The sequence below is a fragment of the Mesorhizobium erdmanii USDA 3471 genome (genome assembly GCF_000472705.1).
GTDB classification, from domain to species: Bacteria; Pseudomonadota; Alphaproteobacteria; order Rhizobiales; family Rhizobiaceae; genus Mesorhizobium; species Mesorhizobium erdmanii.
Window position 1 is genome coordinate 1 of the sequence record NZ_AXAE01000039.1, and the last position, 42,405, is coordinate 42,405.

General features: G+C 62.3%; 37 protein-coding genes, 1 pseudogene and 1 riboswitch. Of the genes and pseudogenes, 14 read left to right on the plus strand and 24 right to left on the minus strand.

All coding sequences use genetic code 11. The features are described from left to right. Positions 1-1,278, minus strand: coding sequence for a 5-aminolevulinate synthase (hemA, locus tag A3AU_RS0126020; protein WP_027054424.1), 1,278 nt, complete (start codon positions 1,276-1,278; stop codon positions 1-3). A 278-nt stretch (positions 1,279-1,556) separates the two neighbouring features. Between hemA and galE the strand changes: the two genes are divergently transcribed. Together galE and A3AU_RS0126030 are read left to right on the plus strand one after the other, a co-directional pair. Then, positions 1,557-2,552 (plus strand): UDP-glucose 4-epimerase GalE, encoded by a 996-nt coding sequence (gene galE / locus A3AU_RS0126025; RefSeq protein ID WP_027055495.1) that lies wholly within the window; start codon positions 1,557-1,559, stop codon positions 2,550-2,552. Positions 2,553-2,661: 109 nt separating this feature from the next. Continuing rightward, positions 2,662-3,912 (plus strand): D-amino acid dehydrogenase, encoded by a 1,251-nt coding sequence (locus tag A3AU_RS0126030; protein WP_027055496.1) that lies wholly within the window; start codon positions 2,662-2,664, stop codon positions 3,910-3,912. 50 nt (positions 3,913-3,962) lie between these two features. Here the strand turns inward: A3AU_RS0126030 and A3AU_RS0126035 are convergent, their stop codons facing one another. The 7 genes from A3AU_RS0126035 to A3AU_RS0126065 all read right to left on the minus strand — a co-directional run bounded on the left by A3AU_RS0126035 (position 3,963) and on the right by A3AU_RS0126065 (position 11,097). After that, the gene (locus tag A3AU_RS0126035; protein ID WP_027055497.1) at positions 3,963-5,339 is read right to left on the minus strand and encodes an FGGY-family carbohydrate kinase; all 1,377 of its coding nucleotides are present in this window, start codon (positions 5,337-5,339) and stop codon (positions 3,963-3,965) included. After that, a complete protein-coding gene (rhaM, locus tag A3AU_RS0126040) occupies positions 5,336-5,653 on the minus strand; it encodes an L-rhamnose mutarotase (RefSeq protein ID WP_027055498.1) in 318 nt (105 codons plus the stop codon). The genes A3AU_RS0126035 and rhaM overlap by 4 nt, the downstream gene beginning before the upstream one ends. Continuing rightward, the gene (locus A3AU_RS0126045; RefSeq protein ID WP_027055499.1) at positions 5,653-6,648 is read right to left on the minus strand and encodes an ABC transporter permease; all 996 of its coding nucleotides are present in this window, start codon (positions 6,646-6,648) and stop codon (positions 5,653-5,655) included. The genes rhaM and A3AU_RS0126045 overlap by 1 nt, the downstream gene beginning before the upstream one ends. Continuing rightward, positions 6,645-7,625 carry an ABC transporter permease gene (locus tag A3AU_RS0126050; RefSeq protein ID WP_027055500.1) on the minus strand — a complete coding sequence of 327 codons (981 nt, stop codon included), beginning with the start codon at positions 7,623-7,625 and terminating at the stop codon, positions 6,645-6,647. Before A3AU_RS0126050 ends, A3AU_RS0126045 begins: the two co-directional genes overlap by 4 nt. Further along, positions 7,622-9,163 carry a sugar ABC transporter ATP-binding protein gene (locus A3AU_RS0126055; RefSeq protein ID WP_027055501.1) on the minus strand — a complete coding sequence of 514 codons (1,542 nt, stop codon included), beginning with the start codon at positions 9,161-9,163 and terminating at the stop codon, positions 7,622-7,624. Before A3AU_RS0126055 ends, A3AU_RS0126050 begins: the two co-directional genes overlap by 4 nt. An 84-nt stretch (positions 9,164-9,247) precedes the next feature. Continuing rightward, a complete protein-coding gene (rhaS, locus tag A3AU_RS0126060; protein ID WP_027055502.1) occupies positions 9,248-10,243 on the minus strand; it encodes a rhamnose ABC transporter substrate-binding protein in 996 nt (331 codons plus the stop codon). Positions 10,244-10,293: 50 nt separating this feature from the next. Then, positions 10,294-11,097 (minus strand): DeoR/GlpR family DNA-binding transcription regulator, encoded by an 804-nt coding sequence (locus A3AU_RS0126065; RefSeq protein WP_013897232.1) that lies wholly within the window; start codon positions 11,095-11,097, stop codon positions 10,294-10,296. 184 nt (positions 11,098-11,281) lie between these two features. Here A3AU_RS0126065 and A3AU_RS0126070 point away from each other — a divergent pair, with 184 nt between their 5' ends. From A3AU_RS0126070 to ggt, 3 genes are all read left to right on the plus strand, one after another. Beyond that, positions 11,282-13,384 (plus strand): bifunctional rhamnulose-1-phosphate aldolase/short-chain dehydrogenase, encoded by a 2,103-nt coding sequence (locus A3AU_RS0126070; protein ID WP_027055503.1) that lies wholly within the window; start codon positions 11,282-11,284, stop codon positions 13,382-13,384. A 90-nt stretch (positions 13,385-13,474) separates the two neighbouring features. Further along, positions 13,475-14,767: an L-rhamnose catabolism isomerase gene (gene rhaI / locus A3AU_RS0126075; protein WP_027055504.1), complete on the plus strand. Its 1,293-nt coding sequence runs from the start codon at positions 13,475-13,477 to the stop codon at positions 14,765-14,767. Between the two features lie 100 nt (positions 14,768-14,867). Next, on the plus strand, positions 14,868-16,607 hold the full coding sequence (ggt, locus tag A3AU_RS0126080; protein WP_027055505.1) for a gamma-glutamyltransferase: 1,740 nt from the start codon (positions 14,868-14,870) through the stop codon (positions 16,605-16,607). Between the two features lie 51 nt (positions 16,608-16,658). On the opposite strand, the gene A3AU_RS01000000136140 is transcribed toward ggt, so the two are convergent. Continuing rightward, on the minus strand, positions 16,659-17,000 hold the full coding sequence (locus A3AU_RS01000000136140; RefSeq protein ID WP_080511918.1) for a hypothetical protein: 342 nt from the start codon (positions 16,998-17,000) through the stop codon (positions 16,659-16,661). A 449-nt stretch (positions 17,001-17,449) separates the two neighbouring features. On the opposite strand from A3AU_RS01000000136140, the gene A3AU_RS0126090 reads away from it, so the two are divergent. The 3 genes from A3AU_RS0126090 to A3AU_RS0126100 are packed head-to-tail and all read left to right on the plus strand — an operon-like array spanning position 17,450 to position 21,263. Continuing rightward, positions 17,450-18,325, plus strand: a complete 876-nt coding sequence (locus tag A3AU_RS0126090) for an ABC transporter substrate-binding protein (RefSeq protein ID WP_027055506.1) — start codon at positions 17,450-17,452, stop codon at positions 18,323-18,325. Further along, entirely contained in the window at positions 18,318-20,366 is a 2,049-nt protein-coding gene (gene fhuB, locus A3AU_RS0126095) for a Fe(3+)-hydroxamate ABC transporter permease FhuB (protein ID WP_027055507.1), read from the plus strand. The genes A3AU_RS0126090 and fhuB overlap by 8 nt, the downstream gene beginning before the upstream one ends. Before the next feature lie 24 nt (positions 20,367-20,390). Next, entirely contained in the window at positions 20,391-21,263 is an 873-nt protein-coding gene (locus tag A3AU_RS0126100) for an alpha/beta hydrolase (protein WP_027055508.1), read from the plus strand. 52 nt (positions 21,264-21,315) lie between these two features. On the opposite strand, the gene A3AU_RS0126105 is transcribed toward A3AU_RS0126100, so the two are convergent. Together A3AU_RS0126105 and A3AU_RS0126110 are read right to left on the minus strand one after the other, a co-directional pair. Then, complete coding sequence (locus tag A3AU_RS0126105; RefSeq protein ID WP_027055509.1) at positions 21,316-21,804, minus strand: hypothetical protein; 489 nt, start codon at positions 21,802-21,804, stop codon at positions 21,316-21,318. A gap of 257 nt (positions 21,805-22,061) precedes the next feature. Beyond that, positions 22,062-22,502 carry a hypothetical protein gene (locus A3AU_RS0126110; RefSeq protein ID WP_027055510.1) on the minus strand — a complete coding sequence of 147 codons (441 nt, stop codon included), beginning with the start codon at positions 22,500-22,502 and terminating at the stop codon, positions 22,062-22,064. A gap of 290 nt (positions 22,503-22,792) precedes the next feature. On the opposite strand from A3AU_RS0126110, the gene A3AU_RS0126115 reads away from it, so the two are divergent. Then, positions 22,793-24,073, plus strand: a complete 1,281-nt coding sequence (locus tag A3AU_RS0126115; protein ID WP_245235576.1) for an RsmB/NOP family class I SAM-dependent RNA methyltransferase — start codon at positions 22,793-22,795, stop codon at positions 24,071-24,073. A 36-nt stretch (positions 24,074-24,109) separates the two neighbouring features. Here the strand turns inward: A3AU_RS0126115 and A3AU_RS0126120 are convergent, their stop codons facing one another. The 5 genes from A3AU_RS0126120 to A3AU_RS1000000139580 form a co-directional block, all read right to left on the minus strand. Then, complete coding sequence (locus A3AU_RS0126120) at positions 24,110-26,143, minus strand: YgiQ family radical SAM protein (RefSeq protein ID WP_027055512.1); 2,034 nt, start codon at positions 26,141-26,143, stop codon at positions 24,110-24,112. Positions 26,144-26,848: 705 nt separating this feature from the next. Then, positions 26,849-27,559 carry a thermonuclease family protein gene (locus tag A3AU_RS01000000136145; RefSeq protein ID WP_245235577.1) on the minus strand — a complete coding sequence of 237 codons (711 nt, stop codon included), beginning with the start codon at positions 27,557-27,559 and terminating at the stop codon, positions 26,849-26,851. Between the two features lie 68 nt (positions 27,560-27,627). After that, positions 27,628-28,014 (minus strand): hypothetical protein, encoded by a 387-nt coding sequence (locus A3AU_RS1000000138325; protein ID WP_081709675.1) that lies wholly within the window; start codon positions 28,012-28,014, stop codon positions 27,628-27,630. 5 nt (positions 28,015-28,019) lie between these two features. Further along, on the minus strand, positions 28,020-28,520 hold the full coding sequence (locus A3AU_RS0126140) for a hypothetical protein (RefSeq protein ID WP_154674662.1): 501 nt from the start codon (positions 28,518-28,520) through the stop codon (positions 28,020-28,022). 402 nt (positions 28,521-28,922) lie between these two features. Further along, positions 28,923-29,888 (minus strand): SEC-C domain-containing protein, encoded by a 966-nt coding sequence (locus A3AU_RS1000000139580; protein ID WP_161633534.1) that lies wholly within the window; start codon positions 29,886-29,888, stop codon positions 28,923-28,925. A 91-nt stretch (positions 29,889-29,979) separates the two neighbouring features. Here A3AU_RS1000000139580 and A3AU_RS0126150 point away from each other — a divergent pair, with 91 nt between their 5' ends. The 5 genes and pseudogenes from A3AU_RS0126150 to A3AU_RS0126175 all read left to right on the plus strand — a co-directional run bounded on the left by A3AU_RS0126150 (position 29,980) and on the right by A3AU_RS0126175 (position 35,657). Next, the gene (locus tag A3AU_RS0126150) at positions 29,980-30,918 is read left to right on the plus strand and encodes an XRE family transcriptional regulator (RefSeq protein WP_161633535.1); all 939 of its coding nucleotides are present in this window, start codon (positions 29,980-29,982) and stop codon (positions 30,916-30,918) included. A 1,235-nt stretch (positions 30,919-32,153) separates the two neighbouring features. Next, the gene (locus A3AU_RS0126160) at positions 32,154-32,333 is read left to right on the plus strand and encodes a hypothetical protein (protein WP_133117244.1); all 180 of its coding nucleotides are present in this window, start codon (positions 32,154-32,156) and stop codon (positions 32,331-32,333) included. Positions 32,334-32,523: 190 nt separating this feature from the next. Beyond that, positions 32,524-32,775 (plus strand): annotated as a pseudogene (locus tag A3AU_RS1000000141005) (GAF domain-containing protein); the annotation flags it as partial. Positions 32,776-33,392: 617 nt separating this feature from the next. Continuing rightward, complete coding sequence (hisC, locus tag A3AU_RS0126170; RefSeq protein ID WP_027055519.1) at positions 33,393-34,502, plus strand: histidinol-phosphate transaminase; 1,110 nt, start codon at positions 33,393-33,395, stop codon at positions 34,500-34,502. A 126-nt stretch (positions 34,503-34,628) separates the two neighbouring features. Then, positions 34,629-35,657 (plus strand): LLM class flavin-dependent oxidoreductase, encoded by a 1,029-nt coding sequence (locus tag A3AU_RS0126175; protein WP_027033131.1) that lies wholly within the window; start codon positions 34,629-34,631, stop codon positions 35,655-35,657. A gap of 261 nt (positions 35,658-35,918) precedes the next feature. On the opposite strand, the gene A3AU_RS0126180 is transcribed toward A3AU_RS0126175, so the two are convergent. From A3AU_RS0126180 to A3AU_RS1000000138330, 8 genes are all read right to left on the minus strand, one after another. Next, positions 35,919-36,689: a hydroxymethylpyrimidine/phosphomethylpyrimidine kinase gene (locus tag A3AU_RS0126180; protein ID WP_027055520.1), complete on the minus strand. Its 771-nt coding sequence runs from the start codon at positions 36,687-36,689 to the stop codon at positions 35,919-35,921. After that, positions 36,680-37,285 carry a thiamine phosphate synthase gene (locus A3AU_RS0126185; RefSeq protein ID WP_027055521.1) on the minus strand — a complete coding sequence of 202 codons (606 nt, stop codon included), beginning with the start codon at positions 37,283-37,285 and terminating at the stop codon, positions 36,680-36,682. The genes A3AU_RS0126180 and A3AU_RS0126185 overlap by 10 nt, the downstream gene beginning before the upstream one ends. Next, positions 37,282-38,055: a thiazole synthase gene (locus A3AU_RS0126190; RefSeq protein ID WP_027055522.1), complete on the minus strand. Its 774-nt coding sequence runs from the start codon at positions 38,053-38,055 to the stop codon at positions 37,282-37,284. The genes A3AU_RS0126185 and A3AU_RS0126190 overlap by 4 nt, the downstream gene beginning before the upstream one ends. 1 nt (position 38,056) lies before the next feature. Further along, positions 38,057-38,254 carry a sulfur carrier protein ThiS gene (thiS, locus tag A3AU_RS0126195; RefSeq protein ID WP_027055523.1) on the minus strand — a complete coding sequence of 66 codons (198 nt, stop codon included), beginning with the start codon at positions 38,252-38,254 and terminating at the stop codon, positions 38,057-38,059. Then, complete coding sequence (gene thiO / locus A3AU_RS0126200) at positions 38,223-39,224, minus strand: glycine oxidase ThiO (protein WP_027055524.1); 1,002 nt, start codon at positions 39,222-39,224, stop codon at positions 38,223-38,225. Before thiO ends, thiS begins: the two co-directional genes overlap by 32 nt. Beyond that, positions 39,221-41,071: a phosphomethylpyrimidine synthase ThiC gene (thiC, locus tag A3AU_RS0126205; RefSeq protein ID WP_032918179.1), complete on the minus strand. Its 1,851-nt coding sequence runs from the start codon at positions 41,069-41,071 to the stop codon at positions 39,221-39,223. Before thiC ends, thiO begins: the two co-directional genes overlap by 4 nt. A gap of 103 nt (positions 41,072-41,174) precedes the next feature. Continuing rightward, positions 41,175-41,291, minus strand: a riboswitch (TPP riboswitch). A 277-nt stretch (positions 41,292-41,568) separates the two neighbouring features. Continuing rightward, entirely contained in the window at positions 41,569-42,306 is a 738-nt protein-coding gene (gene queE / locus A3AU_RS0126210) for a 7-carboxy-7-deazaguanine synthase QueE (RefSeq protein ID WP_027055526.1), read from the minus strand. Then, the coding region (locus A3AU_RS1000000138330) for a 6-carboxytetrahydropterin synthase (RefSeq protein ID WP_209444653.1) at positions 42,303-42,405 on the minus strand (103 nt) is incomplete at its 5' end. The genes queE and A3AU_RS1000000138330, both read right to left, overlap by 4 nt.

Here is a 42,405-nt window from a genome sequence, read left to right on the forward strand (position 1 = left end):
TCAGCCGCCTGACTTGGGTACCAGCAGAGGCACGATCCGGTCGCTCTTGGCCACGGGCGGACGGCCGGCGGAGCCGTAGGGGATGCCGAGCGCATCCCATGTCTCGACCAGCGCGTCCTGCAATCCCGCGATCAACGCGTCGGAATGGAACGGCGTCGGCGTGATGCGCAGCCGCTCGGTGCCGCGCGGCACGGTCGGATAATTGATCGGCTGGATGTAGATGCCGTGCACGCCAAGCAGCCGGTCGCTCGCCATCTTGCAAAGCTCGGGGTCGCCGACCAGCACCGGCACGATATGGGTTGGCGACTCCATCACCGGCAGGCCGACGGCCGAAAGGATCTGCTTGGTCCGGCTCGCCTGCTGCTGCTGCGCGTCGCGCTCGGCCTGCGATTGCTTGAGATGACGGATCGAGGCGGTGGTGGCGGCGGCGATCGCCGGCGGCAGCGCCGTGGTGAAGATGAAGCCCGGCGCATAGGAGCGAACCGCGTCGATCACCGCGCTGGTGCCGGTGATGTAGCCGCCCAGCGTGCCGAACGCCTTGGCCAGCGTACCCTGGATGATGTCGATGCGGTCGGCCAGGCCCTCGCGCTCGGTGATGCCGCCACCGCGTGGGCCGTACATGCCCACGGCATGGACCTCGTCGATATAGGTCATGGCGTTGTAGCGTTCGGCGAGCTCGACGATCTCTCTGATCGGTGCGATGTCGCCGTCCATCGAATAGACGCTTTCGAAGACGACCAGCTTGGCGCGTTCGCGTCCCGCCGCCTGCAACAGGCTTTCCAGATGCGCGATGTCATTGTGGCGGAAGATCTTCTTCTCGGCGCCCGAGCGCCGCACGCCTTCTATCATCGAGGCATGGTTCAACTCGTCCGAGATGATCAGGCAGTTGGGCAAAAGCCGCGCAATGGTCGAGATCGAGGCTTCGTTGGAGACGAAGCCGGAGGTGAAGACCAGTGCCGCTTCCTTGCCGTGCAGGTCGGCAAGCTCATGCTCGAGCTCGACCAGCGGGTTGGAGGTGCCCGAAATATTGCGGGTGCCGCCGGCGCCCGAACCCATTTTGCCGGCCGCGTTCTGGAACGCGGCGATGACATCGGGGTGCTGGCCCATGCCGAGATAATCGTTGGAGCACCAGACGGTGATTTCCTCGGCGCGGCCATTGGAACGCCATATGGCGCGCGGAAACTTCCCCGCTATACGCTCGAGGTCGGCGAAGACACGATAGCGACGCTCCGCATGGAGCTGGTCGATCGCTTCTTCGAAGAACCGCTGGTAGTTCATGTCGGCTTCCCAATTTTGCGCGGGATCATAATCATTGCCCTATTGGTCGTCCACCGGGCCGGTTTGGTCAAAATGCCACGCCCCGCACCTGTTCCTAACGCTGACGGATCGTGGCCTATTCCACTGCACGGCACGCCTTGTGGATCACGTTTGTTTCAGCCCAATGCCACATCAAGTGAATGCCGGTTACCAAGGGTTCTAATGGCCATCTGTTAGGCTTTCCAGTAAGGCGGTTGTTGAGACAGTTTCCAATAAATCTTGGGTAAGCGAGGTCGCGGATGACGGTTTTGGTGACAGGCGGCGCCGGCTATATCGGCAGCCACATGGTCTGGGAATTGCTGGATGCCGGCGAAAGCGTGGTGGTTCTCGACCGGCTTTCGACCGGCTTCGAATGGGCGGTGGCGCCGGAGGCAAAGCTGGTCGTCGGCGATGTCGCCGACGAGGACCTGGTCGGATCGATCATCAGGGATAACAAGGTCGACGCGATCATCCATTTCGCCGGTTCCATCGTGGTTCCGGAATCGGTCGCCGATCCTCTCGCCTACTACGAGAACAACACTTCGAAGACGCGCACGCTGATCGAAACCGCGGTGCGCGAGGGTGTGCCGCATTTCATCTTTTCCTCGACCGCCGCCGTCTATGGCGGCGCCGGGCTCGAGCCGGTGCGCGAGGATGCCCGCCTGGCGCCGGAGTCGCCCTATGGCCTGTCCAAGCTGATGAGCGAATGGATGCTGCGCGATGCCGGCCTCGCGCATGACATCCGCTATACGGCGCTGCGCTACTTCAACGTCGCCGGCGCCGACCCGAAGGGCCGCACCGGCCAATCGACGCCGGGCGCCACCCATCTGATCAAGGTCGCCTGCGAGACCGCGCTTGGCAAGCGTCCCTTCATGCAGGTCTTCGGCACCGATTATCCGACCCCCGACGGCACCTGCATGCGTGATTATATCCATGTCAGCGACCTGGCGGCGGCGCATCGCTTGGCCCTGCAACGGCTGCGCGCCGGGGGACCGAGCCTTGTCGCCAATTGCGGCTACAGCCACGGCTATTCGGTGCTCGAGGTGATTGAAAGCGTTCGGCGCGCCTTTGGCCGCGATTTCGAAGTGAAGATGGGTGCCCGGCGTCCCGGCGACGCGGCTGCGGTGGTCGCCAATTCGGATCTCGCGCGAGCCGAACTCGGCTGGACCCCGCAACGTGACGACCTCGACCAGATCGTTGCCGATGCGCTTGCCTGGGAGCGCATCCTGACCGGCAAGAACTCCGCGAGGGGCTGAACCGGCGAGCTGTTGGGCCAAGGGCTCGCACGCCTTGCCGGGAAACGCTATTGAGGACAGGTCGACGCGACGCGTGGCGTGGCGCCCGGTTTGATCCCGTGGGGGCGGAATGAAGGTATTGGTGCTGGGAGCCGGTGTCGTTGGCACGGCGGCTGCTTATTTTCTTGCCAGCGACGGGCACGAGGTGACCGTCATCGAACGCCATGAGGCCGCGGCGCGCGGCACCAGCCAGTCGAATGCGGGCCTGGTTTCGCCGGGCGATGCAACCGCCTGGGCTTCTCCGTCGGCGTTGAAGACCTTCCTTCGCGGGCTCTGGAACCATGAACTCGGCATCAAGGTCAGGCCGACCCTCGATCCCTATTTCTATGCCTGGAGCCTGCGCTTCCTGCGTGAGTGCACCGTGGCGCGCATGCGCGCCAACACGCGGGTCAAACTGCGGCTCGCTCTGTATTCACGCGATTGCATCAATGCCGTTTCCGAGCAGACCGGCATCCACTACGATGAACGCAAACGCGGTATCGTCTATTTCTTTCGCTCGCAGAAGAGCCTCGACTCCGGCACCGACAACTACCGCTTCCTTGCGGAACATGGCCTGCCGATCGAGATCGTCGGCCGCGAGCGTCTGGTTGAGCTCGAGCCAGGCCTTGCCGCCGTGAAGGAAAAGATTGCCGGTGGCGTCTATTCGCCGATAGACCAGACAGGCGATTCCAAGCAGTTCGCCGACAAGCTGGCCGCTTACGCCGCTGAAAAGCTCGGCGTCAATTTCCTGTTCGGCACAACGGTGACTGGCCTCGACATCGATGGCGACAGGGTTCGCGCCGTCATGACATCGGCCGGCCCGGTGGCGGCTGATGCCGTTGTCATTTCCATGGGCCCGGAAAGCGGACTGCTCGGCCGCCGTTACGGCATCGACCTGCCGGTCTATCCGGTGAAGGGCTATACGATGACGGTGCCGCTTGAGGATGAGTTCAGGGGGCCGACCATGGGCGGGGCGGATGAAGATCAGCTTCTTGCCTATTCGCGTCTCGGCAACCGGCTAAGGATGTCGTCGACCGCGGAGTTCACCGGCTTTGACCGCACCTTCAAACCGCGCGACTTCAACTCGATCCTGAAAACCAGCAAAGACCTTTTCCCCGGAGCCTTCGACGAGAAAAAGGCGCTTCTCTGGGCAGGACTGAGGCCGATGATGCCCAATTCCGTCCCGGTGTTCGGCCGGGCGAAGTACAGCAACCTCTATCTCGATACCGGCCACGGCCATCTTGGCTGGACCCTGGCTTGCGGTTCCGGGAAGTTGATCACCGACCTCGTCGCCGGTCGCAAGCCGGAGATCGATCCGCAAGGGCTGGTCTACCAGGGATAAGGATGCCGGGACCGCAAATCCTGTCGGTCTTTGGCAGGCGCATCTTGTGATCAGGACCGCGTGTCGACCGCTGCACGCCACGCGCTGACATAGCTGGCCCAGACCGGATCCGCCGGCGGCTCGAGCCGCTCGCCCTTGCCACGCATCGCAACTTGATCCGATGCCAGCAATGCCGCGCCGATGCTCGTGCCCGTGGCTGCTTCCGAAGCGATGACGGTGCGCATTGTCGCCGCCGCCAGCATGCCGACAAACAGGCTGTTGCGGGCGAAGGGACCCTCGACAATGGTCGGGCCGTCGGCGCCGATCAGGTCGAGGCAGGTCGCCGTCATCAGCGCCAGATAGAACGAGATGGCGGCGAAGCGCTCTCCCTTGCCGATGCCGTCGGCGTCAAGCCATGTCGCTTCATGGTGCGGGAAGGGTCCCGATCCCTGCTGGGTCGACGGCAGCAGCAGCATCTTTCTTGTCAGGACCGCCAGCACATCGCTGCCGCTGCAATCCAGCGGCCTGTCTGATGTCAGCATGGAAAATTCGCGGCCACCCATGAAGCGGGCCGACGGCACGGGATGGCCCAGCGCATTGACATTGACCAGCGTGTCGCGCGCCGGATCGAGATCCACCATCTTGCCACCCACAGCCATCGACACCACCCAGGTGCCGGTCGATACGACGGAGAAGGGCGGCGTGTCGGACAGAAGGTGCGGCAGCAGCGAGGCGTTGGAATCGTGCAGGCCGCAGAAGACAGGCGTTTGCGGATCAAGGCCGGTGCGCTCGGCAAGCACCGGCAGGATAGGGCCAAGCCGCTCCCCGGCAGGCCGCACCGGCGCCATCAGGCTACGCCAGCCCAGACTGTCGACCATTGATGAGAAATCGCCGCCCCAAGGGTTCCACATATCGGTGTGGCAGCCAAGCGATGTCACCTCGTTGGCGGCGACGCCGGTCAGCCGCAGCGCCCAGTATTGCGCATACATCAGCATCGCGGCGGCCCTGGCGAATTCCACCGGAAAACGCTTCTCAAGCCAGAAGAACTGCGCGCCGAGATTGAGGCCGAGCGGCAGGCGCGGCGTGCCGGTTTCAGAGAAGGGCGGGCGGATCGCGTCATAGTCGGCAGCCAGCCTGTCGGGGCCGTCGAACTCATAGTCGAGGACGGGCAAAACGAGTTCACCCGAAGCGTCGACCAGCGCGCCGGTCGCGCCGTGGGTGGTGATCGAGATGGCGTCGATGCGCTGCTCGCGGTTGAGGTCGGCAAGGCTGTTGAGAATAAAGGTCCACAGCGCCTCGACATCGTGATGCGGGTAGGGCGCCTGCCGCGCCGGCGCGTTGGCCATGCGGCGCAACGCCACCTCGCTCAACGTGCCGAGGTCGACCAACGCCACCTTGGCATTGGTCTTGCCGATATCGATGACGGCGATATGGCGCGGAGCACTCATGCCATATGGAACACGGTTTCCAGGGACACGGCCAGCGGCTCGTTGTCCGGCTTCGTCTCCATGATGTCGGCCATGTGAGCCCACCAGCGCTGCATCACCGGATGCTTCGGCAGCTCGCCCATGACATGGTCGTCGCGCCGCCACAGCACGCCGAACAGGATGTTGGTCTCCTCGTCGAGATGGATGGAATAATCGGAAACGCCGGCCTGCTTCAGCAACTCGACCAGTGATGGCCAGATCTCGTCGTGGCGCTTTTTGTACTCGGCTTTCATGCCGGGCTTGAGCCGCATCTTGAACGCATATTTCTCGGGCATCAGCTGTTACCACGCAGCCGGCGCCAGACGATCGGCAGCGCGATGACGATGATCAAGAGCAGGCCGATGAAGATCGACATGACGATGCCAGGCACGTTGAGCAGGCCGAGCCCGAAAGTCACCAGCCCCATGATGAAGGCGGCGAGTACGACGCCGACAATGCTGCCGGCGCCACCCAGAATGCTGACCCCGCCGAGCACCACCATGGTGATGACTTCGAGCTCATAGCCCTGCGCGATCGACGGGCGGGTCGAGCCGAGCCGCGAGGTGATCAGCACCGAGGCGATGCCCGACATCAGCCCGGTCAGGCAGAACAGGATGAATTTGATACGACCCACGCGCACGCCCGAAAACTGCGCCGCCACCGGATTGTTGCCGATGGCAAAGACGCGGCGGCCGAAACTCGTGCGGTGCAACAGGAACCAGTAGACGACGGCCGCGACAAGGAAGAGCACCAGCTCGAACGACACCACCCACCAGACGTAGCCCTGGCCGAAGAACGCGAAACTTTCGGGATAGCCCTTGTAGGCCTGGTCGCCGAGGATGATGAACGCGATGCCGCGAAACAGGCTCATCGTGCCGATGGTGACGACGATGGAGGGCAAGCCGAGCCTTGTCACCAACAGTCCGTTGAAGGCACCGCAGCCAAGCCCGACGAGGATGCCGATCGCCACCAGCTCCGGCGTGCCCGCACCCGCCTGCACCGCCATGCCCATCATGGTCGAGGCGAGCGCTATGATTGCGGCCACAGACAGGTCGATCTCGCCGGAAATGATCAACAGCGCCATGGCAAAGGCGATCAGGCCCTTCTCGGTGAAATTGAAAGTCAGGTCCGACAGCGAATAGGGGTCGAGGAAATAGGGCGAGGCAAAGCTGTTGATGGCGAAGATGGCGGCGGCCACCACGACCAGCAGCGACTCCCACGAGAAGATGGCCGAGCGCAGCGGTTTGTCGAGCCGGTCGGGAATATGGCGTGGGGCAGGGATGTCGGTCATGTCACCGCCTCCACTTTTCTCAATATGATGCGGCCTTGCTGGCGTTCGCCACGAGCATTCAGCACGACGGCGAGAATGATGGCGCTCCCCGAAATCGCCATCTGCCAGAAGGGCGAGATGTTGATGACCGGCAGCGCGTTGGAAATGATGCCGAGGAACAGCGCCCCCAGCACCGCGCCGCCGACCGAGCCGATGCCGCCGGCGATCGAGATACCGCCGATGACGCACGCGGCGATGATGTTGAGCTCGTAGCCGTTGGCGACCTCGACCGAGGCGATGACGTAGCGCGAGATCCAGAGATAGCCGGCAAGGCCGCCGATCATGCCGGAGATGCAGAAGACGATGAATTTCGTGCGGCCGACATCGATGCCGGTATAGACCGACGCCGTTGGATTGACGCCGATGGCGTAGATCGAGCGGCCGAGCGCGGTGCGCGTCATCAACACGAAGAACAGCGCGATGACCAGGATGGCGATCCACGACAGCACCGGAATGCCGAAGAAGGCCGCGCGCTGGAAGCCGATGAAGTCAGGGCTCATCTTGTCGGCATTCACCCAGGCGCCGCCTGACAGCACGAAGGTGGCGCCGCGATAGATGGTGAGCGTGCCCAATGTCACCACGATGGAAGGGATGTTCAGTCGCCACACCAGCAAGCCGTTGATGGCGCCCAGCACCAGCCCGACCAGCAGTGCAATGACGATCAGCAGGGGGATCGGGATTGCCGGATGCGCGGCGTTCAGCATCGCCACCACCATACCGGTGAAGCAGAGGTTCGAGGCCATCGACAGGTCGATCGACCGGGTCAGGATGACGACCATCTGGCCGAACGCCAGGATCATCAGGATCGAGGTGTCGTTGAACACCTGGCGCAGATTGCCGGGGTCGGCAAAGGCGGGAAAACGCGTCGAGATCAGTCCGATCAGCGCGATGATGGCGGCAGCCAGCCAGATTTCGCGATATTTTAGGAAAGCCTTCATGCCGCGATCCCCGCTGCCGTCCGCACCAGCGTTTCGGCGTCCAGGTCCTTGTTGTCATAGACCGCCGCGACAAGACCCTCACGCATGACCACGACCCGGTCCGACATGCCGAGAATCTCCGGCAGTTCCGACGACACCATGATCACTGACAGGCCCTGCGCTACCAGTTCGGCCATGAAGCCGTGCACGGCGGCCTTGGAGCCGATGTCGATGCCCTTGGTCGGTTCGTCCAGGATGATTACTTTTGGCGCGGTCGCCAGCCATTTGGCGATGACGATCTTCTGCTGGTTGCCGCCCGACAGCGTGCCGACGTCCTGGCTGAGCGAGGACGCCCGCAGATCGAGGCGCTCGGTGTAGGAGCGGGCAAGTGAAAATTCTTCCGACAAGCGCAGCAGGCCGGATTTGGATGTGCGCTTGAGCGACGGCAGCGAGACGTTCTGGACGATCGGCAGGCCGATCACCACGCCCTGCTTGCCGCGTTCTTCCGGCACATAGACGATGCCGGCCTCGATCGAGTCAGCCGCCGATTTCGGCGCGATCACCTTGCCGTCCAGCGTGATCGTGCCGCCTGACGTGCGGGTGATGCCCGATATCGCCTGCATCACCTCTGAGCGCCCGGCGCCGACAAGGCCGTAGAAGCCGAGGATCTCGCCCTTGTGCAGTTCGAAGCCGATGTCGTGGAACTCGGTCGGATGCGACAGGCCGGCGACGGAAAGCACCGGCGCGCCGATCTCGGCCTTCCGCTGCGGGAATATATGATCGACCGAACGGCCAACCATCATGCGCACGATCTGGCTCTGGCCGGCATCCCTGATCAGGCCTTCACCGACCATCTCGCCGTCGCGGAACACCGTGTAGCGGTCTGCGATGCGGTAGATCTCGTCGAACTTGTGGCTGATGAACAGGATCGCCTTGCCTTCGCTCTTGAGGAACTCGATCAGCAGGAACAACTCCTCGATCTCCTTCATCGAGAGCGCGGCGGTCGGCTCGTCCATGATGACGATCTGGGCGTCGATCGACATGGCGCGGGCCACGGCGACCAGATGCTTGTTAGCGATGCCGAGGTCCTTCAGCCGCGCGTCGGCGTCGATATGGCCGGCATGCATGGTGTCCAGCACTTCGCGGGCATTCTTGCGCATCGTGCGCCAGTCGATGGTACCGAAGCGCGAGCGCGGCGCATGGCCGAGAAAGATGTTTTCAGCGACCGTCAGGTCGTCGAACAGCACGGTTTCCTGATGGATGGCGGTGACGCCATGGCCGAAGGCGGCATGCGCGCTGGGCAAGGTGACCGCCTGGCCGTCGATGCTGATCGTGCCGGCGTCCGGCTGGTAGATGCCGGTCATGATCTTGACCAGCGTCGACTTGCCGGCGCCGTTTTCGCCGATCAATGCGGTCACCTGGCCCGGATAGAGCGACAGGCTGACATCGTGCAGCGCGCGCACGCCGGGAAAGCTCTTCGAGATGCCGGACAGCGTCAGGCGTGGCATGGAGGCCTCTGGTCCCTCCTTCACCGTGCCGTGTTGGGCTGTCGTGTCCATGGTGGTATCAAGCCCTGAAACAAGGTCCGTTTAAAGTCGCGGCGGGACGTGAGCCCCGCCGCGACAGCTTGAGAGCGTCCGAGATCAATAGATCTTGGAGAACTTCTCGATGTTGCTCTTGTCGAACTGGAAGGGCGGAGCCATCGCAGCCGAGTTGGTGTCGTCGAGCGTGACCTTGCCGACGCGGCCGATCGACAGCGTCGCGCCGGGCTTGGCCTCTTCCTTCTTCACCGCCAGGTCGTGGGCGAGGTAGACGGCGGAGTAGCCGAGGTCGATCGGGTTCCAGAGCGCAACCGCCTGGCTGGCGCCGTTGTCGATGAACTTCTTGAACTCCGACGGCAGCGCCAAGCCGGTGACATTGACCTTGCCGATCAGGTTCTCGTCGGTGACGACCTGGGCGGCGGCAACGACGCCGACGGTGGTCGGCGCGATGATCGCCTTGAGGTTAGGATAGGACTTCAACAAGCCCTTGGCCTCGTCCGTGCTTTTTGCGGAGTCATCATCGCCATAGACGGTCGCGACCAGTTTGATCTTGGGGAACTTCTCCGGCAGGATCTTCTTGGCCGCGTCGATCCAGGCGTTCTGGTTGGTGGCGGTCGAGGAGGCCGACAGGATGGCGACGTCGCCGCCTTCCGGCAGATAGTCGGCGGCGAGCTTGATGATGGTCTCGCCGATCAGGCCGGTGTCGGACGGGTTGAGGTGAAGCTGGCGACCTTCCTTGGCGACGCCCGAATCCCAGGAGATGACGGTGATGCCGCGCTCCATGGCCTTCTTCAGCACCGGTACCAGCGCGTCGGCGTCATTGGCCGAAATCGCGATCGCGTTGACCTTCTGGGCGATCAGCGAGTTGACCACTTCGATCTGCGCTTCGGCGGTCGCCTTGGTCGGGCCGGTGTAGATGATGTCGACATCGCCGAGTTCCTTGGCCGCCTCTTCGGCGCCCTTGTTGGCGGCATCGAAGAAGCCGTTGCCGAGCGACTTCACCACCAGCGCGATCTTGACGTTCTCGGCATAGGCGGCATTCACGAACATGGCGGCCGAGAACGCGGCCGTCACCATCAATTTCTTCAGAAAGCTCATCGTATATCCTCCCTTTTTGCGTTGCATTCCATCACCGCTGCGGGCGCGTCTCAGGCCTGCAGTGAAGATTCTTCCTTTGCCGATTTGCGGGCGACGATCAGCGTCACGCCGGCGGTTTCCAGCATCTTGGCCTCGCGATCCTCGATGCCGTCATCGGTGATGACGGTGGCGATGCGCGACAGGCCGCACAGGATCAGGCTGGAGCGTTTGCGGAATTTCGAGGAATCGACCAGCACCACCAGCTCGTCGGCCTGGTCGATCAGCTTCTGCTCCGCCTGTATCAGCAGCGGATCGCCTTCCATCAGCCCGAGTGGCCCAAGCCCCTGCGCGCCCATGAACATGCGGCGCGCATAGAAATTGCGCGTCACGTCATTGTCGAAGGGCGAGAGGATGATGTTCTGCTCGCGGTAAATGGTGCCGCCCGACAGCATCACCGTGTTCTTGGAATGCTTGAGCAGATGCTCGGCGATCGGGAACGAATTGGTGAAGATCGGCATACGGCGGCCGGTCAGGAAATGCACCATTTGGAAGGTGGTGGTGCCACCATTGATGATGATCGGCTCGCCATCCCCGCACAATTCGACCGCTTCGCGAGCGATCGCCCGCTTCTGCGAAGCATTGATCGTTTCGTTGACGGAAAAGGGCCGGCCAGCCAGGCCGATGAACTGTGGCGGCGAGATTGCCTCGGCGCCACCGCGCACCCGGCGCAGGCGCTTCTGGACATGCAGAGCAGCGATGTCGCGCCGGATCGTCGCCTCGGAGGACTCCGTCAGGTCGACCATTTCCTGCACCGTCACCACAGGTTTTTCCTGGACGGCGGACAGAATGATCCTGTGGCGCTCTTTTTCGTGCATGGTTCCTCCCTGCCTGGCCATCTAGGCACTCAAAACGAGCAGTGTCAATCATTTCCGATCATATAATTTCATTGTGCAGTGCAATATGATCGATATTGACCGTTTGTGATTGACAAGCAAGGCGCTTGCGTAGACATTCCCGGCAAAATGGACTGCGGCTTTTTGCGTCCCAGGGAGGATATCCATGCTCGACAAGCGCTCCGGCTCGCGCCTCGCCAATCTTTGGGATGATGCGAAGGCCAAGGGGATGAGCGACCCCGAGCTTCTGGTCTATCGCTCGAACACACTGGGTTCCGACAAGCGCGTCACCAATTATGGTGGCGGCAACACATCTTCCAAGATCCGGCAGAAAGACCCGCTCTCGGGCGAGATTGTCGAGGTGCTGTGGGTCAAGGGCTCAGGTGGCGACAGCGCCTCGATCAAGCTTGACGGTTTCGCCACCCTCTACATGGACAAGTTGCGCGCGCTGAAAGGCCTTTATCGCGGCGTCGAACATGAGGACGAGATGGTGGGATATCTGCCCCACTGCACCTTCAACCTCAATCCGCGCGCGGCCTCGATCGACACTCCGCTGCACGCCTATGTGCCGAAGCCTTTCGTCGATCACATGCATCCCGACGCCATCATCGCCATTGCCGCGGCGAAGGATTCCAGGGCGCTGACCAAGGAAATCTTCGGCGACGCCATCGGCTGGCTGCCGTGGAAGCGGCCGGGCTTCGAACTTGGCCTGTGGCTGGAGAAGTTCTGCCTCGAGAACCCCACCGCGAAAGGCGTCATCCTCGAAAGCCACGGCCTGTTCACCTGGGGCGACACGCCCAAGGAATGCTACGAGACGACGATCTCGGTGATCAATCAGGCGATCGAGTGGTTCGAGCGCCGCTCCGAGGGGGTGGCCATCTTCGGCGGTGAAATGGTCAAGTCGCTCGACGCTGCCGCCCGCCGCGCCATCGCGGCGAAGCTGATGCCCAGGATTCGCGGCCTGATCTCGGAAAAGAGCCACAAGCTCGGCCACTTCGACGATTCACCCGCCGTGCTCGAATTCGTTAATTCGAGGGATCTGCGACCGCTGGCCGCACTTGGCACCTCATGCCCGGACCATTTCCTGCGCACCAAGATCCGGCCGCTGGTCATCGAGTTCGATCCGGCCAAGCCTGATGTCGATGCGGTGATCGCGCGCCTCGCCGACGACGTCGCCGAATATCGTGTCGGCTATCAGGCCTATTACGACAGCTGCAAGCATCCGGACTCGCCCGCCATCCGCGACCCGAACGCGGTGGTCTACCTGATGCCCGGCGTTGGCATGTTCACCTTCGCCGGCGACAAGGCGACCGCGCGCATCTCCGGCGAGTTCTATGTCAACGCCATCAATGTCATGCGCGGCGCCTCGACCGTCTCCTCCTATGTCGGCCTGCCGGCCCAGGAAGCCTTCGACATCGAGTACTGGCTGCTCGAGGACCTGAAGCTGCAGCGCATGCCGAAGCCGAAGTCGCTTGCCGGCCAGATCGCGCTGGTCACCGGCGGCGCCGGCGGCATCGGCCGCGCGACCGCCAACCGGCTGCTGCGTGAAGGCGCCTGCGTGGTGCTGGCCGACATCGACGAGGCGGCACTGGCCAGCGCCAATGAGGAACTGGCCAAGGCCTATGGCAACGATTTCGTCCGCCCGGTGGTCATCAACGTCACCTCCGAGGACCAGGTCGTCTCCGGCTTTGCCGAGACGGCGGTCGAGTTCGGCGGCATCGACATCCTGGTCTCCAATGCGGGGCTCGCCTCCTCGGCGCCGATCGAGGAAACCACGCTGGCGCTGTGGAACAAGAACATGGACATACTATCGACCGGCTATTTCCTGGTCTCGCGGGAAGCCTTCCGGCTGTTCAGGGTGCAGAAAATTGGCGGCAACGTCATCTTCGTCGCCTCCAAGAACGGCCTTGCCGCCTCGCCCAACGCCGCCGCCTATTGCACCGCCAAGGCGGCGGAGATCCATCTCGCGCGCTGTCTGGCGCTGGAAGGCGCGGAGGCGCAGATCCGGGTGAATGTCGTCAATCCGGATGCCGTATTGCGCGGCTCGAAGATCTGGACCGGCGAGTGGAAGGAACAGCGCGCCGCTGCCTACAAGATGTCGACCGACGACCTCGAGGAGCATTACCGCTCGCGCTCGATGCTGAAGCGTTCCGTGTTTCCCGAAGACATCGCCGAGGCGATCTATTTCTTTGCCTCCGACATGTCGGCCAAGTCGACCGGCAACATCATCAACGTCGACGCCGGCAACGCGCAAAGTTTTACGCGCTAGGCGCGCTTCCCTTCCGTTTTACGGGCAGAAGGTGCCCGAAGGGCGGATGAGGGGCGGCGTCAGCCGAACGTAGTCTTGGGAGGAAGTGCATTGTCCGAATTGATCATCTCCGCCGACGTCATCGAAAAGAGCAACGCCGCCCGCAAGGCCGGCCTCGAGCGCGACTATGCCTCGCTCGGCGAACGCCTTGAACGTCGCGGCATCGCCATCGACGTCATCCGCGCCAAAGTCGAGAAATTCGCCGTGGCCATCCCGTCCTGGGGCGTCGGCACCGGGGGCACCCGCTTTGCCCGGTTTCCCGGCGCCGGCGAGCCGCGCGATATCTTCGACAAGATCGAGGATTGCGCCGTCATCAGCCAGTTGACGCGGGCGACGCCGACCGTCTCGCTGCATATTCCGTGGGACAAGGCCGATCCGAACCGGCTGAAGCAGGCGGCCTCACGCTTCGGCCTCGGCTTCGACGCCATGAATTCCAACACCTTCTCCGACGCCAGGGACCAGAAGCTGTCCTACAAATTCGGCTCGCTGTCGCATGCCGATGCCGGCACCCGCCGGCAAGCGGTCGAGCACAATCTCGAATGCATCGAGATCGGCAGGACGCTGGGCTCCAAGGCGCTGACCGTATGGATCGGCGACGGCTCGAATTTTCCCGGCCAGGTCAATTTCGCCAAGGCCTTCGAACGCTACCTCGACGCCATGAGGGAGGTCTATGCCGGACTGCCCGCCGACTGGAAGCTGTTCACCGAGCACAAGATGTATGAGCCGGCCTTCTATTCGACGGTCGTGCAGGACTGGGGCACCAACTACATGATCGCCAAGGAATTGGGCGACAAGGCGTTCTGCCTGGTCGACCTCGGTCACCACGCTCCCAACGTCAACATCGAGATGATCGTATCGCGGTTGATCCAGTTCAAAAAACTCGGTGGCTTCCACTTCAACGATTCCAAATATGGCGACGACGACCTCGATGCGGGCTCGATCGATCCCTACCGGCTATTCCTCGTCTTCAACGAATTGGTCGACGCCGAACTGTCGGGCGTCGAGGGTTTCGACCCGGCCCACATGCTCGACCAGAGCCACAATGTCACCGATCCGATCGAAAGCCTGATGCTGTCGGCGGTCGAGGTGCAGCGCGCCTATGCGCAGGCGTTGCTGGTCGACCGCAAGGCGCTCGAAGGCTTCCAGGACGGCAATGACGCGCTGATGGCGACGCAGACATTGAAGGCAGCCTATCGCACAGATGTCGAGCCGATCCTGGCCATGGCGCGGCTGAACACCGGCGGCGCCGTCGATCCCGTCGCCGCCTATCGCGAAGCTGGCTACCGCGCCAAGGTCGCGGCGGAACGCCCGGCGGTTGCCGGCGGCAGCGGCGGCATCGTGTGATGTGCCTAACACCCTATTTGATCTGGGCCACCGCCATTGGTGGTGGACAGGTTCGCCGGCAGGGTCTTTCCTAGGCGCACGCAACGCCGGGAGCACCGCCATGCCTTTGACCCGCCGGACGCTGATTGGCGTCACTCTTTCGCTCGCAATTGCCCTCACGCCGTCGGCAATCGCCTTTGCCGCGTCGCCAGCGCCCGCCAAGGGCGAGCACGGCATGGTGGTCACCGCCCAGCATCTGGCCTCGGAAGTCGGCGTCGAGGTGCTGAAGAAAGGCGGCAATGCGGTCGATGCGGCGGTCGCCGTCGGCTATGCGCTCGCGGTCGTCTATCCCAACGCCGGCAATATCGGCGGCGGCGGCTTCATGACCATCCGCTTCAAGGACGGCAGATCCACCTTCCTCGATTTCCGCGAGCGCGCGCCGCTCGCCGCGACGAAAACCATGTATCTCGACAAGGATGGCAACCCGGTGAAGGGTGCGAGCCTCGACGGTTACCTCGCGGTCGGCGTGCCGGGTTCGGTGGCGGGCTTCGAGATGGCGCGCGAAAAATACGGCACGCTGACGCGGCAGGACCTGATGGCGCCGGCTATTGCCTACGCCAAGGATGGGTTTGTGTTCGATCAGGGTGATGCCGCCTCGTTTGCCGGCAACGCCGACCGGCTGGCGAAGGACCCCGCCGCCGCCGCCGCCTTCCTCAAACCCGACGGCAAGCCTTATGGCATCGGCGAGCGGCTGGTGCAGCCGGACCTCGCCGCCTCCCTCTCGGCGATCTCGGAGATGGGCGCCGATGCCTTCTACGAGGGCGCTATCGCCGACGCCGTCGTCAAGGCAAGCGGCGCCAAGGGCGGCATCCTGGCCAAGTCCGATTTCGAGCAGTATGCCGTGCGTGAGCTGAAGCCGGTGACCTGTTCCTATCGCGGCTACGAGATCATCTCCTCGCCGCCGCCGAGCTCCGGTGGCGTCATCATCTGCGAAATCCTCAATATCCTCGAAGGATATCCGCTGTCCTATCTCGGCGCCGGCTCGGCCGAGACGGTGCATGTCATGGTCGAGGCCATGCGGCATGCCTATGTCGACCGCAACTCGGCCCTCGGCGATCCCGATTTCGTCGACAATCCGGTCTCGAAGCTGCTCGACAAGAACTATGCGAAAGACATCCGCGGCAAGATCGATCCGTTCCGGGCCGGCGTGTCACAAGACTTGATGCCCAAGGGTTTCGGCGAATCGAAGGAGACCACCCATTATTCGATCATCGACAATGACGGCAACGCGGTGGCGGTCACCTACACGCTGAACGGTTCGTTCGGCGCCGGCGTCGTCGCCGACGGCACCGGCATCCTGCTCAACAACGAGATGGACGATTTCACCCAAAAACCCGGCGTGCCCAACCTCTACGGGCTGGTCCAGGGCGAGGCCAACGCCATCCAGCCGAAGAAAACGCCGCTGTCATCGATGAGCCCGACCATCGTCGCCAGGGACGGCAAGCCGTTCATGGTCATCGGCAGCCCGGGCGGTTCGCGCATCATCACCATCACGCTGGAGGCCATCGTCAACGTCGTCGACCACGGCATGAACATCCAGGAGGCGATCGACGCGCCGCGCATCCACCACCAATGGCTGCCGGACAAGATCTATGTCGAGCCGTTCGGACTTTCGCCCGATACCGAAAAGCTGCTGGCCGGCATGGGCTACCACCTCGATCTCGGCGATCAGACCTGGGGCAAGGCGGCGGGCATTCTCGTCGGCGGCAACAGCTTGGGCGAGATCGAGAAGGGTGGGGGCGCCCGCTACAACGGCGCTATCGACAGCCGCGCGGCCTCAGGCGAGGCGCTGGGATATTGATACCCGGACGGCCCCCTGGCCGGGCGCCGGTTCAAGGCCTCGCAGGGGCCGTCAGGTAACCAGCGTTATGGTCGATGCGATCAGCATCAGCGCCGCGATACCGACGAACAGCGCATAGATGCGCGGCCTGTCGAGCAGCAGCGCATTTCCTGAAATCCAGGCCGATGTTGCGCCGCCCAGCGCGAAGAGGAACCCGTTGCGATGGCCAAAGGTCATCGACGCGGCCATCAGCCCGCCGATGATCAGGGCGCCAAAGACGATGATCACGGCGACCGCGTATTTCTCGAAATCATTGTTGCCGATTCCCGGCCCGATCGCGTTCAGATTGGGCAGGTCATCCGGGTCGAAGGGGTTCGCCGACCCGTATTCGTCTTGACCGATCGATTCTCGCATCACTCGTTCTCCGCTGACGGGCAACAAACCATCAACACTTGTCCAGTGCAACCCGATCGCACGCCCCTCTATGCGTTGGCCGTCATCTTCAACACGTTCCGGCGGCGCTTGTCACCGTTTTTTCGGACACCTGGCTCCAATGCAACACGCGTCCGCGCTCGGACGGTACGCCGCCATCCCATTCCATATGGACCGTGGTCGCGGGGAAAAGAAGATGGCGCCGATCAACTCGGCGCCGCCGTGCGCCGAGCGCTGCGGCGGGGAGTCGCAGCGCCCAGCCAGATGGATTGTTGGCTTCCGGCTGCATCTTCAATCTTGACTATGAAAGTCATGTTTTATAGTCAACCGGCATGGGCCGCTCGAGGCCGGAGTTCGCGAACAGGCACGCCAAATTGGAAACAGACCAGCAGACCAGTCCTGCGGGGACAGGCTATCGTTCGCGCGGTTGGATGACCCGGCGCGGCGCGCTCGCGCTGTTCGGGCTGCCCCTGGCTGCCATCATGTCGCGACCAGCCGAGGCAAAGCCGCTACGTATCATCTGCCTGGACGACGGACTGGCGGAAACCTTGCTCATGCTCGGCGTCACGCCGGTCGCTGTCGCCGACCGCGAAGTCTGGGAGAAGTGGGTGGTCGAGCCGCCGCTGCCGCCCGAGGTTGCCGATATAGGCACGATCCTGGAACCCAACCTCGAATTCCTGCAGCAGCTTCGTCCCGACATCATCCTCTCCATTCCCTATCTCGACGGCATCAAGCCGCAGCTCGAACGCGTGGCGCCGGTGACGACGATCGGCATCTATACGCCTGACGGCCAGCCTTATCGGCGCGCCATCGAGGCGACCCGGCAACTGGCCACCCTCGTCGGCAGGGAAAGGGAAGGCGAAGCGCTGATCGCGGCGACGGAGACGTATTTCTCGGATGTCAGGCGGCAATTGGCGCTGCTTTCGGCGCGGCCGGTCTACATCGTCAACTTCCTCGATCCGCGCAATGTCCGCGTCTATGGGGAAAAGAGCCTGTTTCAGGCGGTGTTCGACCGTATCGGCATCCGCAACGCCTGGACAGGCGAGACCAATTACTGGGGATTTGCGACCGTCGGCATCGACGGGCTGGCGACGTCGGACGACGCGCGCCTTGCCTATCTCGAACCCTTGCCCGAAGGGGCGGGCAGCACGCTGACCGAAAGCCCGGTCTGGAACGCCATGCCGTTCGTGCGCAACCGCTCGATCATGCGTTTGCCCCCGGTGTTGATGTTCGGCACGCTGCCGTCGGCGAGCCGCTTTGCCAGGCTGCTGGCCGAGGCGCTGACAGCGGAGCGCGCCGGTGGCTGAACAGCAAGCAATCTTGTCCGACGACACCAGCCTTCTCCCCGCTCGGGCGTCGTCATCTCGCCTATCAGGCCGATATCCCTTGGGCGCGATCCTGCTTTGCGTCGTGCTTTTTGGCGCCGCCGCTGCCGCGACCCTCTCCAACATGTCTGTGCAATTGCCGCCGGCGCTCTGGCTCGATGCACTCGCCGGCCCCGATATCGGCGACATGCGGCAGGTGCTGGTCCATTACGCCTTCCTGCCCAGGCTTGCCGTCAGCCTTCTCAGCGGCGCTGCCCTCGGTCTGGCCGGGACGGTGCTGCAGCAGGTCCTGCGCAACCCGCTTGCATCGCCGGAAACCGTCGGCGTCTCGGCCGGTGCCTATCTGGCGCTGGCGCTGGCGACGCTGCTTGCGCCGTCGCTGCTTGCCTACGGCCGCGAATGGGTGGCACTCGCCGGCGCGTTCACAGCCCTTGCCGCGGTCTTCGCTCTGTCCTGGCACAAGGGCCTGTCGCCGCTTTCGGTGGTGCTCGCCGGGCTTGTCGTCAGCCTCTATGCCGGCGCCATCGGGGCCGCCCTGGTGGTACTACGGCATGAATGGCTGGCCAGCCTGTTCATCTGGGGCGCCGGGTCGCTCGGCCAGCAGGACTGGTCGACGACGCTATGGCTGTTGCCGCGCCTGGGCGCCGCCGCGCTGCTGATCGGCCTGATGGTGCGGCCGCTGACCTTGCTTGGCCTCGACGATGAAGGCGCTCGCAGCCTGGGCGTCCCGCTCGGCCTCTACCGCTTCGCCGGACTGGCGGCGGCGGTCGCGCTCATCGCCTTTGTCGTTGCCGCCGTCGGTGTCATCGGCTTCGTCGGCCTCGCCGCAGCGACCCTTGCCCGCATCGGCGGCGCCCGTCGGCTTGGCCAGCAATTGGTGATGGCGCCGCTCATCGGCGCCTCCTTGCTCTGGGCCGCCGACCAGGGCGTGCAGGTCGCGACCGGGCCACAGGGCGATCTTCTGCCGACCGGCGCGATGACGGCGCTTCTCGGCGCACCGCTGTTGCTCTGGCTGCTGCCGCGCCTGGCGCTCGGGCTGGAAACGCCAGCGCTCGGGTCGCAGCATCTGCCACGCGCTGGTCGCTCGGGCCTCGTGCTAGCAGCGATCGGCGGCCTGCTGCTTCTGCTGCTCGCATTGGCCTTGCTCTACGCACCGGGGCCGCATGGCTGGACATTCGCCTCCGGCGATCAGCTGCAGCCCTTGCTGTCCTGGCGGCTGCCCCGGGTGTGTGCCGCCCTTGCCGCCGGCGCCATGCTGGCGCTGGCCGGGCTGATGATGCAGCGGCTGACCGGCAACCCGATGGCTAGCCCCGAAGTGCTTGGCATCAGCGCCGGTGCCGCGCTCGGCATGATGGTGGCGCTGTTTTCGCTTGCCGATGCCGGCCGCTCCGTCCAGACCGTGGCCGCAACCATCGGCGCCTTCGCCGCCTTGCTGGTGACGCTCGCAATCGGCCGCCGTGCAGCCTACGCGCCGGAACGGCTGCTGCTGGCCGGCGTCGCGCTGACCGCGCTGTTTGACGCGCTGATCCTGGTGCTCACCGCCACCGGCGACCCGCGCGCCATGCTTCTGCTCAACTGGCTCACCGGCTCGACCTATGGCGTCGACGCGGGTTCGGCCTTCTTCACCTCGACGGTTGCCCTTTGCCTGTTCCTGGCGTCGCCACTCTTCATGCGCTGGCTGGACATGTTGCCGCTCGGCTCCGCCGCGGTGCAAAGCCTTGGTGTGAACCTGCGGGCAACGCGGCTGCTGGTGCTCCTCATGGTTGCCGCACTCACCGCCGCCTCGACGCTCGTGGTCGGGCCGCTGACCTTCATCGGCCTGATGGCGCCGCACCTTGCGCGCCGCCTCGGCCTGTCGCGCGCGTTGCCGCAAGCGATCGGCGCGGTGCTCGTCGGCGCGCTGATCATGGTCTGTGCCGACTGGATCGGCCGCACCGCCATCTTCCCGCGTCAGATCCCGGCCGGCATCGTCGCCACGCTGATCGGCGGCCCGGTGTTGATGTGGCTCTTGCGCCGCAGCTGACTTTTTTGACCTTTGGAGATATCCATGTTCAAGTCGATGGCGACGCCCGCCCTCATCGCCGATACCACCGTCCATGACCTTCCGTTGGCGGGGGGTGGAGATCCCTGGCGGGTGTTCATTCATATACCATCCGAGCCGGCGCCGGAGGCCGGCTGGCCGGTGCTCTACATGACCGACGGCAATGCGGTCATCGGCACGGCGGTCGACGCCATGCGCGCACAAGCCTTCTATCCCTTGGGCACCAATGTCGGCTGGGGCGTCATCGTCGCCATCGGCTATCCCGGCGAGGGCGCCTATGACCCGCTGCGCCGCTCATGGGACCTCGGTCCGCCGCCAGGTAAGACCTATCCGCCCTTCTACGACGGTACGCCTGAGGTGAGGACCGGCGGAGCAGGCGAGTTCCTGGCCTTTATCGAGCATGAGCTGAGGCCGTGGGTCGCCAGCCGGACCAGGATCGACGAGAAGCGCCAAGCGCTTTACGGCCATTCCTTCGGCGGCCTGTTCGCGCTCTACGCACTGTTCACGCGCCCGCTTTCGTTCCGCACCCTCATCGTCGCCAGCCCCGCCATCTATTGGGAGGACCGTGCTATCGACCGTTTTCTCGAGCCTTTCGAGACGGCTGTCCCCGATGGCCTGAAGGCCGACGTGATCCTGTCGGCCGGCGAGTACGAGACCGAGAAGCTGGCGCCGTTCCAGATAGGGGCGCAAGACGAGGAAAAACGCCTGCTGCAGAAGAAGCTGACCCGCACTGACGAATTCGCGCGGGCAATGGCCGAGCGCCTCGACGCATTGCCGGGAATGCGCGCGAGTTTCGAATTGCACGCCGGCGAAAACCACATGTCGATCCTGCCGGTAACGGTCAATCGTGCGGTGCAGGCTGCGTTCGCGGTGCGGTAAGGGAATGCGGCCTTGCCTGAACACCTGCCTCGGCAAGAAGCACCTTGGGCCATCATTCCTGTGAAGGTGGAGCGCTCAATCGATGATAGGGGATGCCATCGAACCTTGCCGTCACAAAGTCCGTGACGGAGATCTTGCGCTTGCGTCCGTCGCTGCAGGCGTACATCGGCCAACCGGCGTCACTGCATTCGCTGGCTGCGCAAATACGCGCCAGGCAGTTACCGATAGTCAACCGGAAGCCGCCCTTGCCGGCGAAGCCTTGCAACAAGCTGCCGTCCGCCGAGCGCCATGTCCGTGCGCGGAATTCCGCCCGCAACAGCGATGGTTCGAGAGGGATCGCAAGATTGGTTTCGCCGGCAAGCCCCGCGAACCGCAGACGGAAGCGCGCCATGGCGGTCGTGTATGCAGTCACGATATCCGATTCGCGAAAGTATGCGATCGGCAGGTCGGAACGGTCGAGCAGATGGGACTTACGCTCGCTTGCCTCTAACGGGGTCAGCAAGGCAACAAAGGTAAGAAAGGCGAAGCAGGCTCGCGACATTTTTCAGCAGCCATATCGATCTCGGCTTGCCGGTTTGCCTCCGGTTGCCCTCCAGCACCATCCCGCCAATCGTCGCTCGGCGCAAGCCGCTTGCTGAGGCAGCCCGTAAGGCGGCTGGGCGTGCAATTCGCATGGCCGCCGTGTTGAAGCGATTGGGAGCCGAAGACGGTGACCCGCATCGACGAATTTGCGCGGACGATGGCGAGATGCGGTCGGCGTTGGCGGCAGGTAGGAACACCGCCGCCAGCCAGAGTTCCTTAGCCGAGGCGAGCCGGCGGCAGTTCGTACAGGTTGGCGCCGCTCTCCCGGCCGTGCTCGACATAGCCGATGACGCCGAACCACCGGGCGACATCGGGTCCCTGGAGCCAGCTGCGGGAATGGACGGGAAGGTTGCCAGCCAGCGCCTGGATCTGCCTTATATGCCGCTTGCAGAAACGCACGGTCGAGGCGCGGAAGAAATCCTCCTGCGCCGCAAACAGCGTATCGGCGGCATCGCTGTTCTCATGCCAGGCGATAATCGCCACGGCCTTCTCGCCCTCGACAAGCGCGTGCGCCCGGCCTTCCTTCAAATTCATCATCAGATTGTCGTAGGCGATCTTGCTGTCCTTGCCAGCCGCCGCGTATTCGTCCGACATCCGCTTGGACAGGCCATGAAAGACATCCTCGAGATCCCCGAGCGTAGCTGCGCGTGCTCTCATTTCACCTCCTGCAGCCCCACCGCAAGTTTGCCCTAGGGATGGGGGATCACCAAGCAAATTGAATCCTGATACGGGGCAACGGGAGCAAAGTCGTTTCGCTTGGCGGGTCGCGAGCCGGCGCCAACCGATGGCTGGGATGTGATCTCGCCATGGGCGGCGTAGTGTCGCTGGCGGCAGGCCGGCACGCGCGAGCAATGGTCATGCGCAAGTCCGTCCCCTATGGTGTCGTTTTTCAGCCTGATCATCGTTCCGTGACCCCTTCCGCCTGTCTGCAAGCTACCCTCGATCTTATGTCTGAAGTCGATAGTGTTGCCCGCCCTGCGGATGCTGTCGTCTCGGCCTGGTTCCGTGCCCGACGCACTATCGGCGACAAGGAACGTGGACAAATTCTGGAGTTGCTCTACGCGCTTCTGCGGCACCAGGCACGGCTTGGCTGGTGGCTGGTCAAGCATGGGCGCGAGGATATGCCCCGCAACCGGCTGCTCGCATGGCTTACGCTGAAGGAAGGCAAGACATCAGATCAGATCAAGGCCTTGTTCAATGGCGCGAAATTCGCGCCTGCCGTCCTGGTCGATCACGAGCACGCGCTGCTGGTCAAATTGCAGGGATGCACGATCGACCATCCCGGCATGCCGGAAGAGGTGCGCCTTGAATGCCCGCCCTGGGCGGCCGACCCCCTGCGGCGCCGTTTCAAAGAAGCGTTTGGCAACGAGATGGCCGCGCTTCTGACGTCGGCGCCGCTCGACCTGCGCGTCAATCCGATCAAGTCGACGCGCGAGACCATGCTTGGCGCGTTGAAAGATATTGGCGTGCGGGCGCGGCCGTCAGCCATGGCTACTTACGGCATTCGGGTGGATGAGCGCCTCTCCCTGGCAGGCCTGCCGATGCTGAAAAGCGGCGAGGTCGAGATCCAGGATGAAGGCTCGCAGCTTGTCGCCATGCTGGTCGATGCCCGGCCGGGCGACCGCGTGGTCGATTTCTGCGCCGGAGCCGGCGGCAAGACGCTGGCCATCGCCGCGCAGATGAACAACAAGGGCCACGTCGTCGCCTGCGACGTCATGGAAGGTCGTTTGAAGCGCGGCGCCGAGCGCTTCCGGCGGGCAGGGCTGCACAATATCGAGACCAGGCTTCTGGCCAGCGAAACGGATCGCTGGATCAAGCGCCACAAGGGCGGTTTTGATCGCGTGCTGGTGGACGCGCCATGCAGCGGCACCGGCACCTGGCGCCGCAATCCCGATGCGCGCTGGCGCGCCCGCGAGGAACAGGGTCTGGACAATCTCGTGGCGTTGCAGGCCCGCGTCCTGGCGAGCGCGGCGCGTCTGCTAAAGCCTGGCGGACGGCTGGTCTACGCAACCTGCTCCATGCTGTCCGAGGAGAATGAGGAGCAGGTAGCCGCGTTCCTTGGCGCGCATCCCGCCTTTCGTGTCGTGCCGCTGCACGAGGCCGCGCCGCGGCTGACGAACTCATCTCATCCCGACTATCTGTCGCTGACGCCCGCGCGCAACGACACCGACGGCTTCTTCGCCGCTGTCATGCAGCGAGAGGCTTCACCTGCGCCAAGCGCGGGTTGACAAAGGACAAAGCGGAAGTAGGCCGGGTCTGTCGGCTCACTTCTTCGGCAGCGGCACGCCTTTGGTGGTAAACCTCTGCCCCCGGCCGATCGGCCGCACGGGCCGCTTGGTGCCGGCGGCCTTGCCGGTTCCGGGCGGCTGGTGGGCGGGCACGAGCTGCTCGGGGCGAGGCCCGATGAGGTCGGCGCGGCCCATCTCCTTCAAGGCTTCGCGCAGCAGCGGCCAATTGTCGGGGTCGTGGTAGCGCAGGAATGCCTTGTGCAGCCGGCGCTGCCGCCCGCCACGAACGGTCTCGACCTTGTCGGTCGCGCCGCGCCGCACACCCTTCAGCGTGTTGACGCCGGTATGGTACATCGCGGTCGCCGTGGCCATGGGCGAAGGCAGGAAGGTCTGCACCTGGTCGGCGCGATAGCGGTTCTTCTTCAGCCAGAGCGCAAGCTGGAGCATGTCCTCGTCGGTCGTGCCGGGATGGGCGGCGATGAAATACGGAATGAGATAGTATTTCTTGCCGGCTTCCTTGGCTGCGGCGTCGAACATCTCCTTGAAGCGGTCATAGGTGCCGATGCCGGGCTTCATCATCTTGTCGAGCGGCCCACGCTCGGTGTGCTCTGGCGCGATCTTGAGGTAGCCGCCGACGTGGTGGGTCACCAGTTCCTTGACGTATTCGGGGCTCTTGACGGCCAGATCATACCGCACGCCGGAGGCGACCATGACCTTCTTAACGCCCTTGACCTCGCGCACCTTGCGATAGAGCCGGATAAGGTCGTCATGCGAGGTGTTGAGGTTGGGGCATATGTCGGGGAACACGCAGGACGGCAGGCGGCAGGCCGCCTCGATCTTGGGATCCTTGCAGGCCATCCGGTACATGTTGGCGGTCGGCCCGCCGATATCGGAGATCACGCCGGTAAAGCCCGGGGTCTTGTCGCGGATCTTCTCGATCTCGCGCAGGATCGAGCCCTCGGAGCGGTTCTGGATGATGCGGCCTTCGTGCTCGGTGATCGAACAGAAAGTACAGCCGCCGAAGCAGCCGCGCATCACCGTCACCGAAAACTTGATCATGTCCCAGGCGGGGATCTTGGCATCGCCGTAGGACGGGTGCGGCGCGCGCGCATAGGGCAGGTCGTAGACGGCGTCCATCTCGTCGGAGGTCAGCGGGATGGGCGGCGGATTGAGCCACAGGTCGCGGTCGCCATGGCGCTGGACGAGCGGGCGGGCATTGCCGGGGTTGGCCTCGCGGTGCAGCACGCGCGAGGCGCGGGCATAGGCGTCGCGGTCGCCCTCGACCTGCTCGAAGGAGGGCAGCCGGATCACCGTGTCGCCGGGCTTGCGGGTCGCACCCTCGTCGGCGGAATCGAGGTCGTCGGCATGGAGTTCGGTGAAGTGCTCGGGCACGCGGCGGAACAGGGCGACGCCCCTGACGGAGTCGAGTTGGCGTGGCGTCTCGCCGGCGGCAAGCCGGTTCGCCACCTCGACGACGGCGCGCTCGGCATTGCCGTAGATCAAAAGGTCGGCCTTGGCATCGGCCAGGATCGAGCGGCGCACCTTGTCGGACCAGTAGTCGTAGTGGGCGATGCGGCGCAGCGAGGCTTCGATGCCGCCCAGCACGATAGGCACGTCCTTGTAGGCCTCGCGGCAGCGTTGCGTATAGACGATCGTGCAGCGGTCCGGCCGCTGGCCGCCCTCGCCACCCGCCGTATAGGCGTCGTCATGGCGGAGCTTGCGGTCCGAGGTATAGCGGTTGACCATGGAATCGAGGTTGCCCCCGGTTACGCCGAAGAACAGCCTCGGCCTGCCCAGTGCCTTGAGCGGCTCCGCCGACTGCCAGTCGGGCTGCGAGATGATGCCCACCCGGAACCCCTGGGATTCGAGCAGACGGCCGATGATCGCCATGCCGAAGCTCGGATGGTCCACATAGGCGTCGCCGGTGACCAGCACGATGTCGCACTCGTCCCAACCGAGCGCCGTCATCTCGGCGCGGCTCATCGGCAGGAACGGTGCTGCACGTCCAGTAGGGGGCTTGACCCGGGCTAGCGGGGTCACGTTCTGTTGGGCGCTGGCTATGGTTTCCATGGCCGCGACGTATAGGCCGCTGCCGATGCGAATTCAATGAACCTCGATCTGGGCTCCGCAAAGATCGCTCTTTCGCACGGCGTAGGGGCTCGTTCCAGACAGGACCATGCCACCCAGTGTTTTGAAGCCGAGTTTACGCATCAGGCGAATGAACGTCCGCAATGCGTCTCGTTGTCCTGAAGGTGATGGTGCCCAGAGGCGGAATCCAAGTAGAGGAAATTTGAATTCGTTTTCAATCGCCTCGGCATGGAGCAATAGCAGCGCGGACCAACAAAAATACCAACAAAATATTTCTGTGGATTGGTTCGGTTCCCGAATAATGCCCTATCCATCCATGACACTGCATCAAGGTCGCGGTGCCGTTTCCTCCAATAGCGGGACGAGGAGAGAGCAGCAAATATCCTCCTATTATGCTGGCATGGGTCGACCACCCGGAATTGGAGAACTGCAATCAGGTAGTCGGTATCCCAGGTCGCGAGTTTTCGCTTTCCCTTGATGGATTGTTTTCCGGACATGGCTCGGATGAGGTTGAGGGCGAGGTGGCGGACCATGGCCAATGGGGCGGCCTCGGCGAAAGTTTTTGCGGTGAGATGCGAGAGGAGATGTAGCATCGCCGCTCGACCCTGACCTCGGCGCTGGTCTCGATGTGGGTCTCGACCATGTCGATGGGGCTGGGGCCTTTGAAGCGCAACTCAGGGCGCCGCGTTAGCACAACGTCTCGCACGCCACGCCGTCCCGATCCAGCTTCCGGCCCCAAGGGCAGTTGCTGAGATACCATTGGGCTTCCTCACAGGAGCCGATCTGCGAACAGGTCCGCCGTGGCTGGCACGAATAGCTCTGCGCGACCTGTTGGCGGCTGATGCCGAGCGGCTGGCTCGACGGAGCCGCGCCGTCTGCATGCTCCGTGCGCCAATCCCACGGCGACTGAAACTTGCCGACCCAAATGCCGACTTTCGACGCCTCGGCCGTCGCCTGCTTCTCTGCGTAGGTGCCGTGGCTGTAGCGGGGCCAATCCAGCGCCTGGCCGTGCTCGACCATCCAGGCGGCAACGCTAGCGCCATCGGCGCGCCGGCAGTCGCCGATATAGCGATGATAGCGGTCCCAGGTCACGAAGGTGCATTGCACCGGCTTCGAGGCTGCCAGGAAGCCGTCCAGCGCGGCGGCCGATCGCCGCCCGCAAGGATAGTCGGCCCCGTTCGCATTTTTACAAAGCTGCTGGCTCTCCGGCGCGTCGATGCCGTTGAAGCGGATGCGCTGGCCGCGGATTTCGATCGTGTCGCCGTCGATGACGGATGCCACGCCGGCAATCGTCGCCAGGCCCGCGCTGGTCCAATTCGGCAGATGGAGCTCGGGCATGTGGTCGCTGTGTTGCATGGCCGTTTGCGCAGCCAGAGCGCCAGCCGCGGCCACCGTCACCAAGATCAGGCGCCTTTGCACCACGCCAAGTGGCCTCCGGCGAGGCGATCGCATTCTACGCAGCATTGCTAGTTCGCCTCATGTCCGGTGCGGCCGCCCGGTTTCGCTTCGGCGGCACGTTCACCACAAGCCCGGCCTAGGCTGTCAACCCCATTGCGCAGATCGCATGGATGATTGCCAGAGTCCCCGCCGCCACCTTGGCGGGCACCTTGGCCTGGCGGTGTCAGCGGGATTCCGCGAAAGGCCTGGATGACTCCAGCTGTTCGCTGGCCGTCGCCCTCGATATGCGTGTTCTGACTGTTCGGGTTGAACGGGTCGACTGTCTGGGCGAGACTATTGTCGCGATTGGCGTCGCCGGCAGAGAGCGTCACGCTGTCATAGTGATTGAGATAATCCGCTGCGCAGCCGCTCAATGCCAGAACGATGCCAAGGCAGATCCCCAGGTTCCACTGCATGGCCCCTAGACCGGCGCCGGGTTTATGCCGGCGGCTCTCAGTTGCGCACCAAGCTTCGCTCGAGTCCCACACGCGGCCTTGTCGCCGGCGACGCACTTGTTATTCGCGTCTGACCAGTCCAGCAGCGCCGTATTGATCCAGCTGCCAGGTGCGCGCTGGATCCCATAGGGTGTCGGTGGCGCGCCACCAGCAACGGCTGGAGCTGCCGTGGCACCCTGGCCATGCGGGGCACGCTTCCACCCGCTTAGGATGAGGCAGTTCTTCATATACTGGTCTTCGGCAGCCAAGTTGCCGAGGGCATTGCCGATTCCGGCCCCCGCAACAAAGCCCGGGGACCCGATAGCAATATAGCCTTGGTCAACCGACCCCTTATGCATTTCGCATTGAGCATGGGCGACGTCGAAACTAGGCCCGTAGCCTATCTGCATGTAGTCGGCTTGATTGCTTGTTTGGCAGCCGCACAGCGCTGCCATGGCACCAAGTGCCACAAATGCTTTTATTTTCATCCCCCAGCCCTCCCAAGGCCGAGGCAGCATCTCCTAAAGTTGAATTTGGTGCAAGAGTGATGAACAAATCTGGTAAATTCCACCTGCTGGCAGTTCGTAGACTTCCCTATTACGACGGATATACTCCGTTATTTTATCCATCATTCCGTGGGATTGAAGATGCGAAACAGCGAATTGGCGCAACGGCTATGCAAGGGCTGGACCCCATGGGCAAAGGGTCCAGGCGATCACGATATTGAGAAAATATGGTGGGCGGCCCGCGTGTTGCTGCATTTTCCGAAGCTGAACTTCTCGACATGGTTCGACGGCTCGGAAGTCGTCGGCACCTGGCATTGGGGATTTCGTCAGAAGCGGAATGCTTTTCCCTCTGACCCGATCGAGCATCTCTTACGGGATGAGGAGCTAAGGATTCCCCCTTACGTCCGCGACATGAGCCCGCAGAGTAGAGTGAACCCCTAGCATGGGGGGTGGGGGATTTTGTCCTCCTTCGGCGATCAACACTGCAATTTCGGCGGGAGGGGCTCGATCAAAGATGCCGAGACCGAGATTGCGGCTTTTGAAGGCGTGCAGAATAGACGGGAAGGGTAGCTTCAGATCATGCGGCCGGCAGCATTCGCCATAGCGCCGATTTGATCCGCAGTTGCAAAGCTCGGCCTCCTTAAACTGGGTTAGCCGATAATAGGGATCAGCTTGGCCCAGTTCATCCAGCATCGCATACTGGCGTCCCGGCCACCGATCAAACACCACCAAATGAAGCTGGCGAAGCGCCCATACGCTATAAAGGTCCAGCAACGTGCACAAATCACTGCCTGGCGACCAAGCTTTATCGAGCATGGGGTGATAAGCGCACACCGAGCCGTCAGGGAAATTGGTATGTCGCGGGCCGATCCATTCGACCTGCCCATCTTGCTGCCAGAACGCCCATCCACGCGGTTCGACCGCTGGCGTTTCTGGTAGGGCAATAAGGAATATGGCTTCTCGCGATAAGCCATCTATCACTTGGCTGCGAGCGAGAAGCCATACTCCATGGTCATCGGGGAGGAGAGTTGCGCCGGGGTATGCCCGTTGCACATTCTCTAGCTGCCCGGCGTAGTTGCCGGCGAGGCCGACGATCCGTGATCCGGCACGGGGCGCCCGTGATCTGCCGGACGACCTTTGCCGCCGGGTGGACCTTTGCCATGATCGGGCTGCGGGTCCTCCCGCTCCTTGCTGTTGCTCATTACTTTTCTCCTGGACAGTGGGTGATGTGGGCTGTGGGTCGAGGATAACGATGCCCCCGTCCTTCACCCGCACGGGCCGGCGCGCGTCCAAACCGACGCCAATCCGATGCAACTCAGCCCGCGCATCGTCGGTCAACAACACTTTCATTTTGCTTGCCAATGTGCGAGTCTGTGTCACCAGCACAGGATGCATTCTGGAGCGAAGCGTGTCAAGGTGTGCTGATCGCACAATGGTGAACATGAACGAATTCGAAGAAAAGCTCGTCGGGGCGGTCCGCGAGAAGCGGGAACGCGAAGGTCTTAGTATAAGGGCATTATCGGGGATTGTGGGAATCAGCTTCTCCACGCTGGCCCGCATCGAGCGGGGCGACGGGTCGCCCGACAACAATTCCAAAATTAGGCTGCTCGAGTGGCTCGGCCCCGATGCCGATGAACACGAGCTTGGCTTTGATCGGGTGGCATTCGTTCACTTCCGCGCTGGCAAAAACGCGTCCTCCAAGACTGTGCAAACCCTACTGGACGCTGCCGTGTGTCTTCGTCAGCACTACACTAAGGGTGACATATCAGAACCGAGCAGCGCGCCGATAGATGCCGAAGTTATCGCCATGTCAAAGGAAGAGCTGGAGCAGACGGCCGAAGATTTCCGAAAAGATTTAGGGCTGAAGAAAAGCGACCCGCTAGATCCATTCTATTTGGTTGTTGATTCTGTTGTGGTAGAGCGATTGCGGGATACCTCCTGTATTACTGGAAAGGCAAAGAACACACTTGCTGGACCGTCGCGAGGCGAGTGGTCCGCTATGAGCGTTCCCTTAAATTCCGATCAGGATAGGTGGGTTGTCTTTTTAAACGACTACCATACCGTTGAGAGACAAAGAGTGACGCTCCTTGAGGAATATTGGCATATTCTTGCCGGGCACAAGCTAACCAAGATAGCTAAGATTGCTGGCTGCTTCGGTCGAACATATGATAGCGCTGAAGAGCACGACGCGTATTTCTTGGCATCGGCAACTTTGCTTCCACGAGACCCGATCAAGCGTATGGTCTCGGGTGGCAAAAGTGCCCCCGAGATCGCGTCCTTCTTCGGGACCTCACCGGAACTTGTTGAATATCGAATAAAGCGGCTAGGGCTATGGCGAGATCATATTGGAAAGAAAGTGAGCCTCGCCAAACCCTATTGACGTTTTACAATGCGTCGTTACCCGGTTTTCCGATCATTACAGAGGAAGCTTTTCGCCCCCTGATTGGCCAGTCTTCGAATGATCGAACGTGCAACGCCACTCGGTTTTGATACAGGCGATCGCGGGACTTGAGCATGACGCGACGCCTTCGCTGATCTTGCAGATACTGCATCCGTCATTGAACTGCTGGCAGGTCGGATTTTCCCGTATTTTCTCTGCCAGTGTGCCGCCGGCATAAGACGGTGCAGCGAAAACTATCAAGACGGTCACGGCTACTAGTGATGCGCGCATAAGGGCCGTCCAGTTCCTGATATCGATTCAATTCATGATGTTGCCGGGACTGTACGGCCCACGCGTCAGGCCCGTCGACGGCGACGTTATTTATCTTGATGCACGCGCTGTATTGAGTATCGCGTTCCGTCAGTGCCGTCATGTGCTCGACCTAGTTCGGCGGGAATTTCTGGCGGGCTCCGTCGAATGCTTAGCATCTCGACAGCTTTGGCGGCTGGACCTCGTATCATGCCGCTGGGCGAGCCACTGGCCGGCTTAAACGCGACCGAAAAAGCCGAGGTCGCCGACAAGATCGAGATGCTTAGGCCGACAATGTTAATTCTACTGGTCGAGCACGACGATCCGTGATGCGTCTTTGCGACCGGGATCGATCCTCGAGAAGTGAACTGCGACACTTCCGATCCGAAGCATCTCGCGCGCTGGCGCTCGGAATGGCCCTGCCGGCCCGAGATGTGTCTCGCCTGGCAGCCGCCGCCTCAAACCATCGTTGATTTGCAGATCCTTGGCGCGCTGTCAATTTGGCGGACCATGTATCGATCAATGGAGCGGATCAGCTTGCTTCTAATGGCCGCCGTATGCTTTTCGGGCGTCGCACCTGATTTCCTTCAAAAAGAGATGCAAGAAGCGTTCGATCCGGCACTGACCCTTAAGCGGGGGGCTGGTTTGAGCCGATGCCGGACCGAACTGTCAGGGCAACGCCGGCTTTCTGGTGGGACATTGCGACCACGTCGCGGCTAAAACGTGGCGATAATGTGATACGGAATCACCGATTCCAACACGCACTTCGAAAATGTGACCTAGACGTTTGGGAAACGGCGCAGCGCAGCTGGTCGGCGGGGCCAGGGGGCCATCAGCCGCTCCGCGAGGTGGGCAAAGGTCAAGACCTTGTCGCGATTGTGAATGAAATCATGCCAGAGTCGCGGTCGGGCCCTGAGATCGTCGCGATGGCGGTCGCCACGCTACTGCGCCAGCTTCGCCAGGAGCTGATCAGGCTGATGGCCCGGGCCATCAGCCCCAGCATCGCGGCGACGCCGGGGCAGACATTCTGCCGTTCGATATCATCTACCGGAGATATGAAACTGATGGAATTCTATCATGAGCGCCGAGTTTCCTTTCGCGAATGAAAGAAAGCTCAATTGACTCTCCCGGCCCATTCCGGTCTCGTGAATCAACGTGCGGTTGCGGCGTGCAGAAGTCAGTCGACGGTCGCGATTCATGAAAGGAAACCCATGGCAAGGCATCGCACCGCTGTGCACTCGACCACTTTGCAGCGCCCCGACTTACGGCCAAGGCGTTTTTCGCGCTTGCCCGTGACCAGTCAAAATCCGCAACCAAGCGGTGGATCCGGCTTTCAACGCCGCCGACAAGGACGTGCTCGGGGCGTCCGACAACATGAAAGTGTCGTTCATCGGCGTACCCGTTCGCGTCGATGCGAACGTCGTGGGCACGCCGACCATCGACCGCATCTTGGACAACAAATCAGGTTCCCTCCTCGATTACGAGCTCCGCCTCCTCACCACAATCGCCAATCTGGTTGGGCAGACAGTGAAGCTGCATCGCATTTTTCTGGCAGCGGGAGCGTCAATCGGCAGAAACGACTTTGACTGCTGCCACGGACAGTGTTTTTCCGCGGCGCCGTGGAAGAGCGGACCGGGCAACAAGGTGCTGCAACTGGGGCCGATGATGCCAGACAGGCCGGCCACGCGGCCGACTGAGGCTGCTCCTTGGGCCGCCGCTACGGTCCCGTCCGTCCTCAGCGACCAGGCACCGCTGGCGTCTGCCAGCGCAGCCTCTTTAAGGGTGCGAGTATGTAAGATCGCGAGCGTGTCATCGCGGCCGTGGAGAGATGTGGCTCGGTGCAGGCAAAGGCGGCGCCTGCTTCGACTGACGCCGCGCCAGATTGGATACACGCTGAGGAAATACGGCATCAGATCAAGCGTTCTTGAAAGGCCGACCGAGGCAAATATCAGGGACAAATCAAGTTAGTGGTTAGGCGGAGCCTTGGCCCGATGACGAGTGGATGCGGACCTGAGCGTCGGGTCAATCCGACCCGGGAGGACAGCCCGCCCGACCTCGAGGGTCAATGTGCTGACAATGGCGGTGTGAACGCATCGTCGGTCGGCCATGTGCTCTAGACCATCAGTTCATCGCGGATTCCCTCTGCGACTGAAACGGAGAAAAACATGTCCGATGCAAAACTTCAGAGTGTGCTTTCGTCTCTTTCGCAAGTGGCGAGAAAGTTAGATGCTCTGCCATCCGATAGACCAGCGCCGGATTCAAGTTGGGTAAAACTAAACACGAATGAGAACCCGTTCCCGTTTCCAGCAATCATAATGCAAAGCGCGATTGCAGCTCTCGAACGGCAGTATCTATATCCAGAAGACGATAACATCAGCTTGAGGGAAGCAGCCGCGAATGCCTACAGCGTCTCCACGGATCAGGTGATCGCCGGCAACGGATCGTCTGAACTGCTTGGACTTGTCTACAGAGCTTTCCTTGCCCCGGGGGATAGCGTGGCGATGATGTCGCCAGGGTTTTCGTTCAACCGCAAACTTGCAACGTTGCAGGGTGCTCAATTTGTCGAAATCGAATTTAGCGAAGATCATTCCTTACCGATGGAGCAATTGCTCTGCGGTCCTGCAAAGGACGCCAAGTTCATTCTATTAGCTAACCCGAACAACCCGACCGGAACGTTCGTTCCGGTGGCCGATATCGAACGCTTGGTAGCGAAATCGGACCGCTTGATCGTGCTGGATGAGGCCTACGTCGACTTTGCACCCGAGAATGGTCTACGCCTCATCAATCGCTATTCGAACCTTCTGGTCTTAAGGACATTTTCGAAAAGCTATGCTGCCGCCGGCGTTCGCGTCGGTTTCGGTTTCGGTCACCCTGAAATTATCGGCAGGCTACGCAACATCCAGAACGTCTTCAACATGAATGTGATCGGGCAGGCGGTTGGTATCAGCGTCCTTGCGCACCGCGCCGCCTATGCAGACAACCACAGACACATCAGGCATGAACGACGGCGAGTGACGCTCGCGCTCTCGCAACTTGGATTTTCCGTAATCCCTTCCCACGCAAACTTCTTGCTTGCCCGCGTGCCAACGGGACAGGACGGCTCATGGTGGCAATCAGCCTTTGCAAGGCAAAAAATACTTGTTGCCGTCTTTCCCGATAAAGGTTTGGAAAATTACATCCGCGTCAGCATCGGTACAAAAGAGCAAATGGATGCGTTTCTTCGTGCCGCTAGTCGTATTAGTCGAATATTGAATATGTCAAGGCCCCCGCATTAGGTTGCTAAGGCTCTGCTTTAGCATTTCGCAGGCAATAATCCGAGCGATTACACAAGCGAGAAATCTTTAAATTGCTTGGAATACGCAAGCAACCGGACTTGTTGCGTCAAAAATGGAGACAATATCATGGATAAGGCCTTTCCTTCAGGCCTAGCTGTCGGCATCTTCGATCATCTGGACGAGGACGGCCCCGATATCGCCCGACAGTACGAAGATCGCCTGATGTTAGCGGAGGCGTGCGATCACCTTGGGTTCTATGCATATCATCTCGCAGAGCACCATTGTACCCCACATGGGAGAGGTCCCTCACCGAATCTGTTCTTGTCGAGCGTAGCCCAGCGAACCCGGCGCCTTCGTGTCGGCCCGTTGGTAATGCTGCTTGCCCTCTATCATCCGCTACGTGCGTTCGAAGAGATCTGTATGCTGGACCAATTGAGCGGTGGCAGGCTCGAACTTGGGATAGGGCGCGGCTCGCTCCCGATCGAATTGGGTTACTTCGGGATTGGCTCGGACGCGGCGCCAAACCACTATGCGGAAGCCAGCGAAATTCTTATCAATGCGCTGAAGGGCGGCACGCTATCGTATCAAGGTCGCCATTTTGAGTTGAACAGCGTTCCGCTGACGCTAAGAACTCATCAGCGTCCACATCCGCCGACTTGGATCGCCACCAATCGACCGGAATCGGCAGGCTGGGCCGCTGCGAATGGCATGAACATCGCGTGCGTGGGACCTTCCTCTTCCGTTCGAAGAATCACTGATGCCTTCCGCGCCGGTCGAGAGCACACCAGTGAGGCGGACGACCAAGCGCCATTTCTTGGATTGCTCCGAATGGTCGTGATTGGGCGTTCTGAAACAGATGCACGTTCACTCGCCGCACCTGCTTACGAACGGTGGCTCAAGAGCTTTAAATTCCTTTATGATCTCAATGGCATGCCGACTCCACCAAACCTGCCGCTGACCTTCGATGCAGCAATCGAGAAGGAATTGTGCGTAGTAGGAACGGCAGCATCTGCGGGACAAGCTCTTCTTGATCAGCTGGAAGCGGCAGGTGCAAACTACCTCCTTTGTCAACCGGCGTTTGGGAATCTGTCGTTAGATGCTTCCCTATATACCGCAACGGCGATTCAATCCGCAATTATGGCTCGAGTTGGCTAACCCCGGTTCGAACGTTCGCTCACCCAACAACGTGCCAAGCGGCATGCTGTCGCTAGCGACGACTAGGTGCGGGTTTCGGATGACCCATCAACCGGTTGGCACAGAGGCATGCGGCTTCCTCCTCAAAGCGGCGTGTTGTTCATAGGCGAAAGCGACCGTGTATGCCGCATTCTCACCCCTCGGATAGGGCCTTCATGTCCTAGCAGTAGACCCACGATCGCCTGCCAGACTTGATCGGAGCGTTGGATACGTTCGGCCCGATCAGCTTATCGGCCCGATGTCCTTCGATCCGGCAAGCGCATCGAAAACATATTGCTTGCCTTGGCGCACGCTCGCTTCCAGCGACGCTCCAAGAGCAAGCGAGGCGGCGACTGCGCTGGCCATCATGCAACCCGTTCCGCGCATCCCTCGCGGCAAGCGGGGCGCCTCGAACCGAACTGCAGGTTGGTTCGGCTGCAAAAGCACGTCGACGCAACGGGTTCCTTGTGCATGGCCGCCCTTGACGAGTACGGCGGTCCTCACCGTCCTAGATAGCTCTTCAGCCTGACGACAAGCCCCTTCTTCGTCCGCGGCCGGTGACGAGCCGGTAAACGCAGCCAGCTCGACCAGGTTAGGCGTTACAAGCCGGCAGATCGGCATCAGATCGTGGCGCAGCATATTAATGGCATCGTCCGCCAGCAGATTGCGTCCCGAGGTAGAGGCCAGGACCGGGTCGAGTACCACAGGCACTTGGCGGTTGACCAAAACAGCGCTGACTGCCTCAACAGCCGCCGATGTCCCAATCATGCCTATCTTGACGGCTGCGACAGCGTTGGCAGCGAACGCGGCGCGCATCTGAGCGGCGACAAGCTCCGACGGCACAAGCTTGACGTGCTCGACAGCCGAGTGCGTCTGGACTGTCACGGCGGTGATGGCAAGACAACTGCGCAGCCCGAAGGCGGAAACCGTTTCTATATCGCGGGCAATTCCAGCTCCACCGCTGGAGTCCGACCCGCCAACGACAAGCACATGCGGTTCTCGCCTCAGCGCCATCGCTCCGTTTTTTCGATCCATTCTCGTGTGCGCGCTTCGGGATCGGCATTCAGCGTGATGTCGGTGACCACTGCCGCGCTATCGGCGTCCGCCGCGAAAACACCGTTGAGCCTGTCAGGGTTGAGGCCGCCAATGGCGACCAATGGGATTGGCGCGACCCGGCGCTTCCACTCGCTGATCCGTTCGAGCCCTTGCGGCGCCCATTTCATCTTCTTCAGGATGGTTGGATAGATGGGACCGAGCGCGATATAGTCGGGCTCGGCAAACATGGCCGTTTCCAGCTCGACATGATCATGCGTGCTCAGCCCGAGCCTGACGCCGGCTGCCCGAATCCGCGCGCGGTCGGCGGTCTGCAAATCCTCCTGGCCGAGATGGACGAAGTCGCAGCCTTCCTCGATTGCCAGGCGCCAATGGTCGTTGACGATGAGCTGGCTTTGGTGCTCGGCGCACAAGGCCTTTGCCTTCCGGATTTCGGCGCGCAGTCGGTCCTCGCCCATGTCCTTGATGCGAAGCTGAACCAGCTTGACGCCGAGTGGTGCCAACCGCCCAATCCAGGCGGCGCTGTCGACGATCAGGTAGAAGGGATCGAGCTTCATGAGAAAACTGCCCTGCCGAATATCGGCGTCGACGGCACGGCGACCTCGCGTGGCTCGAGCAATCCCGAACTGAAGGCTTCGCGACCGGCATCGACCGCCTTGCCGAACGCGCGCGCCATGCCGACCGGATCGGCCGCCCTTGCGACCGCCGTGTTCAGGAGCACGGCGTCAAAGCCGAGTTCCATGACGGTTGCCGCGTGCGACGGCCGTCCGAGCCCCGCATCCACAATCAACGGAACGTCGGGGAAATGTCCGCGCATCGAGCGCAGTGCCGTCATGTTAACCGGTCCGAGGGCGGAACCGATTGGCGCGCACCACGGCATCAAGACCCTGCAGCCCGCCTCTAGCAGCCGCTCGGCGACTACAAGGTCGTCGGTGGTATAGGGGAATACCGAAAAGCCGTCCTCGCACAGGATGCGGGCGGCTTCGACCAGGCCGAACACGTCTGGCTGCAGCGTGTCGTGGTTGCCGATCACTTCGAGCTTGATCCAGCTCGTACCGAAGACGTCGCGCGCCATTTTCGCAGTGGTGACCGCTTCCTTGACGGAGTGACAGCCAGCAGTGTTGGGCAGGATTCTGACGCCCAGCGAGCGGATCAACGACCAGAATTTCTCGCCGGCCCTGCCACCTGCCATCTCACGGCGCAGCGAGACGGTCACCACCGACGTGCCCGACGCCTTGACCGCATCGGCAAGGATGGCCGGCGAAGGATATTGCGCGGTGCCGAGAAGCAGGCGGGAAGGAAGCGTCGTCCCGAGAAGCTCGAACATGCTAGCCTCCCTGCATGGGCGAGAGGACTTCGATCCGATCGCCGTCGCTCAACCGGAATTCCGCCCGATTGGCTTTGTGCACGAGGTCGCTGTTGACGGCGGTCGCCAGCCAATCGCCCTCATAGTCGAGCGCGGCAAGCAGCTCGGCCAGGGTGGTGGCGGCAACCTCATGCGCTTCGCCGTTGACCAACAGTTTCATGAGCAAGCTCCTTGGTTCCGTCTTGATTGAAAACCAGGTCGGCCGCCTGGCGCGCCATGGCGGGCGCGAGAAGAAAGCCATGGCGATAAAGCCCGTTGATCGCGACGGCCCTTCCGCATGCCTCGACACGCGGCAGATTGTCGGTAAAGGCTGGACGGATGCCGACACCGGTTTCAACGATCTCGGCCTCGCCAAAGGCCGGATGGAGGGCATAGGCAGCACCCAGAAGCTCCATCATCGAACGCGCCGTGACCGGTCCCCCGGATTGGCTTTCGATCATCGTCGCCCCAACCATGAAATGGTGGTCGGCACGCGGCACCACATAGAGCGGAAAGCGCGGATGAAGCAGACGGACCGGGCGCGACAGCGAGACATCAGGCGTACGCAGGATCAGCATTTCGCCGCGAACGCCGCGCAACCCATCGTCTTCTGCCGCCATCCCCGTGCAGTCGATCCGGCGATCGAATCCGGAAATGTGCCGGGCATCGGCACCGAAGCGGAATTCGACGCCCATCGCCGCCAGCCTGTTATGCAGTGCAGCCATCGCCCGGCGCGGGTCGAGATGGGCTTCGTCGGGGAAGAACAGCGCACGGCGGAAACGACCGGCGAGGTCCGGCTCGAGCTGTGCGATTTCGTTTTCATCGAAAGGCCTGTACCCCGACGTGCGACTGGCAAACCGGTCGAGCTCGCCCGCATCGCGCGGCGCGGCCACTACCAGCGTTCCGGCCCGCGTCACCTGCCCGGGCGTTGCCGCCTCCCACCAATCGGCGGCATCGCGTCCGAGATCCAGCACCGGCTGTTCGGCGCTTTCGCGCTCGCACCATGGCGCCAGCATGCCGCCGGCGAACCACGACGCATTGCCGCCGAGGCCATGCCTTATCTCGGCAACGGTCACCGCCGCGCCGCGTGTGGCGAGCTCGAAGGCGGCGGTGAGGCCGGCGACGCCGGCCCCTTTGACCAGCACCCTCATGATGGCTCATGCGCCTCCGGCATGAGCGGTGCGCCGGTCTCGTCCGCCGGCACATAGAGATCGCCGCCTTCGCGATATTTCGCCGCCATCGCCGCCATGCCTGCCTTCTGCGCCTCGGCGCGGATGTCGTGGGAAATGCGCATCGAGCAGAATTTCGGTCCGCACATCGAGCAGAAATGCGCCAGCTTGTGCGCCTCCTTGGGCAAGGTCTGATCGTGGAAGGACCGCGCGGTTTCGGGATCGAGCGACAGGTTGAACTGGTCCTCCCAGCGGAACTCGAAGCGCGCGCGGGAAAGGGCATCATCCCTGACTTTCGCCGCGGGATGACCCTTAGCCAGGTCGGCCGCATGCGCCGCGATCTTGTAGGTGATCACGCCGGTCTTGACGTCGTTGCGATCGGGAAGGCCGAGATGTTCCTTCGGCGTGACGTAGCAGAGCATAGCGGTGCCGAACCAGCCAATCATCGCCGCGCCGATTCCGGAGGTGATGTGGTCGTAGCCCGGCGCAATGTCGGTCGTCAGTGGTCCCAGCGTATAGAACGGTGCTTCGCCACAGATGGCGAGCTGCTTGTCCATGTTCTCCTTGATCTTGTGCATTGGAACGTGGCCGGGCCCCTCGATCATCACCTGGCAGTCCTTGGCCCAGGCGATCTTAGTCAGCTCGCCGAGGGTCTCCAGCTCGGCGAATTGCGCCGCGTCGTTGGCATCGGCGATCGAGCCGGGACGAAGGCCGTCGCCGAGCGAAAAGGACACATCGTAGGCGCGGCAGATGTCGCAGATTTCCGCGAAATGCTCGTAAAGGAAGCTTTCCCGGTGATGGTGCAGGCACCATTTGGCCATGATCGAGCCGCCACGTGAGACGATGCCCGTGACCCGGTCGACGGTCAGCGGGATGTAATGCAGCCGCACGCCGGCATGGATGGTGAAATAGTCGACGCCTTGTTCGGCCTGTTCGATCAGCGTGTCGCGGTAGACTTCCCAGGTCAGATCCTCGGCAATGCCGCCAACCTTTTCCAGCGCCTGGTAGAGCGGCACCGTGCCGATCGGCACCGGCGCGTTGCGCACGATCCAGTCGCGGATGTTGTGGATGTTGCGGCCTGTCGACAGGTCCATCACCGTGTCGGCGCCCCAGCGAATCGCCCAGACCATCTTTTCCACTTCCTCGGCCATCGAAGAGGTGACCGCCGAGTTTCCGATATTGGCGTTGATCTTCACCAGGAAATTGCGGCCGATGATCATCGGTTCGCTTTCGGGATGATTGATGTTGGCGGGAATGATCGCGCGTCCGCGAGCCACCTCGTCGCGCACGAATTCCGGCGTGACGAAGTCGGGGATCGCCGCGCCGAAGGCTTCGCCGTCGCGTTGAAGCTTGCCGCGCAAGATCTCGCGGCCGAGGTTCTCGCGGCCAAGGTTCTCGCGGATGGCGACGAACTCCATTTCAGGCGTGATGATGCCAGCGCGCGCATAGGCAAGCTGGGTCACCGCCTTGCCTGCCTTGGCCCTGAGCGGCCGATTGCGAATGGGAAATTCCGGCGTCAGGCGCTCGCCCGTGACGAATCCATTGTCTTCCGGCCGGACATGGCGGCCGTCATAGGCCTCGACATCGCCGCGCGCCGTGACCCATTCGTGGCGAAGGCGGGCAAGGCCCTTTTCGATGCTGGTTTCGACAGCAGGGTCCGTATACGGGCCTGACGGATCGTAGACGGTGACGGGCGGCTCCCCGGCTGTCGGATGGACGGAGATTTCGCGCATCGGCACTTTGACGTGCGGATGGAGGACGCCAGACTTGTGGATCTTCCGTGAGGCAGGCAGCGGTCCCGTCGACACGGCGGGGGTGAGGGCATTCATCTTGAGGCTCCTTTGCTCATGCATTGGAGACCCAGTTCTGTGCCGGAAGGATGAAAAGACGCTTCTGTCGACCTGCCGAAACAGGATCTCGGGCGTAAACTCCCGCAAAGCGCTTGCACCGTCCCTACGCCAGTATGAACTGGATCAGGTTCAACGGGTCACTGCGCCGCGAAAGCCAGCAGTATCTCAGCCCCTTGCCGGGACTCCCCTGGTGAATGCCTCAGGTTGAACGGGCCGGCGCTATTTTGTCAAGCGCATTCGTCCCGCAGCGGTGATCGACGACCAAACAAACCCAGCGGAAAAGCATGCTAGTATCGAGAGCAAGTGACGCCCCAGAGCAGCGGTGAAGCGCCCCCAATAAGGCGAGCCCTCATGCGGATTCGGTGCCTTTTCCAGCACGGTATTTTCGGGGCTTTCCGGAACAACGCTGCTGCCACCCAGTTGGGTGAGATTGCTATAGATGTCTGTCTTGCTCGTCGGCAATCCTTCCCCTTCGGCTAGACGCCCCGTTTGTTTCCCCAGAGCAGAACATGAAGCTGCGGCAGTACACGCGCCTCGAACCACCTGTCACGGGTCACCTTTTCAACCAGCCATTCCATGCGCCTCATCACACCGGCCATGTCGATGAACGCGTCTTCGTCGCCGGGACGCGGCGGCGTGTGATTGCCGGGCTGCAGATAGACGGGTAATTGCGGGTAGCGCGCCGCGGCGTCTTTGGCATAGGCATAGTCATCATCGTCGAAGACAACGAGCTTGAGCGCCATCTGCGGCTTATCCTGCGCCGCCTCTAAGCAGGCGTCGAACGCGGCCCAATCTGTCGTCATTTCGCTTGAGGGCGGCTTGGGGCTTAGTACCAGCACGTCGAGATCCGCGAACCATTGCTTAGACACCGAGCCTTGGGTTTCCAATGCAAAACGGTAGCCCTCACCGTGCCCGCGGTCGATCAACTGGCCAAGCGGCTGGATGGCCGGATTGCCGCCCGACAGCGATACCATCACGGGCTGACCGCCGGAAAGCGCAATGACCTTATGCCAAACCGCGTCGGGAGACATCATCTCCCAATCATGGCGGAAGCGACGGTCCACCGCATGCAGGCTGTCGCACCAGGAACAGCGATAATCGCACCCGCCGGTTCTTACGAACACCGTCGGCAAGCCGATCAGCACGCCTTCGCCCTGAATGGTCGGCCCAAAAATCTCGCTCACCCGGATTCCGGGATGCAAGGCGCAAGTCATGGCCGGTATTCCGCCCAGGTTTTCGGCGTCTCGCTCACCCGCACGGCGGAGGTTTCGGGTAGCCGCACCTTGCACCAGTCGTAGAAGTGCCTGGCCAGG

What these genes read in the sequence shown, in the direction of transcription:
- hemA (WP_027054424.1), bottom strand. Translation starts at nt 1,278, where the DNA reads ATGAACTACCAGCGGTTCTTCGAAGAAGCGATCGACCAGCTCCATGCG.
- galE (WP_027055495.1), top strand. Translation starts at nt 1,557, where the DNA reads ATGACGGTTTTGGTGACAGGCGGCGCCGGCTATATCGGCAGCCACATG.
- A3AU_RS0126030 (WP_027055496.1), top strand. Translation starts at nt 2,662, where the DNA reads ATGAAGGTATTGGTGCTGGGAGCCGGTGTCGTTGGCACGGCGGCTGCT.
- A3AU_RS0126035 (WP_027055497.1), bottom strand. Translation starts at nt 5,339, where the DNA reads ATGAGTGCTCCGCGCCATATCGCCGTCATCGATATCGGCAAGACCAAT.
- rhaM (WP_027055498.1), bottom strand. Translation starts at nt 5,653, where the DNA reads ATGCCCGAGAAATATGCGTTCAAGATGCGGCTCAAGCCCGGCATGAAA.
- A3AU_RS0126045 (WP_027055499.1), bottom strand. Translation starts at nt 6,648, where the DNA reads ATGACCGACATCCCTGCCCCACGCCATATTCCCGACCGGCTCGACAAA.
- A3AU_RS0126050 (WP_027055500.1), bottom strand. Translation starts at nt 7,625, where the DNA reads ATGAAGGCTTTCCTAAAATATCGCGAAATCTGGCTGGCTGCCGCCATC.
- A3AU_RS0126055 (WP_027055501.1), bottom strand. Translation starts at nt 9,163, where the DNA reads ATGGACACGACAGCCCAACACGGCACGGTGAAGGAGGGACCAGAGGCC.
- rhaS (WP_027055502.1), bottom strand. Translation starts at nt 10,243, where the DNA reads ATGAGCTTTCTGAAGAAATTGATGGTGACGGCCGCGTTCTCGGCCGCC.
- A3AU_RS0126065 (WP_013897232.1), bottom strand. Translation starts at nt 11,097, where the DNA reads ATGCACGAAAAAGAGCGCCACAGGATCATTCTGTCCGCCGTCCAGGAA.
- A3AU_RS0126070 (WP_027055503.1), top strand. Translation starts at nt 11,282, where the DNA reads ATGCTCGACAAGCGCTCCGGCTCGCGCCTCGCCAATCTTTGGGATGAT.
- ggt (WP_027055505.1), top strand. Translation starts at nt 14,868, where the DNA reads ATGCCTTTGACCCGCCGGACGCTGATTGGCGTCACTCTTTCGCTCGCA.
- A3AU_RS01000000136140 (WP_080511918.1), bottom strand. Translation starts at nt 17,000, where the DNA reads ATGCGAGAATCGATCGGTCAAGACGAATACGGGTCGGCGAACCCCTTC.
- A3AU_RS0126090 (WP_027055506.1), top strand. Translation starts at nt 17,450, where the DNA reads ATGACCCGGCGCGGCGCGCTCGCGCTGTTCGGGCTGCCCCTGGCTGCC.
- A3AU_RS0126100 (WP_027055508.1), top strand. Translation starts at nt 20,391, where the DNA reads ATGTTCAAGTCGATGGCGACGCCCGCCCTCATCGCCGATACCACCGTC.
- A3AU_RS0126105 (WP_027055509.1), bottom strand. Translation starts at nt 21,804, where the DNA reads ATGTCGCGAGCCTGCTTCGCCTTTCTTACCTTTGTTGCCTTGCTGACC.
- A3AU_RS0126110 (WP_027055510.1), bottom strand. Translation starts at nt 22,502, where the DNA reads ATGAGAGCACGCGCAGCTACGCTCGGGGATCTCGAGGATGTCTTTCAT.
- A3AU_RS0126115 (WP_245235576.1), top strand. Translation starts at nt 22,793, where the DNA reads ATGTCTGAAGTCGATAGTGTTGCCCGCCCTGCGGATGCTGTCGTCTCG.
- A3AU_RS0126120 (WP_027055512.1), bottom strand. Translation starts at nt 26,143, where the DNA reads ATGGAAACCATAGCCAGCGCCCAACAGAACGTGACCCCGCTAGCCCGG.
- A3AU_RS1000000138325 (WP_081709675.1), bottom strand. Translation starts at nt 28,014, where the DNA reads ATGCAGTGGAACCTGGGGATCTGCCTTGGCATCGTTCTGGCATTGAGC.
- A3AU_RS0126140 (WP_154674662.1), bottom strand. Translation starts at nt 28,520, where the DNA reads ATGAAAATAAAAGCATTTGTGGCACTTGGTGCCATGGCAGCGCTGTGC.
- A3AU_RS1000000139580 (WP_161633534.1), bottom strand. Translation starts at nt 29,888, where the DNA reads ATGAAAGTGTTGTTGACCGACGATGCGCGGGCTGAGTTGCATCGGATT.
- A3AU_RS0126150 (WP_161633535.1), top strand. Translation starts at nt 29,980, where the DNA reads ATGAACGAATTCGAAGAAAAGCTCGTCGGGGCGGTCCGCGAGAAGCGG.
- A3AU_RS0126160 (WP_133117244.1), top strand. Translation starts at nt 32,154, where the DNA reads ATGGCGGTCGCCACGCTACTGCGCCAGCTTCGCCAGGAGCTGATCAGG.
- hisC (WP_027055519.1), top strand. Translation starts at nt 33,393, where the DNA reads ATGTCCGATGCAAAACTTCAGAGTGTGCTTTCGTCTCTTTCGCAAGTG.
- A3AU_RS0126175 (WP_027033131.1), top strand. Translation starts at nt 34,629, where the DNA reads ATGGATAAGGCCTTTCCTTCAGGCCTAGCTGTCGGCATCTTCGATCAT.
- A3AU_RS0126180 (WP_027055520.1), bottom strand. Translation starts at nt 36,689, where the DNA reads ATGGCGCTGAGGCGAGAACCGCATGTGCTTGTCGTTGGCGGGTCGGAC.
- A3AU_RS0126185 (WP_027055521.1), bottom strand. Translation starts at nt 37,285, where the DNA reads ATGAAGCTCGATCCCTTCTACCTGATCGTCGACAGCGCCGCCTGGATT.
- A3AU_RS0126190 (WP_027055522.1), bottom strand. Translation starts at nt 38,055, where the DNA reads ATGTTCGAGCTTCTCGGGACGACGCTTCCTTCCCGCCTGCTTCTCGGC.
- thiS (WP_027055523.1), bottom strand. Translation starts at nt 38,254, where the DNA reads ATGAAACTGTTGGTCAACGGCGAAGCGCATGAGGTTGCCGCCACCACC.
- thiO (WP_027055524.1), bottom strand. Translation starts at nt 39,224, where the DNA reads ATGAGGGTGCTGGTCAAAGGGGCCGGCGTCGCCGGCCTCACCGCCGCC.
- thiC (WP_032918179.1), bottom strand. Translation starts at nt 41,071, where the DNA reads ATGAATGCCCTCACCCCCGCCGTGTCGACGGGACCGCTGCCTGCCTCA.
- queE (WP_027055526.1), bottom strand. Translation starts at nt 42,306, where the DNA reads ATGACTTGCGCCTTGCATCCCGGAATCCGGGTGAGCGAGATTTTTGGG.